Below are 54,258 nucleotides of genomic sequence, written 5' to 3'. Positions count from 1 at the left end.
GCGTCCATAACGCTTGACGAGGCCGCGGGCGGTGAGAATGGGTTCGACAGCCATGGTCATACCGAAACCTTTCTGATCCACTGATCGATGGCGACGGCGGCGATGATCAGCACGCCGGTCAAAAGGACTTTCCATTGCGGATCGGCGCCGAGCATGTTGAGGCCCATCGACACGACGCCGACGATCATGGCGCCGAACAGCGTGCCGAGAATGGAACCGCGGCCGCCGAAGAGCGAGATTCCGCCGATCACGGTCGCGGTGATCGCCTGGAGGTTATAATCGGTCACCGCCGAGGACGGCGAAATCGAGCCGTTGCGGCCGATCGAGACCCAGGCGGCGAAGGCGGCGATGACGCCCGAAATCGTATAGACGGTCAGCAGCACCTTCTTGGTCTGGATACCGGAAAGCTTGGCCGCTTCCGGATCGTCGCCGACCGCATAGACATGCCGACCCCAGGCGGTGTGATTGAGGATGTACCAGAGCAGGAGGACGAGCAGCACCATGGCGATGACGCCGAGGGTGAGCACGGCGCTGCCTACCTTGAAGCTCGCGGCGAAAAGATGCAGGAGCGGCGCCTGTTCGTCGACGTCGGTGTCGCGGATCGTCTCATTGGCGGAATAGATGAAATTCGTCGCCATAACGATATTCCAGGTGCCTAGCGTGACGATGAAGGGCGGCAGCTTCATGAAGGCGACAAGGGCACCGTTCAGCAGGCCGCACAGGCCGCCGACCAGCAGGCCTCCAATCACCGCGATCGGCGTCGGTATGCCGTAGGTGATCGCGACATTGCCCATGATGACGGCCGAGATCACCATGATGACGCCGATCGAAAGATCGATGCCGGCCGTCAGGATGACCAGCGTCTGGGCCGCGCCGAGAATGCCGACGATGGCGATCTGCTGCAGGATCAGCGTCAACGTATAGGACGAGAAGAAACGTCCGCCGAGCGCCATCCCGAAAATGATGATCGCCAATACCAATACGATCAGCGGCACGGCGGCCGGTGTCGAGTGCAGAAAATGCTGGGCGCGCTTGATAAGCGGGACGCTCTGGTGCTCGAAAGAGGCGACGTTCTTGTCGCTGCCGTCGAGGACGCGTTCGAATTCCTGTGCTCCGGTCATGGTTCCTCCTCCGCATCCGCGCGCCGAACCCGCGCGGAGGCCGTCACTCCTGTTTGATCCGTTCGTTGCTTAGCCGGTGGAGCGACGGCCCATCGTCCGTCCAAAACGGCCGAGGATCAAGCCCCGGCCGTCTGCTCTTTCAAGAGATCGGGCTCAGCCCCAGCACTTGTCGGTGCCTTCCTTGGTGTCGATCGACTTTAGGCCGGAGACCGGCTTGTCGGTGACGAGCGAAACGCCGGTGTCGAAGAAAGACTTGCCTTCGGTCGGCTTCGGCTTTTCACCCGAGTCGGCGAACTTCTTGATCGCCTCGATGCCGAGCGACGCCATCAGCAGCGGATATTGCTGCGAGGTAGCGCCGATGACGCCTTCCTTGACCGACTTGACGCCCGGGCAGCCGCCGTCAACCGAGACGATCAGCACGTTCTTTTCCATGCCGACGGCCTTCAGCGCCTGGTAAGCGCCGACAGCGGCCGGCTCGTTGATCGTGTGGATGACGTTGATGCTCGGATCCTTCTGCAGAAGGTTTTCCATGGCCTTGCGGCCGCCTTCTTCGTTGCCGTTCGTCACATCATGGCCGACGATACGCTTGTCGTCTTCGTCGCCGATCTTGTCGGGGTTCTTCGGGTCGATGCCGAAGCCCATCATGAAGCCCTGGTCGCGCAGAACGTCGACCGTCGGCTGCGACGGCGTCAGGTCGAGGAAGCCGACCTTGGCGTCCTTGGCCTTGTCGCCCATGGTTTCCTTGGCCCACTGGCCGATCAGCTTGCCGGCGAGCAGGTTGTCGGTGGCGAAGGTGGCGTCGGCGGCATCAGCCGGCTCGAGCGGCGTGTCGAGCGCGATGACCAGCAGGCCGGCGTCGCGGGCCTTCTTGACCGCAGGCACGATGCCCTTGGTGTCGGACGCCGTCAGCAGGATGCCCTTGGCGCCGTCGGCAATGCAGCTTTCGATCGCTGCGACCTGGCTTTCGCTGTCACCGTCGATCTTGCCGGCATAGGACTTCAGCGAAACGCCGAGTTCCTTTGCCTTGGCCGTCGCACCTTCCTTCATCTTGACGAAGAAAGGATTGGTGTCGGTCTTGGTGATGAGGCAGGCGGAAACGTCAGCCGCCATCGCCGGAGCAGAAAAAGCAACACCGAGCGCGAGCGCGCCAAAAGCGAGAACTGATTTCTTCATGAACTCCTCCCAGAGTTTGCCGGCGCCGCCCCTGCGGGCCGGAATTTTCAAATATGACACTTCGCTCAGTCGCTGTCGCTCCAAAGCCATGTCCTTGACGATGGCAATTAAGAGCGAAAGAAATCTCCTTGTCAATAAATAAATCCAATTGAATTATTAATTCGATGTGGCATGCTCGACCGAATTAGGATGTACGGCGCCGCGTGTCTCAGACGCGAAGGAGGCTGTACCGCTTCGAGCTGCTGCATGTTTTAAATCGGTTCCGATGAGGAGAATGCAGGAGGCGAACGCTCGGGAGGAGCGGCCATGTCGTCTTTGGAAGGACCGGAACACACGCCGGTCCCGCCGCCAATTCTAAATCCGGCCGGCGGTGCGAACCAGGTCAGGGTGCGCGCCTATAACGAACGGCTCGTGCTGTCGCTGGTGCGCCTTTACGGCGCTCTGTCGAAGGCCGATATCGCGCGCCGCAGCGGGCTTTCGGCCCAGACTGTCTCGGTCATCATGCGGGTCCTGGAAAAGGAAGGGCTGCTGTCGCGCGGAGCGCCGGTGCGCGGCCGGGTCGGCCAGCCGTCGATCCCGATGCATCTCAATCCCGACGCCGTCTATTCCTTCGGCCTTAAGATCGGTCGGCGCAGCGCCGATCTGGTGCTGATGGATTTCGTCGGCCGCATCCGGATGCAGCTGCACCGAACCTATGCCTATCCGCTGCCGCATGAAATCCTCGCCTTCGTCACCTCGGGCATCCGCGAAATCGAAGACCAGCTCGACGAAAAGCAGCGCGGCCGCGTCGCTGGCCTCGGCATCGCCGCGCCTTTCGAACTGTGGAACTGGGCCGATGAGGTCGGAGCGCCGCCGGGCGCCATGGAGGTCTGGCGGGATGTCGACCTGCAGGCCGATATCGCCGCGCGCGTCTCCCACCCCGTCTTCCTGCAGAACGATGCGACCAGCGCCTGCGGCGCGGAACTCGTCTTCGGCGTCGGCCCCTCTTATCCGGACTTCGTCTATTTCTTCATCGGCTCCTTCATCGGCGGCGGCATCGTCCTGAATTCGGCGATCTTTTCCGGCCGTACCGGCACGGCGGGCGCAATCGGACCGCTGCCCGTGCGCGACAGGAACGGCGAAACCAAGCAGCTGCTCGAAATCGCCTCGATCTTCGTCTTGGAAAACATGCTGCGTGAGCGCGGCATCGATCCCGAACCGCTCTGGTATTCCGCCGACGACTGGGTGGATTTCGGCGAGCCGATGGAGGCGTGGATCCAGGATAGCGCCAAGGCGCTCGCCCAGGCGATCGTCGCCGCTGCCTCGATCGTTGATTTCAGCGCAGCCGTCATCGACGGCGGCTTTCCCCATTGGGTGCGCAGCCGCATCGTGCAGGCGACGATCGACGAAGCCGCCAAGCTCGACCTGCAGGGCGTTGTCATGCCCGAAATCATCGAGGGCGCGGTCGGCGCGCAGGCACGCGCCATCGGCGGCGCCAGCCTGCCGATCTTTGCGCGCTATCTCACCGACCAGAACGTACTCTTCAAGGAGGTAGACCATGCTGAAGGGAATTGATCCGCTCTTGAGCCCGGAATTGCTCGCAACTTTGCGCGCCATGGGCCACGGCGACGAAATCGCCATCGTCGACGGCAATTATCCCGGCGTCGAAGATGCCCGCCGGCTGATCCGGCTCGACGGCCACCACCTCATCCCGGTGCTCAACGCCGTGCTCAGCGTGCTGCCGATCGACGATTTCGTGCCGGAAGCGATCTTCCGCTCGACCGTCAAGGCCGAGCGCGACAAGCTCGATCCGGTGCATGAGGAGATGATCGACTGCTGCACCCGCCACGAGCCGCATCGCCAGGTGGTGCCGCTGGTCGGCCAGGATTTCTACGGCCGGGTGCGGGCCGCCCATGCGCTGATCCAGACCAGCGAGCCCAGGCTCTATGCCAACATCATCCTGCGCAAGGGCGTGATCTATCCGAAGGAGGCCGGTGCGCAGGCCGAAGTCGACCCGTTTGTCTACTAAGGGATCGATGCGCTTCAATCACCCGTCGATTTCGACTTCCGCTTCGCAGTTCACGGGCGCATTCAAGGGGATGGCCATGCCGATGGACGAGCGGGCGTGGGCGCCGACGTCAGGCCCGTACAGCTCCAGGATCAGATCCGAATAGCCGTTGGTGACCAGCGGCGTTTCGTTGAAGTCCGGAGCAACGTTCACCATGGCGAAGACGCGCAGCCATGCCGTGACCCGATCGAGGTCTCCAACGGCCCGCTTGAGGCTGGCGAGATGGGCGAGCGCAACGAGCCGCGCCGATGCGTAACCCTCCTCCGGCGAAACCTCGCCACCCACCTTGCCAAGGGGATTTGCCAGTGTTCCATCGCGGTTGCAGGCGACGTGACCGGAAATGTAAGCGCGGTTGCCGCGCAGGCGAACCCAGGCGAAGGGCAACCGCAGCCCCTCGCGAACCTTCAAAAGCTCGGGCAATTCCAGGCCCATTTCGGCCAGGCGTTGTTCGATGATGGCCATAATGCACCTCCCGGTGTGGTTGGAGCATGCCGCGCAAAAAGCCTGCGGAAGTTTTGCGCCCCGGAGCCGTTGCACGGTTCCGGGCGACATGCATCAGGGTACGATCGCGTCGAGCTCCGGCATGAGAACGACGCTCTCATTGGCTGCGGGGTCGTTGCGAGCGCCGAGAAATTCGGCATCTTCGCTGCTGCGGTTGACGGCGACATGCGGAACGCCGGCCGGAATGAACAGGTAATCGCCGGGGCGGATCGTTTCGCACCGTTCGAGCGCTGCTCCCGACCAGATCTCGATATCCCGACCTGCGGTCATCAAAAGCGCCGTCTCGTGTCCCTCATGGCGATGGGCGCCGGTTCGCCGCCCCGCGGGCAGCGAAATCGTCCCGAGCCACAGCATGGTTGATCCGGCGCTTTCAGCCGAGACGCCGGAGCAATAGACCGATCCCTGCCTGGCGACATGGCTGCCGCCGGCGCGGACAATCCTGGCGAGGAATGCTTCAGATTCTTTCGGTTGCGTTGCTTCGTTGGTCATAGCTCCCACCACTTCGACCGCTGCGATGGAGCCACACTGCGCGCCCAGCCGGCGCAAGTCCTGAAGCGGGGCCGAAAAATTCCGAAAAACTGCGAAACCGGCGTATCATTCCCGGCCATGAACACCCCGCACCTTGTATTCGGCCGCTTCGAATTCATTCCTGGGAACGGATGTCTGCTCCGCGACAACAGGCCTGTCGCCATCGGCGCCCGCGGCGCCAATCTGCTTGGCGTTCTGCTATCGGCAAAAGGGGGTGTGGTCTCGAAGTCCGCCTTGATGGATGCCGTCTGGCCGGGATTGGCCGTCGAGGAAAGCAATCTTTCCGTTCAGATTGCCGCCCTTCGCAAGCTGCTCGGACCCGCATCGGACGGCAGCGAATGGATCGTCACGGTCCCACGGGTCGGCTACAGATTTTCCGGTGAGGTGGAGAGCCGCACCGACGGAGCCGATAGCGGCCGGCATGCCGAGAGCAGTCCGATCCCGGGGATTGCCGTCCTGCCGTTCGAAAATCTGGGCGGCGATGCTGAAAGACAATATCTCGCCGACGGTGTCGCCGACGACCTGATCATGGCGCTTGCCCGGTTCAGATGGTTCCGCGTCGCTTCACGGGGGGCGAGTTTCAGCAGGAGGAGCGGCTCGAAGGATCCGGGGGCGATCGCGCGCGACCTCGGCGTCGATTTCCTCGTGGATGGGGCCATCCGCCAGAGCGGCAATCGGATCCGGATATCGGTGCACCTCGCCGACACCGCGAAAGGCGCGACGATCTGGTCCGAACATTACGATCTTCAACTGGCCGAGCTCTTTGCGGTGCAGGACGCCATCGCCGAGCGGATTGCAGCGGCGGTCGAGCCCGAGCTGCTGCTACGCCACGGGCTTCCGGTTGCTCCCCACACCGGCAACATCACCGCCTGGGATCTCGTGCGGCAAGGCACGTTCAATTTTCACAAGGTCACGCAGCCCACCCACCTTCTCGCACGCCGTTTCTTCCGCGACGCGGTGAGGCTCGACCCCATACTTCCAGAAGCGCAGATCTGGCGGGCGCGGGTGAATGCCGGCCTGATCGCCTACGGCTGGACTGATAACCCTGCGGAAGACGCCAAGGAAGGATTGGATGCGGCGCTGCGGGCAATCTATCTCGACGCGCGAAATCCGTACTCGCACTATGCCCTGGCGATCGTGTCGGCTTACACGGGCCGGCCCGAGCAGGCGATCCTGGCGGCGGAACGGTCGATCGAGCTCGGTTCGAGCTTCGCCCTGGGGCATCTCGTCCTCGGCATGGCCCGCCTGTTTTGCGGCGATGCGGCCGGCGCGCGCGAGCCCCTGGCGCACGGCCTCGAACTCAACCCGTACGATCCGCAGAACGGCGTCTGGTTCAGCCTGCTGATGCTCGCACGGTTCTTTTCCGGCGACGTCGAAGGCGCGCTCGAGACTGGGCGTACGGCGCTGAAGGCGCGGCCCGATTGGCCGGCGCTGCTGCGCATTCAGGCGTGCTGCCACTGGGCTGTGGGAGATCGCCAGCAGGCGCACCGCTTTGCTGCCGCAGCAAGCGATCTTCCCGAACCAGCCGGCGATGCGCTTGGTCCGTTCAGAGATGGCAACACGGAATGGGCGGTCCGCCTGAACGGGCTGCTGCGCGAGGCGGAGCTTTGAAACCGGTTGACCGCCCGGAGCAAAATGACCGAGATGGTTCGTCGCGAAGCGCGGGCAAAACGCAACCCCGCGCCTCTGCAAGGAGAAAGCAATGGACGACGATATCAAAATTCTCCAACACATCTACGAGCGCTTCAACAAACGCGACATAGACGCCGTGCTGTCAGCGCTGGCCGAAGATGTCGTCTGGGCCAACGGCATGGATGGCGGCCACGTCTATGGGCGCGAGGCGGTGCGGGAATATTGGACGCGTCAGTGGTCGATGATCGATCCCCACGTCGAGCCGATCGGTTTTCACCGGACAGCGGACGGCGCAATCATCGCCGACGTCCGGCAGTCGGTCCGTGACCTGCAAGGCCAACCGCTCCAAGGACAGAAGACGGTCGGGCACGTGTTCCGGTTTCGGGACGGCAAGGTGGCCCGCTTCGACATTCGGGATGCCGCCTGAATTCAGCGAGCCGGGTCGCCTCCTCTCCCCGGCGGGCCTTTGATGGTCAAGATGTAGCACGTCGATCTCGGCGTCGAGCGCACTGAGCCGCATCCAGTTTGCGACGAAGATATCCGTTGCGCGCAGCGAAACGCCCAAACCTTCGCAGCGGAAACGCACCATTAATCTTCGAAGACCACACTGAAATTCGGATTTGCGGATGCCCGCAGTCTGGCCAGTGATCGAATTGCCGATGCCCTTGGCTCCGCCCTATGAGTCGTGGCGGGCTTCGGCGTCATCGATGCCGGCATTCGGCGACAGGGTCGTCGATCGGAATATGGTCGGGGACGATGCAGTCTTCCGAGCTGGCCATGATGGCTCTTCACACACCAGGAGCCTGTTCATATGCCTCGCATCCGACCCACCAGACCGCAGATGGAGATATTGGCCTGGCTCTCGATCTTCCTGCTTCTCTTCTGCCTGTCCTGGCGCTTCCAATGGCACGAGAGCCTGGATGAGTTCATCGAGAAACATCACGACTTTCCGCTGGACCACGCGCTGCTTGCCCTGAATATGTCCGGCTTTCTCGGGCTGATCTATTCGGCGCTGAGGATCCGGGATCTCTCGATAGAGGTTAACCGCAGGCTGCAGGCCGAAAAGAACGTGGACTGGATTGCCTGTCACGACACGCTGACCGAATTGCCTAACCGCAGATTTCTGGAGTCCGTCTGCGCGCAATCGATGATCGATCAACGCACGCAGGAAAGCTATGCCGTGTTCAGCATCGATCTCGACGGCTTCAAGAAGATCAACGACCTCCTCGGGCACGATCACGGCGATGCGGTGCTGAAGGCCGTCGCTCAGCGGCTTTCTTCCCTCTTTCCCCGTGACCGCGTTTTCCGCCTCGGTGGCGACGAGTTCGTCGTTCTGGCGCGGCGCACCGGAAATGCCGATTTCGTCGCTTTGGGAAACCGCATCGTGAGCGCGGTCAGCAAGCCCCTCACATTCAACGGTGTCGCCGTCGATCTCGGCGCCAGTGTCGGCCTCGCGCTCCATCCTGAAAACGGCGACGATCTAAGCCAGGTCATTCGCCATTCGGACTGTGCGATGTATGTGGCGAAAAAGCAGGGGCGCAATCTGGTGAAGCCCTTCGTGCCGGCGATGCAGGAGGAGTTGGCGAAGCGGATCCGGGTGGAAGCGGATCTGCGAGCCGCCATCAAGAACGCTGAGATCGTTCCCTATTACCAACCTCTCGTCGACCTGAAGACGAAGGAAATTATCGGCTTCGAGGCGCTGGCGCGCTGGAAGACGGCATCAGGCGAATTCATCCCGCCGAACGAGTTCATTCCCGTGGCAGAAGAGGCCGGTCTGATCGTCGACCTGACGGATCAACTGCTGCGCCACGCCTGTAGCGATGCGCTTTCCTGGTCAAATCATCTGGTTCTGTCGTTCAACTTGTCTCCGATCCAGCTGAGTGACCGGTTGCTGGGCCTCCGTATTCTGAAAATATTGGGCGATGTCGGCCTGCCCGCGCATAGGATCGAGCTGGAGGTGACGGAGAGCGCCATCATCCAGGATGCGGTCACCGCACGGATCGTCCTCGACGATCTGGTGAACGCCGGCGTCCGGATTGCTCTCGACGACTTCGGTACGGGCTATTCCAGCCTGTCGCAGCTCTCGAACTACCGGTTCGACAAGATCAAGATCGACCGGAGTTTCGTCGCTTCGTTCGAAACCAACGACAAGCAGGACAAGGTGATCAAGGCCATTATCGCTCTCGGCGCGGGCCTCGGCGTGACGATAACGGCCGAAGGCATCGAAGAAGAAAGCCAACTTCAACGGCTTCAGGATCTCGGCTGCGACATCGGCCAAGGTTACCTGCTTGGCAGGCCGGCACCGGCCGAGAGCCTTGCCGCAGACCAGATCAGCGCCAGGATAGCGCAACGTCGCTGACGGGCCGACGGGCCGTCGAGGCTGAGTTGGAAGTCTCGTCGCACTGTTTCGAAAGATGAGCGGCCAGAATTAAACCAATGGTCAGATGGGCTCGCGTGTCATGCTGCACATCTTCTGTTTTCGCCTGTCTTCAGCGCAAGACCGCTGCACGCTTCTGCGCGACATGCTCTAGACTTCGGCAGTTTGCCAATCTACGGTAGTGCTCGGTGAGCCTGAAATCACATCAGGTCTCAGCCCCTTCGCAACGCCGACCGCAGTGAGTTTCGGTTCCGGCCTGCGCTTCAGCCCTCAATTCAACGCAAATCTCACCGCGCAAGCGGTAGGAGTTTCCATGGCCAATGCCCAATGCGCCTGTGGCGCTCTCAGATTGAAGCTTAGCGAACCACCACAATTGACGGCGCTGTGTCACTGTTTCGCGTGCCAGCGACGAACCGGCGCGCCGTTCAGCGCCAATGCGTTCTACGCAATCGACTGTGTCGAAATATCTGGAGCGTCTACGGAATTCATCCGGACCGCCGACAGCGGTCGCCAGGTTCGAATGCATTTCTGTTCAACCTGCGGTTCGACCGTCTATTGGAAGGCCGATGCCGCGCCTCTCTGGATCGGGGTGGCGATCGGTTCCCTTGCCGACCCAGCCTTCGCGCCGCCTGCCCTGTCGGTATTCGAACAATCGAAACATGGATGGGTGCAGCTTCAGGAAACGGTAGAGTGTTTCCAGGGCAGTCCAATCGGCCGGACTTAGCATGAATCGAGCTGCGAGCCTCGGTCCAAGGCCATTGCGGTCCGGTTGCGATTCCAAGACCCCTCCCCAACTTCGCCCCACAAGGGGGAGGGGCTAGGTGCCGCACCGCTTCACATAAGTCTCCACCGTAACGATCCGGAGAACGGTAACAGCCAACAAGACTTTTCTTTGATCGCCGCGGAGGACCGCAGCTTAGCCCCTCCCCCTTGTGGGGAGGGGTTGGGGAGGGGTCATCTCAGCCTGATGAGGGGCTTTAACGGGGCCGGTTTCCCCGATCTCCTCGGTTCGACGCCGCTCAAATCTCCCCAGCTTGCGGCCCCCAGACATCCGTCAGGGCAAAGCCGCCGGGATGTGGGTCGAAGGGGTCGAGGGCCACCTGAGTGAGGCCGAAGGTGAAGCCGCGGCCGGTGATGGTGGGGATGACCGCCGGGCGGCCGGCGACCTCGGTCACCGCCTGCAGGCCGACCTCGAATTCCGAGCCGATGATCGACTTCGAGGTGAAGACGTCGCCGACCTTGGCCTTGCCACGGGCATAAAGGGTGGCGAGATTGGCGGAATTGCCGGTGCCGCAGGGCGAGCGGTCGGCCCGGCCTGGCCACATGGTGGTGCAGGTGCGCACCGTGCCATCCGCCTCGGTATCGCGGAACATCACATAGGCGACGCCCGAGATTGCCGGGATTTCGGGATGGACGACCTTGATATCGCGATTGATCAGATCTTTCAGGATCATGCCGGCCTGGACGAGACCGGCGGCATTGGCCTTCTCGATCGTGAGATTGATCTGGCCGACATCGACGAGCGCATAGAAGATGCCGCCATAGCAGAGATCGGCCTTGACCTTTCCCCAATGCGGCGTGTCGATCTCGACGTCGAGCTCATGGACAAAGGAGGGCACCATGGTGAGCTTCACCTTCTCGCAGCGCCCGTCGCGGCAGGTGGCCACCGCCTTGACGAGGCCGGCAGCGGTTTCCAGCGTCACTGTCGTTTCCGGCTCCTTCATCTCGACGATGCCGGATTCGAGCAGTGCCGTCGTCACGCAGATCGAATTCGAGCCGGAACTGGCATGCGCCTGATCGGGCTGCAGGATGATGAAAGCAGCGTCGGCGTCGGGGTGCCTTGCCGGCAGCAGCATGTTGACCGAGCCGATCGGAGCACCGCGCGGCTCCAGGCAGAGAAAGCGGCGGAGCTCGTCGCCTTTCGGATCGGTGTTCAGCCAGTGCAGCTGCGCGGCGATGGTTTCGCCGGGAATCTTCGGAACGCCGCCGATCGCGACGCGGCCGATCTCGCCTTCGGCATGGACATCCAGCAACTGGATCGTGCGCTTCCATCTCATACAAGAAACTCCGGATCAGACGCGACGGCCGACGCCATCGACGCGGTTTCAACTTTTGTTTTAACGCAATTCCCGGCAAAAGCACTTCGCTTTGCCTGGGAAAACCGCTTCACACTTTTCCTGGAATTGCTCTAAATCAGAATCTGTCGATGCGGAACGGGGTCATATCGACCGACGGTTTCGCTCTGCTCACCATATCGCCGATCAACCGCGCTGTCGTCGCGGCATATGTCAGGCCGAGATGGCCATGCCCGGTGGCATAAAAAACACCCGGCATTTTCGAGGACGGCGAAATGATCGGGATCGTATCGGGCAAGGCCGGGCGGTGACCCATCCATTCCGTCGTCTCTTCAGCCTTCAGGCCGGGAAGCGCGCGCTGGGCGTGACGCACCAGCACCCGCGGGCGGCGGAAATCGGGAGCGGCGTCGAGACCGGCGAGTTCGACATTGCCGCCGACGCGGATGCCGCCGGCCGTCGGTGTCACCATGAAGGCGCGGTGCGGCCAAATTATCGAATAACGCATCGAAATGCCCGGCTTCATGATCTGCGTGTGATAGCCGCGCTCGGTCTCCAGCGGGATCGGTTCGCCGAGCTTGGCCGCCAGGGACCGGGTGTGGACGCCGGCGGCAAGCACAGCGGAAGCCGCCTCGACACGGCTGCCATTGTCGAGGAGGACGACGACGGTGCCATCGCCCTTGCGCTCGATATTCCTCACGGAGCCGGAGACGAAGGTTGCGCCTGCCGCCAGGGCGGCGTCGGCCAGTTTGACAACCAGCTTGTAGGGATCGCGAACCGACTTGTTGTCGGGGAGCAGCACCGCTTTGGCGATGACGGGCGACAGGGCGGGCTCATAATATTGGATGGCGCCGTTGCTCAACACCTCGAATTCGAGGCCGTAGCGCTGCATCATGGCGAGGTGGCCGCGATCGGCGGCAAACTCAGCCTCGGTCTCGTAGATCGCCAGGCAACCTTCCTCGGTCAGCAGCTCGGATGCGCCGATCGCCTGCAGCATCTCGCGGAAATCGGCGAGCGCCCGCAGCGACAGGCTCATGCCGGCATCCTCGATCTCCCTCAAGCGCGAAGGCCGGCCGGCGGCGAGGAAGCGCAGGAACCAGGGCAGCATCCGCGCGGCATAGGATGGCCGCAGCCAGACCGGGCCCTCGGGATCGAGCAGCCAGCCGGGGATCTTCTTCCAGGTCGACGGGCCGGAGCCGGCGGCGAAATCGAGCGCGATGCTCGCCATATTGCCGAAAGAGGTGCCGCGTCCGGGCTCACCCTTATCGATCAGCGTGACCTGAAATCCGCGCCGCTGCAAATCGACAGCGATCGAGGCGCCGATCACGCCCGCGCCGACGACGACCACCTTCTTCTTCGTCTCATCCGTCATGCGATCAACCCACCTGCACGGCAGACAGTATTGCCGTTCGTCAACCTGATATATCAGATCGGCGGGGCTGCCTAGAGCGGTTCAGCTTTTCACGGAAACGCGGAACCGCTCTAACCGTTTGGATTTACGCAATTCCGAAACTCAAAACCGCCGTGCACTTTTGCTGGAATTGCTCCGCGGAATTTTTACTGGCTTTCGGGCAGGCCGGCGCCGACACTGTCGCCGACCGAACCGACCGTGTTGTCCATCGACTGGCCGAGCCGTTTCAGCTGCGCATCGTAATTGCGCCGGGTGCGCGGATCGAAGATCGCGATCGGGGTGCTGACGGCGACGCTGACGGCACTTCCGGCGGTCTGGGCAGCCCCCATCGCCACCGCGCCGACGGCCTCGCCGAGACCGACATTGGAATCGGTGATCGTCTGGCCGGCAATCAGCCGATCACCGATCAGCTTCACCACTTCGGGGCTTTCGGCGAATTTGCCGTGGTTCAGCCGGTCGCCGCCCTTAAGCTTGGTGAGATCGAGCACGGTGATGCCGGCGGCTTCCAGCTTGCTGCGATAGGGCTCGGCGGAAGGATCAATCTGGCCGAGCCGGTCGACATTGCCGGAGATGCGCCGCGACAGCGCCAGCGCCCGATCATCCCTGGAGACGAAGATGGTGAAATGCGGCTTGTCTTTGCCGAGGCTCATGAACTGACGGCCGAAGACGTCGACATCGAGATCCGGCGAGGCAAGGATGACATTGTTGATCTTCGAAGCGACCTTACCGTTGCGGATCGCCATCTGCCGGAGCGCTTCGACGGTCAGCCAGGTGCCCATCGAATGGGCCATGACCGTGACGTCGCTGACGGCGGGATTGGCGGCGGTGCGGGTGAGCAGCTCTTCCAGCGCATCGCGGGAATAGTTGGTGCTTTCCTTGTCGTAATTATAATCGAAGATGCTGGCGCGCGACGGCCAGGTGAAAACAACCGGCGCGACGTCGGCATGCGAATCATGGACGATCTGCGCGAAGCGGTAGACGGCATCCTCATAGCGATTGTTGAAGCCATGCACGAAGACCAGCACGCGGCGGCTCTTCGGCATATGGCTCTTCAGCCAGCTTTCGCCCGCCCGCTCGCCCTCGAGCGGATCGACGGAGACGGTGACGAAATCACGGAGCGGATCGGCCGGCAGCCGCTTTGGCCATTGCACCTGGCCGACCTTGCGGTTGGCTTCCGGCGGGATCGACACATCGACGGCGTTGACGGCAAGCCCCGTGCCGCGTTCGCCGGAGAAAAGCACGGCCGGATTGTCGTCGGCAGCGCGCGTCGTCGCCACCAGGAGATCGACCTTCGACGTGCCCGGCGGCACGGTGCCGGCCGCCTGCATCACCCCGACTGGCCTCCCACCGCAGCCGGCGAGCACCATCGTTGCAACCAGAAGCGCTGCCAGAGCCGCATGCGAGCCGCGCCATTTGCCGATCATGACCAAACTCCAACCGGTTCACGCGCCGGACGGGCGGCACAGGTTCAAATAGTCCGACGAAGCCTGTCGAGTCAAACCGCGTGCTAGAGCAGCGCCGGCGGTTGGCATGAGGGGAAAAGAAAAGAGCCTGGCGCGGGAGGAGGTGCGCCAGGCTCTTGATCCTGACCGACAACTGGGAGGAGGAGTGTTGTCGGTCCGATGTAAGAGCGCTTGGGAGGAGGAGTGCGCTGCTTACGCGGATAGTGATACCCCATGCATTGGACCGGGAACAGCGAAATTACCGCAATGCAGCAATGCAGTGAACGCAAGGCTTGCCTTTTAAATGACAGGTCATCGCCTCATTTTGCAGCATCCTTGACCGGGTGGTCAAAATTTGCCGAAAGATGTGGCAATGGCGGCAGCCCCTCATCCGCCTGCCGGCCAGCTCCGCACTGTTCCCGCCCTCACGCCGCCTTGAAGACCTTTCGGCCTTCGGCGTCGAGCGCCGTGAACTCCTCATCCGACAGCGTGATGTCCACCGCCGCGACGTTTTCTTCCAGGTGCCTGACCTTCGACGTCCCGGGGATCGGCAGCATGACCGGGCTGCGCTTCAGCACCCAGGCGAGCGCGATCTGGCTGGGGGCGGCATTGTGCTTTCTGGCGATCGTATCGAGCAGCGAGCCTGATTGGGCGAGATCGCCGGCGGCGAGGGGATACCAGGGGATGAAGCCGATATTGTGCTTGGCGCAATAATCGAGCACGTCCTCGCTGGTGCGATCGACGAGGTTGTAGCGGTTCTGGACGGTGGCGACCTTGAAGTGTTTCGAGGCCGCCTCGATCTCGGCGACGGAGACTTCGCTCAGGCCCGCATGGCGGATGAGGCCGGCATCGAGCAGCGATCTGATCGCATCGAATTGTTCCTTGGCCGGCACCCTCGGATCGATGCGGTGAAGCTGCCACAGATCGATCTGCTCGACGCCGAGATTGCGCAGACTCTTATGCGCCTGCTGGATCAGATATTCCGGACGGCCGACCGGCAGCCAGATGTCGGGGCCGTGGCGGGTCAGGCCGCCCTTGGTGGCGACGACGGATCCGGCGCCATAGGGATGCAGCGCCTCCTTGATCAGCCATTCGGAGACATCGGGGCCGTAGGAATCGGCCGTATCGATGAAATTGACGCCAAGCTCCGGCAGGCGCTTCAGCGTCCGGATGGACTCGGCGTGATCATCGGGCTCGCCCCAGATCCCCTTGCCGGTAACGCGCATGGCGCCGAAACCGAGACGGTTGACCTCGATCTCGCCGCCGATCCTGAAGGTGCCTGACTTGGCTGCGTTGTGACTGGACATGATCTTTCCTCTCTTCGTCACTAAAATCATTCAATGTCGATGAAATGGCCGAAGCCGTCCGCTTCGCCAGCGCGGGGGATGCGGGGCTGGCGAGGATGGATCCGGTTCTGAATGTCTGCCGTGTCTGGTGATGCCCGGCATGGTGATGACCCGGCCGCCGCGGCGATATCGGACATGCGGCCGTGGCGACGCTTGCACATATAGGACGACCCCGCTGGGATAACAGGGAGGGGCCGAAAACATCGTCCTTCGACCGGCGCCGCAGCGGTGCGCCGGGATATCGGCCGGGGTGCGTCGAAGCCTGTCGCTTCCGCTTAGCCGTTGCGGCGTTCAGCCGACCGATTCGCCGGAAAAGGCGGCGACTTCGATGTCCGCCTCACGATATCTCGGGCGCTCGCGTGGGAGTTCCAACGGTTTGCGGCGCGAGATCCGGTAGACGGAGGCCGGCGGCAGGTTGCGAACCGTGCCGCCAATGCGAACGGCTTTCAGGCCGAGGCGATCGAGAATCGGCCGCGGCACCGGGCAGCGCGGACCATAGGTAAATTGATACACCGCCCCGCCCGGGCGCATATAGGTGAAGACGCCGGCAAGAATCGAGGCGATCTTGCGCGGCGACATCGACAGAAGCGGCAGGCCGCTGATGACGGCGCCGACCGGTTCGCCCTCGAAAATATCCGCCTGGGCCAGGTGGGCCGCGTCCATCTGCAATATGCGCGCCGCCGGGAACCGCGCCTGCAGGGCATGGATGAATTCCGGGCCGTATTCGATCAGCGTCAGATCCGTTTCGCTAATGCCGCGGGCAAGCAGCGCCCGGGTGAAGACGCCGGTGCCCGGGCCGAGCTCGATGATCGGCCCATCGAGCGCCGCAATTTCGCTGGTCATGATCCTGGCAAGTGAATCACCCGACGGCGCGATGGCGGCCACCCGAAGCGGATTGCTGATCCAGGAGCGGAAAAAATGCAGGAAATCGGAGCATGCAGCCTTTGCGGTCATGACTGTCCCACCTGTCTGAAATTCAATTGATTATGAATGCGACCATCGCGGCCAGAATGGCAATTCCAAGGCAGGGACGTCAATCGCCCTTGTGAGCCGGCATTTCCCACCTCTTTTCCCACCGGCGTCCGGCATTTTTGCATCAATGGCAGCTTTGACATATGGAGCGCCATCGTCTGCGGCGACGAAGGGCGGCCGGGAAGCCGCCCCCCGCCCCGATGGTCTGGTCGCCACCGCAAAGCGCCGTTAATAGTTGCAGCCGGAGCTGCTGGTCGGGTTGAAGCCGAGCTTGCAACCCATGTTCAGCGGCTTCTTCGGGTTCATCATATAGGGCGAAGCCATGCCCTTCGGGCTGCGTTCACCGATCGAACCGGTCGTGCCCCTGTCGTGCTGCACGCGGGTCTCGTTCCAGGCAACCGGCTGCTTGACCGAGCCCTGCTCCGTCGCGCTCGACTGGAGGGGAGCCGCTTGTGCTGCGAAGGCGGAAAGGCCGAACATTGCGCCGAAGGCCGCCGCCAGGCCGCCCTTGAACGTCGTCATCATTGTCATCTCCTTGGGAGGATCAGGTGAATTTACGCCGAGGAGTTAGGAAGCGGATCTGTCACAATCTACCGCATCGCAACAGAGGTCACGAACATGTGAGCGGCGCCCGAAACAGGAAAAAGGTGGCACACGCCGCCTTTTTCATTCGCCGGCTCAATAGCCGTTATCACAGGGCATGCTGCCGGGACCGATCGATCCCGAAAACGTAGGGTTGCACATTGTCGGAGCCGCCGGCCTGTTCACCGGCTGGCGGACGATGGAGCCGGTGGCGCCGGCCTCGACACCGAAAGCGGCAAGCGGATACCAGTAGCCATCGGAATGACGGCGGGTGCCGGGACGCTCCGTTCGAAAGCCTCGATAGCCATGCCAGAAACCCGGACGCGGCTTATATTGCACTGTTTTTACGTAGGAAACATTGGGCGGCCGAACCGTTTGAACGGGAGTGGCCTCAGCTCGGCCGATCGGCGCGAGGGCGAGAAGGGCACTGAGCGCGGTGGCGGAACGGACAATATTGAACATCTTCATGATAAACCCTCCTTCGTGGATTTATCCCGGCAAAATGCCTTTCCCAGCTGCGCGGTTCCGCACGCACGCGCAGCTTCCAAAACTCGTGATTGCAGGCGATTCCGCGTGAGATTTTCGCGAGAAAACGTGAAAAGCCGCGACGGCAAGAATGGCGCGAAGGGGCGCTGGCCAAGAATGCGAATTCTCTGTTCTCAATTCGCATATAACGCCCGATAACCCTGGGCGGACAGGCAAGCGACATATTGGCGATGGGCGGCGCCGCGCGCCGTCGTTTCCGCTTCCAGCGCATCGGCCTCGGCATAGCCGGTCAGCTGCGCGCGCAGATCGTACTGCTTCTTCGCCTCGTCATACATAGCGTTGCCGTCGGTTACGCAAAGGCTGTGCGCAACGGACGGCGGATTGACCGGCACGCCGATGGGTAAAAGCACGGGCGCATTCGCATGGTCGACGCAGCCGGCAAGGGCGGCCATCGTCGCCGCCGCGCCCAAAGCCCGAAAAGTTCCCATCGCCATGCATTCCCCCGGCTGAAGCGCCTCAAACATCGTCAAACTCGCGGATACACGAGCAAGGTTGCGCGAAACTAGGCATGCCGGCAGCAGGCAACCACGCCACCAGCTCCTGGTTTGATCATCTTGCGGACTCATGAGGTACTCCTCACCAAGATCTATATAGCACTGCGGAATCCCGAAATTGGTTGGGGCATTGAAATCATTGCCTATTCCCGCGCCTCGACTTCTCACGAGGCGCGGCGAATTTCGGGATCCCGAAGCGGGGGAATTTCGGATTCCCGAAGTGGCGTTTTTTTCTTCCTGCCGACCCGCCCGCGTTTGTCTGCGGCAAGCTTGCGGTCCATCTCCGACCACTTGCGGCACCTCTCCGCCTGGCATCGCTGCCAATCGTTCGTTGGCGGCGCGCCTTCGTGGTCGCCGACAAAAGTCAGCGTGAACAGGTTGGGATGCGCGACACCGCTGCCCGCCCGGCCGCGGCGAACTTTGATGAGGCCCTTATATTCCAGCTCATCGAGGGCATCGGCCACATATTCACCGGTCACGCCGTAAGAGACGAACTGCGCGTGCGTCACGACTAGCTTGCCATTTTCCAGGGCGGCATGCGCGGTGTGCTCGATGATGATGCGGAAGAAGGCGCGGCTGGCATTCGCACTCAGCGACGTGAACGCCGCCGATTCCAGCAGCTGAATCGTCAGCCATTGCCAGCGAAGGCTGCTGTCGTTGCTCCCGCTTGGCGGCGCGGTATGTTTGCGCACAAGCGATCGCGTCTTGCCGGCACTGGTTCGGCTCTTGTCGCGAGGATTGAATTCCGCCATCAGCCCCTCGCCTCGGCTGCCGGCACGTCCTTCCCAGAAACGACAGAAGAACGCATTTTTTCAGGCGTGCGGAGGGAAAGACCCACCCAAGCACCCACATCACCAATCACTGCAAAATTCTTCGACATTCAACATTCCATGGTTGCAACGGTGAGCAATCTAGCGTAAGAACGTTTCATGAACTAGGAAAATAATCTTAGGCGATTTTGATATCACCGACGACGGGTAATTGCGGGGAAGGCCAGAATGCGAAAGAGCGGCATGAGGGAGAAGGGCTCGATGGTCTACGGCCAGCGGCTGATGGCATTGATTTCAATCTTGCTGGGAAGCGCCGTCCAGGCTTTTCCCTGCGATCAGCCAATCATGATATCGAATTGGTCGCTCTGTGCGATCGCCAATGTGAGCGACGAGGGTGGGCAGGCTGATTGGAAAGCCGTGCCTGCATGGACTCGTCAGAAAGCCATAAGCGCGTATTTCGGAAACGAGCCGCGGCTGCTAGCAAACCACGGACTCTGCAACGCCAAGTTTCAACGCGTCGTGCTCTGCCTGCCGGGATGGGACATGGGCGACCCGGATGAGTGCTCCTATCTGATTTGCAGCGGCTATTACTCATCCATGTCCGGGAAGAAAGACCGGGAAGACTTTGAGAAAGAGTTCAACTAGGCGATCTTTCGATACTTTTCGCTTTCCTGCATTGGGATTGAGAATCAAGCGGCGAAAAGAAGCGACTGCCGGAAAATAGGCGAGCCGAATATACCGGTGTTTCACGAGGCAGCTCACTGCTCGATAAAACATCGCGTTCAGGCGGCCACCTCGCCACGCCGAATGAATTGCCTTATGTGAGCAGGCGGCAGAGAATACGCAGTGGAGATCCTGCAAGCATGCAAACCCTATGGAAGAAGCCGGTGACGCTGGCCCTTGAAGGTCCGGATCAGTGGGTGGTTATCCAGACGACCCAGGCCGCCACATGGGCCCTGATCGAAGACTGGCCCACCGAGGAGGGCCCTGCGCTCGACAGAGCGTGTGCGGTTTGCGCCGATGTCATATCTGGGAAACGGAGCCGGGAAGAGGCGCGGCAGGCGTTCATTGAGGCTGCGATCGAAGCCGGGATTCCTATCAAGGAATGAGCGGCCGCCCCAGCTATTGTGCATGCCTCCAAGCGGGGAAGCGAGGAGCGAAGCGCTGATTGGGGCGGCAGCGATGTCCGACGCCTATAACTTTGCTGATGCATGTGGGAAAGAATGGCGCACCCGAAGAGATTCGAACTCCTGACCCCCAGATTCGTAGTCTGGTGCTCTATCCAGCTGAGCTACGGGTGCGTGGCAGAAGCGGCGGTGCCGCTTGCGTGGGCGATCCTCTAAAGGGTCCTTTCGGACATTGCAAGAGCATTTCTGAAAAAATCACGTCTTTGCCTGGTTGCGGCCGCGCCGGCTGAAATTCCGTCACTTCTCGCCGTGCGTCCGGTTGCGGTAATCGTCCAGCGAAACCGGGCGATCGGGAATCTCAATGCGGAACTGGGTGCCTACCGTCGGCTTTTCCACCAGTGCGATCGTGCCGCCATGGGCGAGCACCAGTTCACGGGCGATGGTCAGGCCGAGGCCGGTGCCGCCGGAGCGGGCCGAGCCGCGAAAGGCGGCAAAGAGGTTCTGGCGCGCCTTCAGCGGCATGCCGGGGCCGGTATCGTCCACAGTGATGCTGACGACGCTGCCGACACGCTGGGCGGAGACGGTGATGCGCCTGATAGCGCCGGGGCCGCCCTCGCCCGGCGAAGTCAGCGCCTGCAGGGCGTTGCGGCAGAGATTGTGAATAACCCGGAAAAGCTGCTCGCCGTCGGCATCGACTTCGAGATCGGCAGCGAACTGTTCGACAAACTCGATGCCGCTGTGCGGATCGATCGCCAGCATATCCTTGACTTCCTGAGTCAGTCCCAGCAGCCGAACATGGCGGCGGCGGGGCGCCGATTCGCTCGCCTTGCCGTAAGACAGCACCTCCGTCGTATAACCGACCGCGCGGTCGATGGTGCGCAGCAGCTTCGGCGCGAAGCTCTTGACCATCGGATCGTCGACATCGACGAGCCGGTCCGACATCAGCTGCGCGGAAGCCAGGATATTGCGCATGTCGTGATTGATCTTGGAAACGGCGAGGCCAAGAGCGGCAAGATTCTTCTGCTGCTTCAGCGTCTTCTGCAGCTCCATCTGCATCGAGGTGAGATTGCGGCCGGCCACCGCCAGCTCGTCACGGCCGCCGTCACCGATATAGATATGGGCCGGGTTCTCGGGATCGGAAGAGAATTGCTGCATGCTGCCGGTCAGCCGGCGAATCGGGCCGATCAGAATACGGTTGATCGCAAAGAAGATCAGCGTCGCCGTGAACAGCGAGATCAGTACCGAAAGCAGCAGCACGTTGCGGGAATAGGCGAACATCGCCGTGCGCAGCGGCCGATCCTTCATCACAACCTCGACGCCGACCTTGTTTTCACCGACCGGGCCGTAGACGCGGATCATCCTGCTGCCGCCGAAAATCAAGGTGTCGAGAGCGTCGCGGATCGCCGTCAGCGGCGGCACGTCGGTGAGGTCGTAGGATTCGTCGACGGAGGTCGGCATGTCGGTCGTCGCCAGCAGCCGCGACGTGCCTTCCTTGCGCAGCACGATCGCCTTGGTGCCGGTCGCTTCCAGCGTCTCCTTCTGCAGGGCGCGCGGCAGCTCGATCGGCTGCAGCCCGTCGATGACGATGGCGGCGGCGGCGGCCGTGTTCAGCCTGTCCTGCAGCCAGCGCATCCGCATGCTGGCGACCGAGGGAAAGAAAATCAGGATCTCGGCGAGCATGATGAAGACGACGGTGAGCCAGAGCAGCTTGCCCGAAAGCCCGCCGAACAAGCCGGACGGGCACCGCCCCTTGGCAGCCTCGCCGGCCGCCGGGATGTCAGCCGAAGGATCTTTGCCCTGGTCTCGAACCGGCATGGTCATCTCGCCCGATCGGCAGCGCTCGCCGCCCTCACCGTTGGGTTCATATATTAGACCAAGATGCTCCGCTTTCAAATCTTTGCGAGCAGCGTCACCTCGTCACAACAAAACGTGCGGAGTGAAGCCCCCTCCCCAACCCCTCCCTACAAGGGGAGGGACTAATTTGCGGCACCCGCGCAGCAAATAGCAGCCTTTCCGCGGATGAATCGGCGAAGTGGGAGGCGCCGGTGCTACAGGTTAAGCCCCTCCCCCTTGTGGGGAGGGTTTTGGGCGGGGTCGTTGCCCGGCGCGGACCGGGCAGAACTAACGCCGCCCGGAGGCGGCGTTAAAGGGCGCCTGATCAGTGGCGATCAGAACTCTTCCCAGCTCTGCTCGGCTGCGGCCGCATTGCCGCCGCCGAAGGCGCGGGTGACCTTGGCGATCGCCCGGCGGGCGGGCGAGGCGACCGGCTGCCTGTGCGGCTCGTTGCGCACAAGCGCCACGGGCGCCACCGCATCCGAAAGCTTGAATCGGGCGATGAGATGCACCAGCCCGTTGGCTTCGGCCGAGAGCCGGTGCGTGGCGGCGGAGGTTTCCTCCACCATCGCGGCATTCTGCTGGGTCACCTGATCCATCTGGTTGACGGCGGTGTTGACCTCCTTGAGGCCGGTCGACTGTTCGACTGCGGCCGTGGCGATCGAATGGATATGGTCGTTGATGGCGATGACGCGGGTGCCGATTTCCGACAACGCCTCACCGGTCGCCTGGACGAGCTTGACGCCGACCTGGACCTCGTCACCCGACTTGGTGATCAGCGCCTTGATGTCCTTGGCGGCCGTCGCCGAACGCTGGGCGAGTTCACGCACCTCCTGCGCGACCACCGCGAAGCCCTTGCCGGCCTCGCCGGCGCGGGCGGCTTCGACGCCGGCGTTCAGCGCCAGGAGGTTGGTCTGGAAGGCTATCTCATCGATGACGTTGATGATCTGGCTGATTTCGCGCGAGGCCTGTTCGATGCGGCCCATGGCCTCGACGGCGTTGCGGACGACGACGCCGGAGCGGCCGGCATTTTCCTTGGCTTCGGACACCATGACGGTTGCTTCATGCGCCCGCTCGGTGGAGTTCTGGACGACGGCGGTGATCTCGTCGAGCGCCGCCGAGGTTTGTTCGAGCGCTGCCGCCTGCTGCTCCGTGCGCTTCGACAGGTCGTCGCTGGCATTGCGCAGCTCTGATGTGTTGCCGTTCATCGCTTCCGTCGTCTCGCGCACTTCGCGCATCGTCGCCTGCAGCGTTACGAAGCTGCTGTTGACGTTCTGCTGCAGCTCGGCGAAGGCGCCCTGGAAATTGCCGTTCATCGTCTGGGTCAGGTCGCCTTCGGCAAGGCTTGCGATGACGCGGCGGGTCTCACCGATGCCGGCATCGACGCTCGACAGCAACGTGTTGATATTGCCGGCGAACTGATTGAGGTTTTCGTCCTGATAGTCCTTGTCGATGCGATGGCTGAAATCGCCAGCCGCAGCCGCGGCCACGACGACGGACATGCTCGACTGCAGGTCGTCGCTCTTGGCGCGCATCGCCGCCTCCTGGGCGTTCAGCCGCTTGACGGCAAGGCCGTTCTCCTTGAAGACCGCCACCGCGGCGGCCATCTCGCCGATTTCGTCCCTGCGGCTGGCAAAGGGGACTTCGGCGTCGAAATTGCCGCTGGCGACCTCCTTGATCGCGTGGGTGACACGCTTGATCGGGCGGCTCAGATGGCTGGTGCCGATATAGAAGCCCATGCCGATCCCGACCGCGATGCCGATCCCGGTAATGCTGAGCACGAGCATCAAGACCCAGGAGCGGAAGCTTTCGATCTCGGCGTTGACAGCTTCGAGCGCTGCCTTGTCGGTGGCGACGACCGCGTCGATTTCCGCCTGGAAGGCCTTGCGATTGGCGCGATTGGCTTCGTTGTTGCCCTGCTGGCTGGCGGCCTCGGGCCCGACTTCCGTGCCGAGGCGGGCCGTTTCCGTGCGGAAGGTGCGGAATTCGGCGGCGCGGGAGACAAGCTTGGCGAAGTCGGCCTTCTCGTTTTCAGGAACGAGCGGCGCCCAGCCGGCAATGACCTTGTCGATCTCATCCAGGGCGGCTGTAAGACCCTTGGCGAAATTCGGCGTATCCTTGATCGTCTTGGCGGCATAGATGCCGCGCGATTCCATAACGACCGCGGTGACGAAACGGTTGAGGCGCTCACCGGCATAGGCGCGGGCGGCGGCCTGCTCGTAGGCCGTGAGGTTGTGGCTGTATTCGCGCATGGCCGACAATGCCGTTGCGCCGATCAGAAGCGCCACCGCGCCCATCACCAAAACCAGCAAATTAATTTTCCCGCGGATCTTCAATGCAGTGCCTCCTAGCTACCCAAACTGCCTGGAAAGCAAATTCCCAGCCGGTGATCCGACTATCGGCGAAATTCCTTAAAGTTGGATTTCTAATATTTACGATTATGACCACTAAGAAATAGCCATGCCGGCGTCCGTCCGAGGCGCAAGTCGCTGAAAATCAGAGCTTTTCATCCCGGCGGCGACAAAGTACAACCTCCTGGAGCAAAGCGGGCACGTTAACACTTGTGTGCGAAAATCGCGCGCCGGTCAGCATTGCCAGTGAATTGATCTGGTATAATTGACTTTGGCGGCCTTCATCCGTATAAGCCGCCGCACGTCCGGTCACCTAAGGCCTTCATGGCCCGCCCGTTCGAAAAACAACGCTCCTTGCATCATGCAAATTCAAGAAGGGCCGCACTCCGCGGTGTTTAAATAAATGAAGCGTACCTACCAACCATCCAAGCTTGTTCGCAAGCGTCGCCACGGCTTCCGTGCGCGCATGTCCACGAAGGGTGGCCGCAAGGTCATCGCTGCCCGCCGCGCGCAGGGCCGCAAGCGTCTCTCGGCTTAAGGCCGGGTTGCCCGATAAGAGATGGCGGGCGAAGTGACGACCAGTGAGAAGAAACACGCTGTCGGGCGGCTGAAGAGCCGCCCGCAGTTTCTTGCCGTGCGCGAGGGCGAAAAACGCCGGGGAGGACTCTTCCTTCTCGAAATCCTCGACCGGAAGGAGCCCGACAGCCAGGCGCGTGTCGGTTTTACAGTCACCAAAAAACATGGCAACGCTGTCGAGCGGAACCGCATGCGCCGCCGCCTGAAAGAGGCGGTGCGGCTTCATGCGGGGTTTGCAATGCAGCCCGGACACGACTATGTGGTTGTCGCGCGCAGGGACGTGCTTGACGCGTCCTTCCAGGAATTGGCCGCGGAATTGATATCCCGCGTGGAAACCAGGCCGAAACACCGGCGCCCCGGAGACGGACGCCCCAGGAACCTATGATGGAAAACAACCGCAATTATTTCATTGCGATCGCTCTCTCGGTGCTGATCGTCCTCGGCTGGCAGTTTCTCTATATGAATCCGCGCATCGAAGCCCAGCGCAAGACGCAGGAAGCCCAGAAGGCGCAACAGCAGACCGAGCAGACGCAGCAGCCCGCGGCAGGCGGCCAGGCGCCTGCCCAGACGACCGGCGCGGCCCCGTCCGGCCAGGCGGCCGCGACGGCGACCCGCGAGCAGGCGCTCGAAAAGACTCCGCGCATCGCCATCGATACTGCTGCGCTTTCCGGCTCGATCAACCTTGCCGGCGCCCGGCTCGACGACCTGAAGCTCAAGGGCTATCACGAGACCGTCGACGACTCGAGCCCGACCATCACGCTGTTCAGCCCGGCGGAAACCAAGGATGGTTACTTCACCGAGCTCGGCTATATAGGCAGCGACGCGACCGGTGCGGTTCCCGGCCCCTCGACGCTGTGGACGGCGCCTGAAGGCGCCAAGCTCACCGAGAAGACGCCGGTGACGCTTTCCTATACCAATGACAAGGGCCTGACCTTCACCCGCACGATTTCCGTCGACGAGCGCTACATGTTTACCGTCGCCGACAAGGTTCAGAATTCGGGCCAGGCTCCTGCCTCGCTTTCCTCCTACGGCCGCGTGACCCGTTACAACAAGCCGACGACCCCCTCCGTCTACGTGCTGCACGAAGGTTTTATCGGCGTCATCGGCGACGACGGCCTGATCGAAACCAAATATAGCGCCGTCGAGAAGGAAGCCGTGGCCCCGGCAAAATCCACCGGCGGCTGGCTCGGCATCACCGACAAATACTGGGCGGCGACGATCGTTCCGCCGCAGACGTCAGCCTATGAGGCGCACTTCTCGTATTTTTCCGACGGTCAGCCGCGCTATCAGGCCGACTATAAGGACGATGCCTTCACCGTTGCGCCTGGCCAGTCGGTCGAGCTCAAGAACCTCGTCTTTGCCGGCGCCAAGGAAGTGCCCGTCATCGACGGCTACGAGGCCTCCTATTCGATCCCGAAGTTTGACCGGCTGATCGACTGGGGCTGGTTCTATTTCATCACCAAGCCGATGTTCAAGCTGATGGATTTCTTCTATCGCTTCTTCGGCAATTTCGGCGTGGCGATCCTCTGCACCACGATCGTCGTCAAGGCGCTGTTCTTCCCGCTCGCCAGCAAGCAGTACGCCTCGATGGCGAACATGAAGCGCATGCAGCCGAAGATGGAGGAGCTGAAGGCGAAATTCGGCGACGACCGCATGGCGCTGCAGCAGGCGACGATGCAGCTCTACAAGGACGAGAAGATCAACCCAATCGCCGGCTGCTGGCCGGTGGCGCTGCAGATCCCGATCTTTTTCTCGCTCTACAAGGTGATCTACATCACCATCGAGATGCGGCACGCGCCTTTCTTCGGCTGGATCAAGGACCTTTCAGCACCCGATCCGACGACGATCGTCAATCTGTTCGGCCTGCTGCCCTTCGAAGCGCCGACCTTCCTGCATCTTGGCGTCTGGCCGCTGATCATGGGCGTCACCATGTTCCTGCAGATGCGCATGAACCCGACGCCGCCCGATCCGACGCAGGCGATGATCTTCAACTGGATGCCGCTGGTGTTCATGTTCATGCTGGCAAGCTTCCCGGCCGGCCTCGTCATCTATTGGGCCTGGAACAACACGCTTTCGGTGATCCAGCAGTCGGTGATCATGAAGCGCCACGGCGTGAAGATCGAACTCTTCGACAATCTGAAGGGTCTGTTCCGACGAAAGACGGCGCCGTCGAAATGATGCCCACAAGCCCCGCTCCGGCGGGGCTTTTCATTTCCGGGCGGCCCGCGAAGCAAAGCGCGGTCGCCTCAAAGCTTGACATCCGCCCCTAAAACCACGAAGCCGACTGAAGACCGAACCCGGAGATTGCCGAGCCCGCATGCCCGAAACCGAAAAGCCGCTCTTCGGCCACCCATGGATCTTCATCCGCGGCGTCCCGTCGCTCAACTTCCTGCCGCCGGAAGGACCGCCTGAAGTCGCCTTCGCCGGCCGCTCAAATGTCGGCAAGTCGTCGTTGATCAATGCGCTGGTCGGCCAGAAGGGCCTGGCGCGCACGTCGAACACGCCGGGGCGCACCCAGGAGCTCAACTATTTCGTTCCCGACGGTTATTCCGGCGAAGCGGGCGACCTGCCGCCGACGGCGATCGTCGACATGCCGGGATACGGCTATGCGCAGGCGCCGAAGGAGCAGGTCGACAAGTGGACCAAGCTCGTCTTCGATTACCTGCGCGGCCGCGCGACGCTGAAGCGCGTCTACGTGCTGATCGACAGCCGCCACGGCATCAAGAAGAACGACGAGGAGGTGCTTGATCTGCTCGACAAAGCGGCCGTCTCCTACCAGCTGGTGCTGACCAAGACCGACAAGATCAAGGCGCCGGCCGTGCCGAAGCTGCTGGCCGACACGGCGGAGAAGATCCGCAAGCGTCCGGCCGCCTATCCCTATCTGCTGTCCACCTCCTCCGAAAAGGGCGACGGGCTCGACGACCTGCGCCAGGCGATCGCCGAAACGGTCGGCATTGCAACCTGGAAATAAAAGGGGCGCCCCGAAGAGCGCCCCTTCCTGTCGATACCGGTGGTCTTACATCTTCGGCAGCAGCACTTTGTCGACGACGTGAATGACGCCGTTCGACTGCTTGACGTCGGCGATGGTCACATGGGCAATGCCGCCGTTTTCGTCGGTCAGCGTGATCTTGCCCATGCTCTCCCTGGCTTTGATCGCGCAGCCGCCGACGGTCTTGATGTCGTGCTCGCCGCCATCATCCTTGATCATCTTGGCAACGGTTTTGGCCATAGCGTCCGCAGCCACCAGGTGGCAGGTCAGAACCTTGGTCAGCGTCGCCTTGTTTTCCGGCTTCAGCAACGTATCGACGGTGCCCTTGGGCAGGGCGGCGAAGGCCTCGTTGGTCGGTGCAAAGACCGTAAAAGGCCCTTTGCTCTCAAGCGTGCCGACGAGACCGGCGGCCTTGACGGCGGCGACCAGGGTCGTGTGATCCTTGGAATTCATGGCGTTCTCGATGATGTTCTTGTTGTCGAACATCGCAGCGCCGCCGACGACCGGGTTCTTCGCCGCAGCAAAGGCGACAGCGGACAGGGCGGTGGCAAGCGCAAAGCCGCGCAATAAGGACTTGATCATGATCTTCTCCTCTGGCCGGATAGTCTTCGCCGGCATCATGCCTGAGCGTCGTCCGGGCAATGCCAACTACGAAGGGATGCGCCGAAGAGTTTCAGAGGAGAGAAATTGATTATGGCCGGCGTACGGTGCCGCTCGCAATCACCGGACCGGTCACCTGTCCGCTCGGCGAGCCGCCAAAAGGCTCGAGGCTGACGGCAAGCGTTGCGCCAGCGGCGACATTGTTGCGCAGATCGGCGGGAATGACGAGTTCGCCGCTTTCGCCGGGCTGGAAGATGCCGAGCGATTTCGGGGCGCCGCTGCCCGGCACCAGCCAGAGTTCCAGCGATTTCTCCTCCGGCCTGCCGGCCGCGACCGGCACGATCTTCAGCCGGCCGCTCTGGATTTCGTAGGAAGCGTGGAGATTGATCGCGTTGTTTTGACCCGCAAGTTCGGCCACCAGCGGTGTCGGCCCCTGCGGCTGCGGCACGAGGCCGGAGGCGAAGATGACGGCACTGACGGCGACGACGATGCAGGCGAACGCCAGTGAGCGCCAGAAGACCGCCGAATTCCACAGCCCCTGCGAAAAGGATGCGGGCTTTCCGGCATCGCCGAACAACCGAGACTCGATCTGCTTGAAGGTTTCCCGACTCGGCGCGACGCCGTCATATTCGTCGTTGAATGCGGAGAGGTTGGTTTCCCAACGGCTGACGATCGCAGCAAAGGTGCGGTCGCGGCGCATGCGCTCTTCCACCACCCGGCGATCCTGCAGCGACAGGACGCCCAACACATATTCACCGGCGAGGACCTCGTCGCGGGAGCGATTTCCCTTACTTTTGTCGGGCGATGTCATCGTTCCATGCACTCTCTCAGTTTCAAGAGCTGCGCCTGAGCCAGGTCCGCATCGTGTCCAGCGGAACGCCGAACTGAGCCGCCAGTTCCTGATAGCTCAGCCCTTCGACATAAGCCCGTTTCACGGCGACCGCACGATCAGCTTCCAACTCTTCCATGCAGGTGTCAATCCGCCTTCCTTCATCCTTCGTCACCGTCTGTCTTTCCAGGTCGGGTTCGGAATCGACAAGATCATAAAGGCGGTCGAGTTCGTCGGGCTTGCGGGCGCGCCGCCGCATATCGATCGACCGGTTGCGGGCAATCGCGACCAGCCATGCCGAGGGCGCACCCGACGCTGCCTGGAAACTCCAGGCCCGTTGCCAGATGCTGACATAGACTTCCTGCGGGGCCTCCTCGGCCTCCGTGCGATCCATCAGGATAGGCATGCAGACTGCGAAAAGTTTCGGTGCGGTCTGGCTGTAGAGGGCACCGAAGGCCAGGCGATCGCCAAGCGCGACGCGACCGATCAGGTCCTTGATCTCATCGCCTTGCATGCCGTTCCTTCATATCGTGCTTGCGCTCAGCCGGGGGCTCGAACTCGTCCGCCTCCGTGCCAATACGAAAAACTATTGCGGTCTGGATTATTCCCTCTGTCAGAAACTTGCGATAAAAGGCCGCGATCAATTCTGCGGGGTTCCCATGAACGAAACCGAAAGCGAACTTCAGGCACGGCTTCTGGCGAAGGCGCTGCCCTTCATGCAGCGTTACGAAAACAAGACGATCGTGGTGAAGTACGGCGGCCACGCGATGGGCAATCCCGAGCTCGGCAAGGCCTTTGCCAGCGACATCGCGCTTTTGAAGCAGTCGGGCGTCAACCCGATCGTCGTTCACGGCGGCGGCCCGCAGATCGGCGCCATGCTCACCAAGATGGGCATCGAATCGAAATTCGAAGGCGGGCTTCGCGTCACCGACCAGAAGACGGTCGAGATCGTCGAGATGGTGCTCGCCGGCTCGATCAATAAAGAGATCGTCGCGCTGATCAACCAGACCGGCGAATGGGCGATCGGCCTTTGCGGCAAGGACGGCAACATGGTCTTCGCCGAAAAGGCGCGCAAGACCATCAAAGATCCGGATTCCAACATCGAGCGGGTGCTTGATCTCGGCTTCGTCGGCGAAGTGGTCGAAGTCGACCGCACGCTGCTCGATCTGCTCGCCCGCTCCGAGATGATTCCGGTCATCGCGCCCGTGGCGCCGGGCCGCGACGGCGCGACCTACAATATCAACGCCGACACTTTCGCCGGCGCCATCGCCGGCGCGCTGAACGCCACCCGCCTGCTGTTTTTGACCGACGTTCCAGGCGTGCTCGACAAGAAGGGGCAACTGATCAAGGAGCTTTCCGTCGCCGAAGCGCATGGGCTGATCGCCGACGGCACGATCTCGGGCGGCATGATCCCCAAGGTCGAGACCTGCATCGATGCGATCAAAGCCGGCGTGCAGGGCGTCGTCATCCTCAACGGCAAGACCGCTCATTCCGTCCTGCTCGAGATCTTCACCGAGCACGGCATCGGAACGCTGATCGTTCCCTGATCGAGGACTGCGCCCCTCATCACACGAGGGGCGCATCTTCCTCACGCCGGCGCACCGCCCGCCCAACTCTTTCCTGCTCCCGCGCCCCATTGTCCCACGATTACGCCGGCATGGGATTCGCCCGCCGCTCAAGGCAAATCCTTCGCGCGAGCGCGCGCCTGGCTTTCCTTTTTGATCGGCCGGCCGATCGGGCAGACCTCCTGCACGAAGCCGTTGAGCGTGTTGACGAGATTGTTCTCGATCAGGGAATAGTGAACGAACTGGCCCCGTTTCTCCCGTCGGATCAGCCCCGCAGTTTCGAGGACGGAAAGATGCTGCGAAACGGCCGGCTTGGACATGCTGAAGCGGTCGGCTATCTCCCCGGCGGTCAGGCCCGATGCGGAGAGATAGGCGAGGATTTTTCGCCGTGGCGCGCTGGAAAGCGCATGGAATACCCGTTGCGCGGCGCCGACAGAGCTGCCTTCTGCAAGGTCATCGAAAGTCTCGTCTACCAAATCCGGTCTCCGTGGCGCGGCATCATCTCATCGATGCGCCACAAATTAAGCAATTAGCTTATTGCTTAATTATTTTTTCTGACGCAAGGTAATTAGGCAATTTCTTAATTAATGAACGGGCGGGCGATGTTCAAGCGGAGAATGCGCCCGATCGGAAGGAGTTTGCATGAGCAGTATTTCCACCGGACGCATGATCGATAACAACAGCGATCCGGCGAAGGGCAGAGTGGTCTGGGTGCCAGCAAAGTCGATCTGGATCACCGCCATGAGCCTGACCGCCATAATTGGCGGGCCGGCGACCTTCACCTGGGGCGCATTTGCCGTCTTTATCCTCGCGACCGCCATCACGATCTGCCTCGGACATTCGGTCGGCATGCACCGGCTCCTGATCCACAGCTCCTTCCGCACCCCTCTCTGGATCGAGTATTTTCTCGTCTATCTCGGTACACTGGTCGGCATGGCCGGCCCCTGCGGCATGATTTACGCGCATGACATTCGCGACTGGGCGCAGCGGCAGCGAAACTGCCATGACCTGTATGCCCACCGACGGCCTTTCCTGGTCGACGCCTTCTGGCAGATGCATTGCGTCATGAGGCTCGCCCATCCGCCGCGTTTCGAGATTGAAGAGCGCGTGCGGCACGATCGCTTCTACCGCTTCCTGGAGGCGACATGGATGGCGCAGCAGCTTCCCCTGGCGCTCGCGCTTTTCGCGCTCGGCGGGCTGCCGTGGCTGGTCTGGGGGACTGCGGTGCGGATATCGGTATCGCTGATCGGGCACTGGCTGGTCGGCCATTTCGCCCATCGTGGCGGCCATCAGGGCTGGAGCGTCGATCATGTCGCAGTGCAGGGCTACAACCTGCCGCGTTTCGGGCTCGTAACCTTCGGCGAAAGCTTCCACGGCAATCACCACGCTTTTCCGCAATCGGCCAGACTCGGCATCGAACGGGGCCAGTTGGACCTCGGCTGGTGTTTCATCCGGCTGCTGGAAAGGCTCGGTCTGGCGTCGGCGATCAAGCTCCCACACATGATCACGCCGCGGGAAGGGCTGCGACGTGTCGGATTATCCGCAGATGCCGGTGCCCCGTTGTCCTGTGGCACGGCGTTGGGCGGGTGCGCTGGTGGGCGGGTGGATGCAAGGAGCGGCGTTGGAGCGTGTCCTTCGAGGCTCCGGCCCTCGGCCTGCGCACTTCAGGATGAGGGAGGTTGGTGGATGCCGCGCCCATGAAAGAGATTGCCGGATGCCGCGTCCATGAGATGCATGCCGCGCCGGAATAGGGGTGTTGGAAGATTCCGTGGTTGTCGATCTTCGCGCGGATCCATCGCCCCCAAGTGACGAATCCTTCCGAGAGGTCGCAAATCGTACAATGAAGCCTTGGCAAGATTTCGAATCGTGCTTTAGGTTGCGCCCCGAAAACTCAACGGGTCGAGCAAAAGATGCGCCTTACAGACTGCTATAATTTTCACGATTTCCGGCGCATGGCCAAACAGCGTCTTCCCGGGCCGATCTTCGACTATATCGATGGTGCCGCCGATGACGAGGTGACGTATCGGCGCAATACCGCGGCTTTCGAAAATTGCGATCTGGTGCCCGATGTTCTCAAAGGGGTGGCCGAGGTCGATATGTCGGTGACGGTCATGGGGCAGAAGCTCGCCATGCCGGTCTATTGCTCGCCGACGGCGCTGCAGCGGCTGTTTCACCACCAGGGCGAACGGGCAGTCGCGGCGGCAGCGGCGAAATACGGCACGATGTTCGGCGTCTCCTCGCTCGGCACGATCAGCCTGGAGGAGGCCAGGCAGATCAGCGACGGGCCGCAGGTCTATCAGTTCTATTTCCACAAGGATCGCGGGCTGAACCACGAAATGATGGCGCGGGCGAAAACGGCGGGCGTGCAGGCGATGATGCTGACGGTCGACAGCATCACCGGCGGCAATCGCGAGCGCGACAAGCGCACCGGCTTTGCCATTCCCTTCAAGCTCAATCTCGCCGGCATGATGCAGTTTGCGATCAAGCCCTCCTGGGCGATCGGCTGGATGACGCACGAGGCTTTCCGGCTGCCGCAGCTCGAAAACCACGTCAAGATGGACGGCGGTGCGCTGTCTATCAGCCGCTACTTCACCGAAATGCTCGACCCCTCGATGTCGTGGAACGACGTGGCCGAGATGGTGCAGGCCTGGGGCGGGCAATTTTGCCTGAAGGGCATCATGTCGGTGGAGGACGCCAAGCGCGCGGTCGAGATCGGCTGCACCGGCATCGTGCTGTCCAACCATGGCGGCCGCCAGCTCGATGGCTCGCGCAGCGCTTTCGACCAGCTGGCCGAGATCGTCGATGCCGTCGGCGATCGGATCGACGTGATGATAGATGGCGGCGTGCAGCGGGGAACGCATGTTCTTAAAGCGCTGTCGCTCGGGGCTAAGGCCGTCGGGCTCGGCCGCTACTATCTCTTCCCGCTGGCCGCGGCCGGACAGCCCGGCGTCGAACGGGCGTTGGAGACGATGCGCACCGAAATCGAGCGCGACATGAAGCTGATGGGCTGCACCTCGGTCGACCAGCTGACGCGGCGCAATCTGCGCTTCCGCTCCTGAGCGGAACAGTCACTCCGGGCCGCAGCCTTTCCTCAGGATGCGGCCCTCGCATGTATTGGCCTCAGAGCAGGCTATAGATCGCCGCAGCCTCCTGCCTCAGCTTTTCCATCATCGAACGGTAAGGCCCCGGCCCATAGCTGATGCGGCCAACCCCGAGCTTCGCCAGGGTTTTAACGTCAGGCGCGCCTGCCCGCATCATGACGTTCACCGGCAGCGACGAAGCCGCGCAGATCTTTTCGATCAAGGCGGGATCGATCAGGCCGGGCACGAAGAAGCCGTTGCCGCCGGCCGCCGCATAGGCCCTGCCCCGCTCGATCGCCTCGTCCACCAGACCGGCATGTTTCGAAAGGTCGCTCTCGGCGAGGAAGAGGTCGGTGCGGGCATTGATGAAGAAAGGCATGTCTTTGCCGTCGGCCATGGCGCGAATGGCGCGGATGCGGGCTGCCTGGCTGTCGACCGGATAAAGCGCGTCGCCGGCGACCACCCGATCTTCGAAATTGATGCCGATGGCGCCGACATCCACGAGCTTGGCGACATTGGCGGCCGCCCCCTGAGGCTCTGGCGAATAGGCACCTTCGAAATCGACCGAGAGCGGCAGGTCGACAGCAGCGGTGATGGATTTCGCCGTCTCCACAAGCACCGGCATCGGCAGCTTTTCGCCATCGGCAAAGCCGTGGGCGGCGGCAACCGACCAGCTTCCCGTTGCAAGCGCCTTGGCGCCGGCATCGGCGACGGCCTTTGCCGTGCCCGCATCCCAAATATTGTAGAGCACGATCGGATCGCCCTTCCGGTGAAGCGCGGCGAATGCCTTGGCCTTTTCAGTCTGGTTCATGCTGTCTCCTCCATCCTTGTTTGCGTACTGATCTTCTCTTCATGCCGCAGCAGCCACTGCTTGCGCCAGAGCCCGCCGCCGTAACCGGTCAGCGAGCCATCGGCGCCGAGGATACGATGACAGGGCACGATGATGGCAAGCTGGATGGCGCCATTGGCGCGGCCGACCGCACGCACGACTTCCGGCCTCTCCATCTCCCTGGCGAGATCGCCATAGGCGCGCGTCTGCCCGATCGGGATCTCCATCAGCCTTGCCCAGACATGCTTTTCGAAGGGCGTGCCGCCAAGCGCCAGCGGCGTCCTGAAAACGGTCAGCCGGCCTTCGAAGTAGTCGCGGATCTCCGCCTCGATCTGATCGATCGCCGGGGTGCGGCCAATCGCGACGGAGGAGCGGACGCGATTCTGCAGTGCTTCGAGTTCGCTCAGCAGCGCCTTGCGATCGTGAAATTCGAGAAGATGCAGATGTGTCTGATCGCCGACCGCGATCATCGGTCCGAGCGGCGTATCGAACCAATCGGCAAAGAGCAGCTCGCGGTTCTGCGAGAGCGCCGGCGCCTTGCCGACGAGCCGCTGGTATGCCGCCCGGAAACCGCTCGGAGAACCGTATCCGGCGTCGAGCTGCGCATCGATGACGCGCGCGCCGTCGGCGAGCTGCCGGGCCGCTTCGCCGAGCCTGATATAACGGACGATGTCATGGAAGGTCATGCCGAGCGCCCGCTTGAAGGCGCGCCGCACGGTCGAAGGATCATGGCCGCGGCGCACGAGCTCCTCCTCGGTCCAGCGAACCTCCGGCTCTCCGTCGAGTGCGGCAAGCAACAGATCGACGACCGGCTCCCTGCCCGGCTGCTCCAGCGGCCTGCAGCGCCGGCAAGGGCGGAACCCGGAATGCATGCAGGCGGCGATTGTCTCGAAGAACAGCGTATTTTCCCGCTTCGGCTTACGCGCCGGACAGGTCAGACGGCAGAAGATGCCTGTCGTCTTGACGCAGACATAGGCCTGGCCTTCATAATCGGCGCTGCGCGCGATCAGGGCATCATAGAGCGTATCATCGTCGGGACGTTCGAAAAGCATGTGCGCTTTCTAACATCCAACGCCGGCCACGTCCGCCGAAAATCGGGCGTCTATTTTTTCTTGTCGATTTCCTTGGACGAGCAGCCATGCCATAAGACCGCCATGACCAAGATCGACCGTACGCCTGAAAAAGCCGATTTCGAACACGTGACAGACTGGGTGTTCGATCTCGACAACACGCTCTATCCGCATCACATCAATCTTTTCGCGCAGATCGACAAGAACATGACCGCCTATGTCGCGGCGCTGTTACAGATGGAGCGGGAAGAAGCGCGCAAGCTGCAGAAGCAGTATTATCTCGACCACGGCACGACGCTGCAGGGCCTGATGATCCATCACGGCATCGACCCGAACGATTTCCTCGAAAAGGCGCATGCGATCGATTATTCGGCGCTGGCGCCGCAGCCGGAACTCGGCGAAGCGATCAAGGCGTTGCCGGGGCGCAAGTTCATTTTCACCAACGGCAGCGTCAAACATGCAGAGATGACCGCCGGAGCGCTGGGCATTCTCGAGCATTTCGACGATATTTTCGACATCGTCGCCGCCGATTACGTGCCGAAGCCGGCGCAGGCGACCTACGACAAGTTTGCGGCGCTGAAGCGGGTCGAAACGAACAAGGCGGCGATGTTCGAGGATCTGCCGCGCAATCTGACGGTGCCGAAGGCGCTCGGCATGCAAACCGTGCTGCTGGTGCCGCGCAATCTGGAAGAGACCGTCGTGGAATGGTGGGAAAAGACCAGCGGTGACGAGGATCACATCGATTTCGTCACCGACGACCTCGTTGCATTTCTCGGCAAGGTGACCAGATCCGGCGGCTGACGGCTGAGCCTTTGCGGGTTACCAAAGTTTCACCCAGCTTACCGATGTTTAACTGGGTCTTTGAGGGCCGCTGCCGTAGCTTCTTTCGTGAGGGGACACCTTACGAAAGGGAAACACGATGTACCGCAACAAGCTGATACTGGCAGCGCTCTCCTCCGTCCTAATCTTCGGCGCTGCAGCCGGGGCAAGCTTTGCCGCACCGGGCGACGGGCCGCGCCCGCGCCCGCATCATGCCGGCATGGACCGTCCGGGCCGCGACGCCTTCCTTGAAATCACCTATGTCCGCATGCTCAAGGAGTTCGACGCCAATAAGGACGGGAAGGTCTCCAAGGAGGAAGCGACCAGCGGCCTCGACAAGATCTTCGCCGCCATCGACACCAACAATGACGGGTCGCTGACGCCCGGCGAAATCCGCCAGTACCGGCAGACGCAGCTGCAGGCGATGAGAGATCAGCACAAGCAGGAGGCTGGCAACGAAAGGGACGCGAACGCCGCGCCCGACATGCCGGACAGCGAATCCGGGCGGCCGCCGCGCGACGGTCATGATGGTCATCGCTGGATGCGTCATGGCGGCAACATCACGCGCGCCTCGATGATCATGCATCGGATCGACGCCGACGAGAACGGCCAGATTTCCAAACAGGAGGCCGTGGCCGCCTTCGACAAGCTGTTTACACGCATGGACCGCAATAAGGATGGCGTCATCTCGATCGACGACATGCCGGATCGGCCGCTGCTGTAAGGGCGGACGAACCCTTGCCTCCGATCTTTCCCCGCTCCGGCGGGGAAAGATCCCTCCCGCTGGGCTGAAGGCGGCCCCTACTCCCGATGCTCGTAAAAATCCTGGACGATCTTCCACGCGGCGTCGGCCGTGTCGACGAAGCTGATCAGCTTGACGTCATCGGGCGCGATCGTGCCGAATTCGGCCAAGGCCTCGAAATTGATGATGCGGCGCCAGAAGGCCTCGCCGAAAAGGATCAGCGGCAGACGTTCCATGCGGCCGGTCTGGATCAACGTCAGGCATTCGAAGAATTCATCGAGCGTTCCGAAGCCGCCGGGAAAAACCGCGATCGCCTTGGCGCGCACCATGAAATGCATCTTGCGAATGGCGAAATAGTGGAAGTTGAAGCTGAGCTCCGGCGTCACATAGGTGTTCGGAGCCTGTTCGTGCGGCAGCACGATGTTGAGACCGATCGACGGCGCGCCCTCATCGGCTGCGCCGCGATTGCCAGCCTCCATGACGCCGGGGCCGCCGCCGGTGACGATGACATATTCCTGAAAGTCGAAGCCCGCCGAATATTTCGAGCAGAGACGGGCAAATTTGCGCGCCTCGTCATAATAGACGGAGGCGGCCTCCAGGTTGGCGCGCTGGATCTCGTTGCGCGCCGCCCAGGCACTTTGGCCGGGAGCGGGAATGCGGGCGCCGCCGAACATGACGACGGTCGAGCGGATGCCGCGTTCGGTCAGCATCATCTCGGTCTTCAAGAGTTCCAGCTGCAGGCGGATCGGCCGCAACTCCTCGCGGCAGAGGAAATCCTCGTCGACATAGGCCAGGCGATAGGCCGGCGACAACGTCTGCGGCGTCTTCGGCACGGCTTCGGCGCGCTGCCTGTCGGTCGAGCTGCTCTTCAACGGGTCCCATACGCCATCCTTGCGCCGCGAACCGCCGTTTCGTCCCTTCGCCATGTCGAAATGCCTTTCAGTATTGCCGGCCGTGAGACCGGATATGTCGCTATAACGCCTTGAATCCAGGTATGATCTTGTTCGAAAAATCATTCCGTTCTACGGGTGCATGCTGTAGAGCAGGACAAACCCACGCCGATCGCATCTCCGGAGACTCCGCCGTCTCCACGATAAAGATCGAAGTTTAAGGAATTCTCATGAGCGCCACCGACCTCGCATCCCTGGAAAAGACCATCGAAGCCGCCTTCGACAATCGCGACAATGTGAAGATGTCGACGAAGGGCGAGGTCCGTGATGCGGTCGAAGCGGCGCTCGATCTGCTCGATTCCGGTAGGGCCCGCGTGGCGACCCGCGGCGCCGACGGCGCCTGGACGGTCAATCAGTGGCTGAAGAAGGCGGTGCTCTTGTCCTTCCGCCTCAACGACATGGACGTGGTCAAGGGCGGCTCCGGCAATTCCACCTGGTGGGACAAGGTTCCCTCGAAGTTCGAGAACTGGGGCGAAAACCAGTTCCGCGCCGCAGGCTTCCGCGCCGTGCCGAACTGCGTCGTGCGCCGCTCGGCCTATATCGCCCCGAATGCGATCCTGATGCCCTCCTTCGTCAATCTCGGCGCCTATGTCGGCGAAGGCACGATGGTCGACACCTGGGCAACGGTCGGCTCCTGCGCGCAGATCGGCAAACACGTGCATCTCTCCGGCGGCGTCGGCATCGGCGGCGTGCTCGAACCGATGCAGGCCGGCCCGACCATCATCGAGGACAATTGCTTCATTGGCGCCCGTTCCGAAGTGGTCGAAGGCTGCATCGTCCGCGAAGGCTCGGTGCTCGGCATGGGCGTCTATATCGGCAAGTCGACCAAGATCGTCGACCGCGCCACCGGCGAGGTGATGTACGGCGAAGTGCCGCCTTATTCCGTCGTTGTCGCCGGCTCGATGGCGTCGGCCAACGCGACGATGGCAAACGGCCAGCCGGCGCCGCATCTCTACTGCGCCGTCATCGTCAAGCGCGTCGATGAACAGACCCGCTCGAAGACCGGTATCAACGAGCTGCTCAGAGATTGATGACACCGGGGCCTTGATCCGGTAAACAGGCGACGTCTTTTGGGCGAGGCGGCCCCGCCTTGCCATGTCTTTGCCATTCCCGCCGGATAGTTCGACCGCCATGACCGCTACCGATCCCGTCGCCAATCTGCAGACGCTGATTCGCTGCCCCTCCGTCACACCAGCCGAAGGAGGCGCGCTGACGGCGTTGGAAGCGATGCTTGCGCCGCTCGGCTTCAAAGTCGACAAAGTGAGAGCGAGCGAAGAGGGAACACCCGACATCGAGAACCTCTATGCCCGCCTCGGCGGCGACGGTCCGCACCTGATGTTTGCCGGCCATACCGATGTGGTGCCGGTCGGCGATGAAGCCGCCTGGACGCACCCGCCTTTTGCCGCGGAGATATCAAAGGGCGAGCTCTTCGGACGCGGCGCCGTCGACATGAAGGGCGGCATCGCCTGTTTCGTCGCCGCGGTCGCCCGTCATATCGAAAAGAACGGGCCGCCGGCCGGCTCGATCTCTTTCCTCATCACCGGCGACGAAGAAGGCCCGGCGATCAACGGCACGATCAAACTGCTGCAATGGGCGGCGGAGCGCGGCGAGCGCTGGGACGCCTGCCTTGTGGGAGAACCGACCAATCCGGACCGGCTCGGCGACATGATCAAGATCGGCCGGCGCGGCTCGCTGTCGGGCAGGATCATCGTCCACGGCATTCAGGGCCATGCCGCTTACCCGCACCTTGCCGACAATCCGGTGCGCGGCATGCTGCAGCTGACGCAGGCGCTGATGGATCCGCCTTTCGACGGCGGCACCGACGATTTCCAGCCGTCGAACCTCGAAGTGACGACGGTGGATGTCGGCAATCCTGCGACGAACGTCATTCCGGCCAAGGCATCGGCAAGCTTCAACATCCGCTTCAACGACAGCTGGACCGTCGAAACGCTGCGCGCCGAAATCCTGCGCCGGCTCGAAGCCGCCGCCGTCGATGGCCAGTTGCGTCCGGGCCGGCAGCCGGTCAAATACGATATCGTCTGGGCCGACCGGCCGAGCCATGTCTTCCTGACCCGCAACAACGCTCTGATCGCTTCGCTGTCGTCTGCCGTCGAAAGTGTGGCCGGCCGATCTCCCAAGCTTTCGACCACCGGCGGCACGTCGGATGCGCGCTTCATCAAGGATTATTGCCCGGTCGTCGAGTTCGGCCTGGTCGGCCAAACGATGCACATGGTCGACGAGCGCGTCACTGTTGCCGATCTGGAGACGCTGACGGCGATCTACGAGACTTTCATCGACCGCTGGTTCGCCCATGCCGGGTCTTAGGGAAGTCCAGTATTATCTGGCCGGCCTCTGGCTGCTGATCCGGATGGATCCGCGCGGCTTCCGCTTCCTCGATCTGTCGGAGCGCGGCGTCAACCGGTCGTTTTGGGCAATGGCCTGGTGCCTGCCGCCGATGGGCATTTCCTGGCTCTGGTGGCGACAGGCCTTCCTGCGGTCGATGCCGCCGGAGGCCGATGTCGATCTTGCCTTCTACATCAGGCTCGGCCTTGTCGAGGTCGCCAACTGGTTCGTGCCGCTGGTCTTTGCTGGGCTGCTGCTGCTTGCCTTCCGCATGGGCGAGCGCTTCGCCCCCATCGTCGTCAGCGTCAACTGGCTCGGCGTGCCACTCTCCTATATCAACGGTCTGCTGCTGGCGCTGGTGTTCTTCCTGCCCGGCACCGTCGGCTTCGTCTCGCTGCTACTGCTCGCCTTCATGCTGGCGCAGGTCTTCGCTTTGGCGCGTATCCTCAGGATGATCTGCCATGATCACGCGCTGATGGTCGGGGCGCTGACGCTGGTGCTGCTGGTGCCATCGATGATCCTTTCGGAATATCTGCAGCACTTCCTCGGCATCTACCCCGCCTGACCCGCGCTATAGCATGAGCATCAGAGATCGTCGTCGTTCTCCTCGGCGGGCCTGCGTCGGTCGGTGATCACCTCGGGATAATCCACCTGCAGGAAATAGAGCCCTTCGGGCGGCGCCACCGGGCCGCAGGCCTTGCGGTCCTGCGCCTCGAGCGCCGCCTGCACATCCTCAGGGGTCCATTTGCCTTCGCCGGCAAGCTTCAGTGTGCCGGCGAAGGAACGGATCTGGTTGTGGAGGAAGCTCTGCGCCGTGGCGCGGATCTCGATCAATTCGCCATTTCGCGTCACGTCAAGCCGGTCGAGCGTGCGCACCGGGCTGTTCGCCTGGCAATGGGCGGAGCGGAAGGTGGAGAAATCGTGCCGGCCGACCAGCCTCTGGGCGGCGGCGTGCATGACCTCGTGATCGAGCGTCTTCGGCACCCACCAAGCCTTGCCGGCTTCGAGCGCCAGCGGCGCCCGGCGGCTGACGATGCGGTAGAGATAATGGCGCCGCAGTGCCGAAAAGCGGGCATCGAAAAAGTCGGGAACCGCCTCGACGTCGAGAATGGAGACACGCTCGCCGGCAAGCCTCAGATGCGCGTTCAGGGCATTCTGCAGCTTGTAGGGCGACCAGTCCTTGGAAAGATCGGCATGGATCACCTGTCCCATCGCGTGGACGCCGGAATCGGTGCGGCCGGCGCCACGAATCGACACGGTCTCGCCGGTCAAAGACAGCACTGCCGCCTCGATCGCCCCCTGCACCGAGGGGCCGTTCTCCTGCCGCTGCCAGCCGACATAGGGGCCGCCGTCATATTCGACGGTCATGCGGAAACGCGACATCAGGAAAGCCTCGTGCCGGCACCGAGCGGCGTGCCTCGGAGGAAATCCGCCGCGGTCAGCGGCTTGCCGCCCGCCTTCTGCAGCTTCGTCAACCGCACTGCACCCGAACCGCAGGCAATTACGAGATCGTCCGTCAGCAGCTCTCCGGCAGCGCCCTGCCCCTCAGTCAGTTCAGAGCCCAGCACCTTCACCCGTTCCGTCTTGCCGCCGGTCTCAAGCTCGAACCATGCGCCCGGGAACGGCGCCAGGCCACGGATATGGTTGTGCACATCACGGGCATTTCTGGCGAAATCGATGCGCGTCTCGGCCTTGTCGATCTTGGCGGCATAAAGCACGCCCTCTTCGGGCTGCGGCGTCAGCGGCAGGTCGTTCATCTCGAGCTTCACCATGGCTTCCGCCATCGCCTTGGCGCCGACTTGCATCAGCCGGTCGTGCAATTCGCCCGCCGTCATGTTCGGGCCGATCTCGACTTCGCGGGTCAGCGCGACGGCGCCGGTATCGAGGCCCTTGTCCATCTTCATCACCATCATGCCGGTCTTGTCGTCGCCCGCCATGATCGCCCGCTGGATGGGCGCAGCACCCCGCCAGCGCGGCAGCAGCGAAGCATGGCCGTTGTAGCAGCCCTCGCGGGTGCCGTTCAAAATCGCTTCCGGCAGCAACAGCCCGTAGGCGACGACGACGCCGACATCGGCCTTGAGGGCGGCAAACCGCTCGCGCTCCCCCGGGTCCTTGAAATTGACCGGCGTGAAGACCGGAAGGCCGAGCAGTTCGGCCGCCTGATGCACCGGCGATTTCTGCAGATCGAGCCCACGCCGTCCGCCCGGCCGCGGCGGCTGCGTATAGACCGCGACGATCTTATGGCCGGCATCGACAAGCAGGCGCAGGGTCGGAACCGAGAACTCCGGCGTTCCCATGAAGATGATGCGAAGAGACATTTTAACTCGCCAGTTAAGGATCAGCCGTCTTCAAACGGATTTACGAGCTTGAGATCAAGCCCCTCGAAATCGCTGGTGTTGCGGGTGGCAAGCGTCGCACCGGTTGCGAGGCAGATGGCGGCGATCATGGCATCCTTCGTTTCCACCGGCCGTCCCGCCTTTCTTCGCGTAGCAGCCAGCAGGCCGTAACGATTCGCCGCGCTGATCGAAAAACCCAGTATGCGACCGGCAAATTCGGATTCGATCCGGTTGAAGTCGGAAATCAATGCCGTCTTTCGCCTGCCGTCATCCAGGAGTTCAAGCCCGTAGCGCATTTCCCCGATGGAGATCGTCGTGAGGAAAAGCGTGTCGACGTCGTAACCGTCCAGCCAATTCAATATCCGCTCGCTATGGGTCCTTCCCTGCAATTCGGAAATCACGTTCGTGTCGAGGACAATCATCTGTCGAAACGTGGTGGTTCGCGGTCGCGTTCGTGGCGAGACGCGGCGATAGCCTCCACTTCGTCATCGCTCAATCTTTCGTCGCCCATCAGCGAACGCAGGCGCTGCCCGGCGGGAGCTCCCGAACGCTCCGCTGCAATCTGCCGGCGGATGATTTCGATCGCTTCCTCCGAAAGGCTCCGGCCATTGCGTTGCGCGCTTTCCTGAAGCTGCCGCTTCATAGCGTCCGGAACATCCCGGATAAGCAGATCACCCATTCGGCACCTCCATTATGATATCGGTGATATCATAGGGCTTTGCCCATCAATTTACAACTCTTTGTCAGAGCGCCTTAGACTTGGCCGCCTTGGTGAACTTCTTGATCACCATCTCCCGCTTCAGCCGCGAGATATGGTCGATGAAGAGCACGCCGTTCAAGTGGTCGATCTCGTGCTGCAGACAGGTGGCGAGCAGCCCATCGGCTTCCACCATCTGCTCCTTGCCGTCACGGTCGAGATACTTGACCGAGACGGCAGCCGGGCGCTCGACCTCGGCATAATAGTCAGGAATCGACAGGCAGCCTTCCTCATAGATCGAGCGCTCGTCGGAGGATTTGACGATCTCCGGATTGATGAAGACCTGCGGCTGCTTTTCCTCGCCCTCGCGGGAGACGTCGATAACCAGCATGCGACGCGGCACGCCGATCTGGATTGCGGCAAGGCCGATGCCCGGCGCGTCGTACATGGTTTCCAGCATGTCGTCGGCAAGGCGCTGCAGGTCGGCATCCACACGTTCGATCGGCTTGGAGAGCTGACGGAGAACGGGGTCGGGAAGAATGATGAGTGGCTTGATGGTCATGGGCGTTCCCATAACCCATCTTTTCCCGCTATGGAATTATCCGGCGGGCGGGGAAGACTCTTTTTTGCATCCCCCGCCCGGAATTTCGCCATATTCGCGTCAGGCCGCCCGGCGTTCACCGACGACGGCGTGGCCTTCCGGCCGGGCACGGAAGCGGCGCAACAGCTCGATCAGCTGATCCACCTCGTCCTTGAGGCGGCCGGTTTCCGCCGACGTGCGCTCGACCATGCCGGAATTCTGCTGGGTGATTTCGCCCATGCTGCGGATTGCCACGCTGACCTCGTTGACGCCGGTCGCCTGATCGCGGGCGGCGGCGGCGATATCGGCGACGAAGCGGTTGATGATGTCGATGCGGCCGATCATGTCGTTCAGCGCTTCGCCGGTGCTGGAGACGATGCCGACACCCTCATTGACCTGGGTGGAGCTCTGCGAGATCAGGTTCTTGATCTCCTTGGCGGCTTCGGCCGTACGCTGGGCAAGTTGGCGCACTTCCTGGGCGACGACGGCAAAACCCTTGCCGGCATCGCCGGCGCGCGCTGCCTCGACACCGGCGTTCAGCGCCAGAAGATTGGTCTGGAAGGCGATTTCGTCGATGACGCCGATGATCTTGGAAATCTCCGTCGAGGATTTTTCGATGCCGGCCATCGCCGAGACGGCGCTGGTGACGAGCTCACCCGAATTCTTCGCCTTCTGCTGCGTCTCGCGTACGGCATCCGAAGCCTTCTCGGCATTGACGGCGGTCTGACCGACGCTGACGGAAAGCTGCTGCAGGGCAGCCGAACTCTCCTCGACGCCCGCCGCCTGCTGGGCCGTGCGCAACGCCAGGTCGTTGGTCGCATTGGAGATGACGTCGGCGCCGTTCATGATCTGGCTGGACGTGTCGCGCACCGATGCGAAGGACTGGCGAAGCGCCTTGACGGCACGATTGTAATCCTCGGCCATCTGCCGGAAATTGCCCGGCAGGTCGGATGGCAGCGTGGCCTCGAGATCACCGCTCGACAGCGCCTCCAGACCGCGGCGCAGCTGCTCCAGCGCCATCGTCTGATCGGCCTCGGCCTGGGCGCGCTGCTCTTCCAGAGCCTGGCGTTTGGCTTCAAGCGTCTCGAGATAGACCGAGATGGAATAATCCATGTCGAGCATGCCCGCCTTGATGACGGCCGACAGCTTCTCGGCGAGCAGTTTGCCCTGCTGGCGCGCGAAGACCGACGGCCACTGCTTCTCCATGATGCCCTTGACGAGTTCGGACATGACGAGGGCATAGCCGCCGACATACCAGCGCGGCTCCAGCCCGATGCGGGCATGGGTGCGGCCGACCGCGGTCACGCCGTCCACATAGGCTTCGTCGAAGGCGCCGCCGGCAAGCTTGCGCCAATGATCCTGCTGCCGCTTCTTGGCATGAGCGACATGGTTCTTATCGGCGAAAAAGCCTGAGACGGCGGGGGTCCTGGCGATCTTGGCATAAAACTTGTCGAGGGCGGCGCCGATCAGCTCTGATATGACCGGGCTGAGATCCCGCATCGACCGGCGCGCCGCCTCGTCCAGTTCGATGAAATCGAGGCGCTGCCTGAGGGCACTGTCGGTCTGCTGGGATGTCATGGAAATCTCTGTACTTGGCGCAACGGCGCGGGAGGGAATTCTGCAGCACAGATTTTGGCGAATATGGTTGAGCAATGGTTAAATCGGCTGCGATTTTCCGCAGCGGCGAAGAAAAGACGACAGAGAAGATATTGAGGATCGCCGATTTCGTTCACGTTTTGATCTATATATTGCCGCATCTTCTGTTATGGTTGCAGCATGACCGTTCATTCCGAATCGCTTGCCCTCTCCGTCGCCTCGCTCAGTCCCGCCATGCTGGCGCTTGCCGGCGGTGTTCTGATCGCCTTCGTGCTTCTGGTGATCATCCTTCTCTTGCGCGGCGCCAGCCTCCGCCGCGAGCAGGCAGAGGAGGCGAGCCTGCGGGCTGGCGAAAGCGAGGCGCGCATGGCCGAGCTTTTGAAGATCCAGGCGGAAATGCAGGGCCGCATCGCGGCCATGGCCGAGGTTTTCGGCGCGCGCCAGAGCGAGCTCAACCAGGCGATCAGCCAACGCCTCGACGGCATGTCGCAGCGCGTCAGCTCGACGATCACCGAGCAGACGAAGTCGACGCATGAGAACCTGCAGCGGCTGCAGGAGCGGCTGGCGGTCATCGATGCCGCGCAGAACAATATCCAGACGCTCGCCAAGGACGTCGTCGGACTGCAGGCCATTCTTTCCAATAAGCAGACGCGCGGCGCCTTCGGCCAGTCGCGGATGGAGACGATCGTCGCCGACGGCCTGCCGATGGGGGCCTATGCCTTCCAGCAGACGCTCTCGAACGGCTCGCGGCCGGACTGCACGATCCGCATGCCGAACGGCGCACCGCCGCTTGTCATCGATGCGAAGTTCCCGCTCGAAGCCTGGAACGCCATCCGTGACGCCGGCAGCCCCGAGGCCGCCAAGATCGCCGGCCAACAGTTCCGCCGCGATGTGGAGATCCATATCCGCGATATTTCCGAGAAATATCTGATTCAGGGGGAAACCCAGGAGACGGCCTTTCTCTTTGTGCCATCGGAATCGATCTTCGCGGAGATCCACGAGAACTTCGAGGCCCTGGTGCAGAAGGCACACCGGGCGCGCATCGTCATCGTCTCGCCATCACTGCTGATGCTGTCGATCCAGGTCATCCAGGCAGTGCTGAAAGACCAGCGCATGCGGGCGCAGGCGCATCTGATCCAGGGCGAGGTGGCGCTGCTGATGGACGATCTCGGCCGCCTCGACGAGCGGGTGCGCAAGCTGCAGGGCCATTTCGCCATAGCGCAGAAGGATATCGACATGGTGGTCACATCAGCCGACAAGCTCACCAAACGCGGTGCCAAGATCGAGGCGCTGGAATTCGAGGCAGACGGCGACACCAAGCCCGCCCGCCACGACGAGAGCCCGGCCAAATCCGTGGAAAGCCGTACCGGCCTTCTCAAGCTTCGGGTGGTTGACGAAGAGTGACCGCTTCGGGCAGTGTCTCGCCCCATGAAATAGCAGGAGCATGATATCATTCGATGCTCCAAAAGACGGGACAGCCTGATGATTACAGTTTTCGGATCCATCAACATGGATCTCATCGCCACGACCGAACGACTGCCAAAGCCCGGCGAGACGGTGGCCGGCAACGGTTTTGCCACGGCCGCCGGCGGCAAGGGCGCCAACCAGGCGCTCGCAGCCCGCCGCGCCGGCCGCTATGTGCATATGGCCGGCGCCGTCGGCAAGGACGGCTTCGCCGCCGATGCGCTCGCCCTGCTCGATGAAGCCGGAACCGACCTTTCCCTTGTCAAGCATGTCGACGATCCCACAGGCACGGCGCTGATCCTGGTCGGCGGCGACGGCGAGAACATGATCGCCGTCGTTCCCGGCGCCAACGGCCTGGTCACGCCTGCGGATGCGGAAATCGCAGTCGGCGGTATGAACGAAGGCGACATGCTGATGTTGCAGCTCGAGGTGCCTGTCGCGGCCGTCGAACGCGCGCTCTCGGCCGCGCGCGCCAAGGGCATCACCAGCATCCTCAATCTCGCCCCCTTGATCCCCGATGCACCGCGTCTCGGTCGGCTGGCCGATATTGTCATTGCCAATGAGACCGAGTTCGAGCGGCTTGCCGGACAGGACGGCATGGACGCACAAGCGCGCGAGGCAGCCCTCGTCCTCCTGCATCAGGAAACCGGCCAGACGCTGATCGTGACGCTCGGCGGCGATGGCGTCATCGCTATCCGGGACGGGGTCATTTCGCGGGCGCAAGGGCTGGCGATCGATCCTGTCGACACGGTCGGAGCGGGAGACACCTTCTGCGGCTATTTCGCCGCCAGTCTCGACGACGGCGTGGATTTTCCCACGGCGCTGCGCCGCGCGGCGGTCGCCGGTTCACTCGCATGCCTTAAATCAGGCGCGCAACCGTCGATTCCTTCAAGCGAGGAAGTCGCAGACAGACTATAGGCTGGCCTGCTTGCGAAAGGCGGTCGGACCTCCCTTCGATTTTAAGGGGATTTCCGCGGCGTTCCTCATATAAGCCGCTAAAATTTCATTCAAATTTAACAGGTCTCCGGCGATCTTCCCGGTGATCGCCGGGTCTTCGCGCTTGCGGATCCGCGGCTCATGCGGCTGCTCCATGAGGGAGCCATGCCTTCGCTCCTGTGCCGAAGAATGCCCCTTCGGCGCATCCTTGCCCGAGGACCCCATGTTCATCTTTCGCATGAAATCGCTTGCGGCGAAGCTTATCGTCATCACCGGCATCGCCATCGCGCTTGTTCTCATCGTTTCGAATTTCTTCCTCATCGGCCAGACCCGGGATCGCGTCCAGACGCTGACGATGGATCAGGCCAACCTCGAGGCGAAATCGATCGCCAATGAAATCGCCGCCAATGTCGGCGAGCTCGCCAGTGCCGCGCGCAGCATGATGGGCGTCCTCGGCCGCGCCCATGACGGCAAGTCGCTCGATCGCAAGGGCATGATCAACGTGCTGAAGGCCAATCTCGAACAGAATGCTTTCGCCTTCGGCAGCTGGTTCTGCGAGCAGCTCGGCGCGCTCGACGGCAAGACCACCGAGATCGCCAACAATAACGACGAAGGCACGAACAAGAACGGCGCCTTCACGCCCTATTGGTCGAAGACCAAGGACGGCGGCATTCAATACTCCACCTTCGACAATGATTATACCGCCGAATGGTGGAAGCTTGCTGCCGACAGCGGCAAGGGCGCGATCACGACCCCCTACCTCGCCCAGGGAACAGATGTACCGACGCTGCTGACATCAATTGCCTATCCCGTCATATCGGGCGGCAAGATGATCGGTGTCGGCGGTGTCGACATCTCGCTGAAGTCGCTGACCGACAAGCTGCAGGCGCTGCACCCCTTCGGCTCGGGGCGCGTGACGCTGCTGTCCCAGGCGGGCAACTGGATCGTCGCGCCGATCCCCGACCTGATGACCAAACAATATGACGGCGAAGGCGCCGACGTCGTCAAGGCGGCGCTGTCGACCAAGCAGCCCGGCCTCGTCCGCAACCTCGCCTATGACGGCCTCGATCCCTTCGACCGCGTCGTCTATCCGTTCGAAGTCCCCGGCGTCAACGCCACCTGGGTCGTGCTTGTCGACGTCCCGCACACCGCGATCAACGCGCCGGTGCAGGACCAGACCTACATGATGATCGCCACCGGCCTGATCGTGCTCGGTGCGGTGATGCTCGCGCTCTATTTCGCCGTCCGCTCGCTCGTACAGCGGCCGCTCGGCAGCCTTGTCGCCAGCGTCAAAACGCTCAGCGACGGGGAATATGCCGAACCCATCGCTGCCCAGGACCGTACCGACGAGGTCGGTTCGGTCGCCAAGGCGCTCGAAGGCTTCCGCTTCAAACTCGCCGACTCCAGGCGCCTCGAAGACGAGGCCACCCACCAGCGGCAGGCCGCCGAGACCGAGCGCAGCCGTTCGGAATCGGAACGGCTGCAATCGGTGTCGCTGCAGCGCCATATCGTCTCGATCGTCGGCGCCGGCCTCTCCGAGCTGTCCCAGGGCAATCTGGGTCACCGCATCACCGAGGAATTCCCGGGCGAATACGGCAAACTGAAGCAGGACTTCAACGCCGCACTTGCAAGCCTCGAAGAGACCATCAACACGATGAACCTCAGCGTGATCAATATCGGCGCCGGCACCGGCGAGATCAGCAACAGCGCTTCCGACCTCGCCAAACGTACCGAGCAGCAGGCGGCAAGCCTGGAAGAGACGGCGGCAGCGCTCAATGAGCTCACCGCTCAGGTTGATTCCAGTGCCGAGAATGCCCGCACGGCTGCCGACAACGTCAATCTCGCCTGCCAGGATGCCGAGAAATCAGGCGAAGTGGTGCAGAAGGCCATCGCCTCCATGCAAGGGATCGAGCAGTCTTCGACGGAGGTGTCGCGGATCATCGGCGTCATCGACGAAATCGCCTTCCAGACGAACCTGCTGGCGCTGAACGCCGGCGTCGAAGCGGCCCGCGCCGGCGAAGCCGGTAAGGGTTTTGCCGTCGTCGCCCAGGAAGTGCGTGAACTCGCGCAGCGTTCGGCCAATGCCGCCAAGGAGATCAAGACGCTGATCAACACATCGGCTGTCCAGGTCAAGGAAGGCGTCGATCTCGTCGGTCGCGCCGGCGGGACGCTGCACAAGATCGCCGAACAGGTGATGGGCATCAACAGCCTCATCCGGCAGATCTCGGCATCGGCGAGCGAACAGGCGGTCGGGCTGAAGGAAATCAACCAGGCCATGAACCAGATGGATCAGGTGACGCAGCAGAATGCGGCGATGGTGGAGGAAGCGACCGCCGCCAGCGTGGCGCTCAACGACGAGGCGCAGACGCTGAAGGCGCTCGCCACGCGCTTCAGCGTCTCCGGCTCCGCCAACGCGACGGCGCTCGCCTCCGTGGCAAGGCAGATGCGTGCGCCGGCTGCAGACCCCTCGCATTTCGCGGCCGCTCCCGCGATCCGCCACGCCCCGGCGACCCGCCGCACCACGCCTCAATCGCATGGCTCGGCTGCCGTGGCTCGGGATAATTGGGAAGAGTTCTGACCGTTCAGCCCTGCATAAGAAAAAAGGCGCCTGCGAAATCAGGCGCCTTTTTTCATTTAGGGATTATGCAGCTCAAGCAGCGTTCGACGTCTGCTCCTCGTTGAGGAAGGCGTAGATCGCCGAGGCGGAATCGGTGGCCCGCAGCTTTGCAACCAGGTCTTGATCGCGCAGGACGCGGGCAATGCGCGACAGGGCTTTGAGATGGTCGGCGCCGGCGCCCTCCGGCGCAAGCAGCAGGAAGACGAGGTCGACAGGCTGGTCGTCCAGCGCTTCGAAATCGACAGGCTGCTCCAGCCGGGCGAAGATGCCGACGATGGAATGAATGTTCACCAGCTTGCCGTGAGGAATGGCGATACCGTTGCCGACACCGGTCGAGCCCAGGCGTTCGCGCTGCAGGATGACGTCGAAGATCTCCCGTTCGGAGAGCCCGGTGATCCTCGCGGCTCTTGCCGCCAATTCCTGAAGCAACTGTTTCTTGGAATTTACTCTGAGGGCGGGAATGATCGCATCCTGATGGAGCAAATCTGCCAATGCCATTTCTTTTTCCTTCTGTCGCCGGGATCAGTTGATGCGAGGAGCGGCGGCGATACCGCCGCTCACCACCCTGATCTCAGCCTTTGATATTGGCCGAATCGATCCAGCCAATATTGCCGTCGTGCCGACGATAAACGATGTTCAGATGTTCCTTGCCGGGACTGCGGAACAGGAGAAGCGGCTCGTCGGTCATGTCGAGCGCCATCACGGCGGTGGCGACGGACATGGTCTTCAACTGCTTCGTGCTTTCAGCGACGATTGCCGGGGCGAAATCGTCGGGAATTTCATCCTCGTGATCAGGAACGGAGTCCATGACCGTGTAGGAGACTTCTGCAAAACCATTCAGGTGGTTTCCGGCATGATGGTCCTTCAGCTTGCGCTTGTAGCGGCGCAGGCGTTTCTCGATGCGCTCGGAAGCGGCGTCAAAAGCAAGCTGCGGATCCGTGGCTTCGCCGGCGGCGTGAAGCACCACCCCGCTGTCGAGATGAAGCTTGCAGTCTGCCGAGAAACGAGAACTCGCCTTTTCGACGGTCACCTGGCCGGAATACCCCCCATCGAAGTATTTCGTGATGGCCGTTCCAATTTGGTCCTCGATCTTTTGACGGAAGGATTCACCAATTTCCATATGTTTCCCGGATACACGCACACTCATGGAGTTTCCCTTCTTATGGTCGTTTGCGGGTATCAGTTTACGCCAAGCCTCGGGTTCATCCAAGCACTTCGCGCAATCTCAAGCAAGATCGGCGTAGGCCTGTAGGCCCTCGGTGCCCTTGGGATGATGGGGATAACTTCAAAACGCCGTTCACGGCGACGATTGCGGCGGGCTTCTAGCCAGAGGTTGCCGGAAAGTCAATAGGGCGCCGAATCAACTCCGGGCGTGCTCGCAGAAGGTGTAGCAAATCTCCTACGGAAGGAGCCTTCCGGCGACTTTCCCTTCATCAGCTCCCGCGCTTCGTGCCTGCGTTGCGCGCGGCATCGTCATGGCGATGACGCCGAGAATGACGCAGGTGAGCCCGATCCACGCCGTCGGGCTCAGCCTCTCGCCGAGAAAGACGATACCGATCGTCACACCGATCGGCACACGGAGATAGGCTTGCGACGTGGTTCCGACCGAACCCAGCGTCTGAACGAGGCGGAAATAGATCGTAAAGGCAAGCGCCGTCGAAAAGGCAGAAAGGGCAAGCAGCGCCAGCACCGATGCGGCCGAGGGATCGAGCCACCAGGGCCGGTCGACGAGCAGGCTCACAGGCATCAGAATGACCGCGCCCGAGATCAGCGAACCGGCCGCCGGCACGGCAGGATCGAGGCCTCTAAAGTTCTTGCTGAAAATCGCGGCCCCTGCGTAACAGATGGTTGCCAGGATGATGGCGAGCTGCGCCATCAGGCTTTCGCCAAGACCGCCGAGCGCTTCGACGCCGATGACGAGGCAGATGCCGGCAAGCCCGGAGACGACGCCGAAAAGCTTTCGCGCCGTCGCCTGCTCATGGCGGGTTATCGATACGGTCAGCAGGAAGGTGAAAATCGGCGTCGCCGAATTCAGGATCACCGCCAGCCCGGCATCGACGGACTGCTCCGCCCAGGCGATCAGCGTGAAAGGAAAGACGCTGTTCAGGCAGGCCTGAACGACGAACAGGCGCCATGTCGCGCGATCGCGCGGCAGGCGGACGTGCCGATGGCGAAGCACGGCCAGCAGAATGGTGCCGGCGATCAATGTGCGCACCGCGATCAAGGTCACCGGCGGGATCGTTTCGACCCCGATTTTGATAAAGGTGTAGGAAGAACCCCAGAGGGTCGCCAGCACCAAAAGCAGGACAAGTTCTCTGGCGAGATTCGGACTTTGCGGTGTCATAGGCACATCGATATTCGTTCAAGACACCGGAGAAATAGGCAAATTTGCGAAGTGGATGCTTCGATCAAGATCGAAGCGTGCTGCCGCATCAGAAGCCCGCCACCTTGGCGAGCGCCCGCTTCTCGCGGCGGCGCTGGACCGAGGAAGCGATGTTCATCGCTTCCCGGTATTTCGCGACCGTGCGGCGGGCGAGATCGACGCCGCCCTTCTTCAGCATGTCGACGATATCGTCATCGGAGAGCACCGCCTCCGGGCTCTCCTGCATGATCAGCGCGCGGATCTTGTGACGCACTGCCTCGGCCGAATGGCTGTCGCCGCCCTCGACGGCGCCGATCGACACGGTGAAGAAATATTTGAGTTCGAAGAGGCCGCGCGGCGTCAGCATATATTTGTTCGAGGTGACGCGGCTGACGGTGGATTCATGCATCTTGATCGCCTCGGCCACCGTCTTCAGGTTCAGCGGCCGCAAGTGGTCGACACCGTGCAGCAGGAAGGCGTCCTGCTGGCGAACGATCTCGCTTGCCACCTTCATGATGGTCTTTGCCCGCTGGTCGAGGCTGCGGGTCAGCCAGTTGGCGCTCTGCAGGCACTCGGACAGGAAGGCATGATCCTCGCCGTTCCGGGTCACGCGGGAAAAATAGGACTGATTAACCAGCACACGCGGCAGCGTATCCGGATTGAGCTCGACCAGCCAGCCACCCTCCGCGGAGGGCCTGACGACGACATCGGGCATGATCGCCTCGGAAACACCCGTCTCGAAACCGCTGCCGGGCTTCGGGTTGAGCTGGCGGATCTCGCCGAGCATGTCGAGAAGATCTTCCTCGTCAACGCCGCAGAGCCGCTTCAGCGTGGCGAAGTCGCGCCGCGCCAGGAGTTCGAGATTTTCGACCAGCGCCTGCATGGCAGGGTCGTAACGGTCCTTCTGCCGGAGCTGGATCGCCAGGCATTCGGCGAGGCTGCGCGCGAAAACA

General features: G+C 62.2%; 57 protein-coding genes, 1 tRNA gene and 1 pseudogene (2 of these 59 only partly in view). 23 read left to right on the top strand and 36 right to left on the bottom strand.

Annotated elements, in window-relative coordinates; genetic code table 11:
• The 3 genes from QWJ46_RS12290 to QWJ46_RS12280 all read right to left on the bottom strand — a co-directional run.
• On the bottom strand, positions 1–54 hold the 5' end (the start) of the coding sequence (locus tag QWJ46_RS12290; RefSeq protein WP_184460075.1) for an ATP-binding cassette domain-containing protein. The gene continues 729 nt to the left of window position 1, outside the view; only the first 54 of its 783 coding nucleotides appear in the window; the start codon lies at positions 52–54; its stop codon lies off the left edge, out of view.
• 2 nt (positions 55–56) lie between these two features.
• Positions 57–1,121 (bottom strand): ABC transporter permease, encoded by a 1,065-nt coding sequence (locus tag QWJ46_RS12285; protein ID WP_184460048.1) that lies wholly within the window; start codon positions 1,119–1,121, stop codon positions 57–59.
• A 153-nt stretch (positions 1,122–1,274) separates the two neighbouring features.
• Positions 1,275–2,294 carry a sugar ABC transporter substrate-binding protein gene (locus QWJ46_RS12280; protein ID WP_302751347.1) on the bottom strand — a complete coding sequence of 340 codons (1,020 nt, stop codon included), beginning with the start codon at positions 2,292–2,294 and terminating at the stop codon, positions 1,275–1,277.
• Positions 2,295–2,600: 306 nt separating this feature from the next.
• Here QWJ46_RS12280 and QWJ46_RS12275 point away from each other — a divergent pair, with 306 nt between their 5' ends.
• Together QWJ46_RS12275 and QWJ46_RS12270 are read left to right on the top strand one after the other, a co-directional pair.
• Positions 2,601–3,848, top strand: a complete 1,248-nt coding sequence (locus QWJ46_RS12275; protein ID WP_302751346.1) for an ROK family transcriptional regulator — start codon at positions 2,601–2,603, stop codon at positions 3,846–3,848.
• Entirely contained in the window at positions 3,832–4,302 is a 471-nt protein-coding gene (locus QWJ46_RS12270; protein WP_302751345.1) for an RbsD/FucU family protein, read from the top strand. The genes QWJ46_RS12275 and QWJ46_RS12270 overlap by 17 nt, the downstream gene beginning before the upstream one ends.
• A gap of 18 nt (positions 4,303–4,320) precedes the next feature.
• Here the strand turns inward: QWJ46_RS12270 and QWJ46_RS12265 are convergent, their stop codons facing one another.
• Both QWJ46_RS12265 and QWJ46_RS12260 read right to left on the bottom strand, forming a co-directional pair.
• Positions 4,321–4,803 carry a RidA family protein gene (locus tag QWJ46_RS12265; RefSeq protein ID WP_302751344.1) on the bottom strand — a complete coding sequence of 161 codons (483 nt, stop codon included), beginning with the start codon at positions 4,801–4,803 and terminating at the stop codon, positions 4,321–4,323.
• Between the two features lie 93 nt (positions 4,804–4,896).
• Entirely contained in the window at positions 4,897–5,331 is a 435-nt protein-coding gene (locus QWJ46_RS12260) for a cupin domain-containing protein (protein WP_302751343.1), read from the bottom strand.
• Between the two features lie 117 nt (positions 5,332–5,448).
• On the opposite strand from QWJ46_RS12260, the gene QWJ46_RS12255 reads away from it, so the two are divergent.
• The 4 genes from QWJ46_RS12255 (at position 5,449) to QWJ46_RS12240 (ending at position 10,103) form a co-directional block, all read left to right on the top strand.
• A complete protein-coding gene (locus QWJ46_RS12255; protein ID WP_302751342.1) occupies positions 5,449–6,981 on the top strand; it encodes a winged helix-turn-helix domain-containing tetratricopeptide repeat protein in 1,533 nt (510 codons plus the stop codon).
• A gap of 91 nt (positions 6,982–7,072) precedes the next feature.
• Positions 7,073–7,429: a nuclear transport factor 2 family protein gene (locus QWJ46_RS12250; protein ID WP_302751341.1), complete on the top strand. Its 357-nt coding sequence runs from the start codon at positions 7,073–7,075 to the stop codon at positions 7,427–7,429.
• 384 nt (positions 7,430–7,813) lie between these two features.
• Positions 7,814–9,361, top strand: a complete 1,548-nt coding sequence (locus QWJ46_RS12245; RefSeq protein WP_302751339.1) for a bifunctional diguanylate cyclase/phosphodiesterase — start codon at positions 7,814–7,816, stop codon at positions 9,359–9,361.
• 331 nt (positions 9,362–9,692) lie between these two features.
• A complete protein-coding gene (locus QWJ46_RS12240) occupies positions 9,693–10,103 on the top strand; it encodes a GFA family protein (protein ID WP_302751338.1) in 411 nt (136 codons plus the stop codon).
• A gap of 295 nt (positions 10,104–10,398) precedes the next feature.
• Here the strand turns inward: QWJ46_RS12240 and QWJ46_RS12235 are convergent, their stop codons facing one another.
• The 10 genes from QWJ46_RS12235 to QWJ46_RS12190 all read right to left on the bottom strand — a co-directional run bounded on the left by QWJ46_RS12235 (position 10,399) and on the right by QWJ46_RS12190 (position 19,124).
• Positions 10,399–11,436 carry a 4-hydroxyproline epimerase gene (locus QWJ46_RS12235; protein WP_302751336.1) on the bottom strand — a complete coding sequence of 346 codons (1,038 nt, stop codon included), beginning with the start codon at positions 11,434–11,436 and terminating at the stop codon, positions 10,399–10,401.
• 136 nt (positions 11,437–11,572) lie between these two features.
• A complete protein-coding gene (locus QWJ46_RS12230) occupies positions 11,573–12,823 on the bottom strand; it encodes an FAD-binding oxidoreductase (RefSeq protein WP_302751334.1) in 1,251 nt (416 codons plus the stop codon).
• A gap of 185 nt (positions 12,824–13,008) precedes the next feature.
• Positions 13,009–14,286 (bottom strand): alpha/beta hydrolase, encoded by a 1,278-nt coding sequence (locus QWJ46_RS12225; RefSeq protein WP_302751331.1) that lies wholly within the window; start codon positions 14,284–14,286, stop codon positions 13,009–13,011.
• 443 nt (positions 14,287–14,729) lie between these two features.
• A complete protein-coding gene (locus tag QWJ46_RS12220) occupies positions 14,730–15,611 on the bottom strand; it encodes an aldo/keto reductase (protein ID WP_302751329.1) in 882 nt (293 codons plus the stop codon).
• A gap of 330 nt (positions 15,612–15,941) precedes the next feature.
• Positions 15,942–16,604 carry a class I SAM-dependent methyltransferase gene (locus QWJ46_RS12215; RefSeq protein WP_302751328.1) on the bottom strand — a complete coding sequence of 221 codons (663 nt, stop codon included), beginning with the start codon at positions 16,602–16,604 and terminating at the stop codon, positions 15,942–15,944.
• A gap of 246 nt (positions 16,605–16,850) precedes the next feature.
• Positions 16,851–17,147 carry a hypothetical protein gene (locus QWJ46_RS12210; RefSeq protein ID WP_302751327.1) on the bottom strand — a complete coding sequence of 99 codons (297 nt, stop codon included), beginning with the start codon at positions 17,145–17,147 and terminating at the stop codon, positions 16,851–16,853.
• Between the two features lie 153 nt (positions 17,148–17,300).
• Positions 17,301–17,672 (bottom strand): cell surface protein, encoded by a 372-nt coding sequence (locus QWJ46_RS12205; protein WP_302751325.1) that lies wholly within the window; start codon positions 17,670–17,672, stop codon positions 17,301–17,303.
• 191 nt (positions 17,673–17,863) lie between these two features.
• Complete coding sequence (locus QWJ46_RS12200; protein ID WP_302751324.1) at positions 17,864–18,184, bottom strand: hypothetical protein; 321 nt, start codon at positions 18,182–18,184, stop codon at positions 17,864–17,866.
• Positions 18,185–18,408: 224 nt separating this feature from the next.
• Positions 18,409–18,996: a hypothetical protein gene (locus QWJ46_RS12195; RefSeq protein ID WP_302751323.1), complete on the bottom strand. Its 588-nt coding sequence runs from the start codon at positions 18,994–18,996 to the stop codon at positions 18,409–18,411.
• Positions 18,996–19,124 carry a hypothetical protein gene (locus QWJ46_RS12190; RefSeq protein ID WP_281413919.1) on the bottom strand — a complete coding sequence of 43 codons (129 nt, stop codon included), beginning with the start codon at positions 19,122–19,124 and terminating at the stop codon, positions 18,996–18,998. Before QWJ46_RS12190 ends, QWJ46_RS12195 begins: the two co-directional genes overlap by 1 nt.
• A gap of 118 nt (positions 19,125–19,242) precedes the next feature.
• Here QWJ46_RS12190 and QWJ46_RS12185 point away from each other — a divergent pair, with 118 nt between their 5' ends.
• Together QWJ46_RS12185 and QWJ46_RS12180 are read left to right on the top strand one after the other, a co-directional pair.
• Positions 19,243–19,659 (top strand): hypothetical protein, encoded by a 417-nt coding sequence (locus QWJ46_RS12185; RefSeq protein ID WP_302751322.1) that lies wholly within the window; start codon positions 19,243–19,245, stop codon positions 19,657–19,659.
• 218 nt (positions 19,660–19,877) lie between these two features.
• Positions 19,878–20,123 (top strand): DUF982 domain-containing protein, encoded by a 246-nt coding sequence (locus tag QWJ46_RS12180; RefSeq protein WP_064707810.1) that lies wholly within the window; start codon positions 19,878–19,880, stop codon positions 20,121–20,123.
• Positions 20,124–20,238: 115 nt separating this feature from the next.
• Here the strand turns inward: QWJ46_RS12180 and QWJ46_RS12175 are convergent.
• The 3 genes from QWJ46_RS12175 to QWJ46_RS12165 form a co-directional block, all read right to left on the bottom strand.
• A tRNA-Arg gene (locus QWJ46_RS12175) sits at positions 20,239–20,315 on the bottom strand.
• Between the two features lie 123 nt (positions 20,316–20,438).
• Complete coding sequence (locus tag QWJ46_RS12170; protein ID WP_302751321.1) at positions 20,439–21,956, bottom strand: ATP-binding protein; 1,518 nt, start codon at positions 21,954–21,956, stop codon at positions 20,439–20,441.
• A gap of 353 nt (positions 21,957–22,309) precedes the next feature.
• Positions 22,310–24,310: a methyl-accepting chemotaxis protein gene (locus QWJ46_RS12165; protein WP_302751320.1), complete on the bottom strand. Its 2,001-nt coding sequence runs from the start codon at positions 24,308–24,310 to the stop codon at positions 22,310–22,312.
• A gap of 418 nt (positions 24,311–24,728) precedes the next feature.
• On the opposite strand from QWJ46_RS12165, the gene rpmH reads away from it, so the two are divergent.
• The 4 genes from rpmH (at position 24,729) to yihA (ending at position 27,872) form a co-directional block, all read left to right on the top strand.
• Entirely contained in the window at positions 24,729–24,863 is a 135-nt protein-coding gene (rpmH, locus tag QWJ46_RS12160; protein ID WP_008524438.1) for a 50S ribosomal protein L34, read from the top strand.
• Positions 24,864–24,884: 21 nt separating this feature from the next.
• A complete protein-coding gene (rnpA, locus tag QWJ46_RS12155; protein ID WP_302751319.1) occupies positions 24,885–25,286 on the top strand; it encodes a ribonuclease P protein component in 402 nt (133 codons plus the stop codon).
• Entirely contained in the window at positions 25,286–27,079 is a 1,794-nt protein-coding gene (gene yidC / locus QWJ46_RS12150; protein ID WP_184458220.1) for a membrane protein insertase YidC, read from the top strand. The genes rnpA and yidC overlap by 1 nt, the downstream gene beginning before the upstream one ends.
• Positions 27,080–27,218: 139 nt before the next feature.
• The gene (gene yihA, locus QWJ46_RS12145; RefSeq protein ID WP_184458181.1) at positions 27,219–27,872 is read left to right on the top strand and encodes a ribosome biogenesis GTP-binding protein YihA/YsxC; all 654 of its coding nucleotides are present in this window, start codon (positions 27,219–27,221) and stop codon (positions 27,870–27,872) included.
• 45 nt (positions 27,873–27,917) lie between these two features.
• Here yihA and QWJ46_RS12140 read toward each other — a convergent pair whose 3' ends face one another.
• The 3 genes and pseudogenes from QWJ46_RS12140 to QWJ46_RS12130 all read right to left on the bottom strand — a co-directional run bounded on the left by QWJ46_RS12140 (position 27,918) and on the right by QWJ46_RS12130 (position 29,833).
• Positions 27,918–28,472, bottom strand: a complete 555-nt coding sequence (locus QWJ46_RS12140) for a fasciclin domain-containing protein (protein WP_302751318.1) — start codon at positions 28,470–28,472, stop codon at positions 27,918–27,920.
• Positions 28,473–28,581: 109 nt separating this feature from the next.
• Positions 28,582–29,301: an anti-sigma factor gene (locus QWJ46_RS12135; RefSeq protein WP_302751317.1), complete on the bottom strand. Its 720-nt coding sequence runs from the start codon at positions 29,299–29,301 to the stop codon at positions 28,582–28,584.
• Positions 29,298–29,833, bottom strand: a pseudogene (locus QWJ46_RS12130) (sigma-70 family RNA polymerase sigma factor). The gene QWJ46_RS12135 and the pseudogene QWJ46_RS12130 overlap by 4 nt, the downstream one beginning before the upstream one ends.
• 145 nt (positions 29,834–29,978) lie before the next feature.
• On the opposite strand from QWJ46_RS12130, the gene argB reads away from it, so the two are divergent.
• Positions 29,979–30,866: an acetylglutamate kinase gene (argB, locus tag QWJ46_RS12125; RefSeq protein WP_184458175.1), complete on the top strand. Its 888-nt coding sequence runs from the start codon at positions 29,979–29,981 to the stop codon at positions 30,864–30,866.
• 128 nt (positions 30,867–30,994) lie between these two features.
• Here the strand turns inward: argB and QWJ46_RS12120 are convergent, their stop codons facing one another.
• A complete protein-coding gene (locus QWJ46_RS12120; protein WP_184458173.1) occupies positions 30,995–31,360 on the bottom strand; it encodes a metalloregulator ArsR/SmtB family transcription factor in 366 nt (121 codons plus the stop codon).
• A gap of 166 nt (positions 31,361–31,526) precedes the next feature.
• Between QWJ46_RS12120 and QWJ46_RS12115 the strand changes: the two genes are divergently transcribed.
• Both QWJ46_RS12115 and QWJ46_RS12110 read left to right on the top strand, forming a co-directional pair.
• Positions 31,527–32,585: an acyl-CoA desaturase gene (locus QWJ46_RS12115; protein ID WP_302751316.1), complete on the top strand. Its 1,059-nt coding sequence runs from the start codon at positions 31,527–31,529 to the stop codon at positions 32,583–32,585.
• Positions 32,586–32,794: 209 nt separating this feature from the next.
• The gene (locus QWJ46_RS12110; RefSeq protein WP_302751315.1) at positions 32,795–33,943 is read left to right on the top strand and encodes an alpha-hydroxy acid oxidase; all 1,149 of its coding nucleotides are present in this window, start codon (positions 32,795–32,797) and stop codon (positions 33,941–33,943) included.
• A 61-nt stretch (positions 33,944–34,004) separates the two neighbouring features.
• Here QWJ46_RS12110 and QWJ46_RS12105 read toward each other — a convergent pair whose 3' ends face one another.
• Together QWJ46_RS12105 and QWJ46_RS12100 are read right to left on the bottom strand one after the other, a co-directional pair.
• Positions 34,005–34,775 (bottom strand): isocitrate lyase/phosphoenolpyruvate mutase family protein, encoded by a 771-nt coding sequence (locus QWJ46_RS12105; RefSeq protein WP_302751314.1) that lies wholly within the window; start codon positions 34,773–34,775, stop codon positions 34,005–34,007.
• A complete protein-coding gene (locus QWJ46_RS12100) occupies positions 34,772–35,845 on the bottom strand; it encodes a bifunctional transcriptional activator/DNA repair enzyme AdaA (protein ID WP_302751312.1) in 1,074 nt (357 codons plus the stop codon). Before QWJ46_RS12100 ends, QWJ46_RS12105 begins: the two co-directional genes overlap by 4 nt.
• A gap of 102 nt (positions 35,846–35,947) precedes the next feature.
• Here QWJ46_RS12100 and QWJ46_RS12095 point away from each other — a divergent pair, with 102 nt between their 5' ends.
• Positions 35,948–36,664, top strand: a complete 717-nt coding sequence (locus tag QWJ46_RS12095) for a pyrimidine 5'-nucleotidase (RefSeq protein WP_302751311.1) — start codon at positions 35,948–35,950, stop codon at positions 36,662–36,664.
• A gap of 118 nt (positions 36,665–36,782) precedes the next feature.
• Positions 36,783–37,406, top strand: coding sequence for an EF-hand domain-containing protein (locus QWJ46_RS12090; RefSeq protein ID WP_302751310.1), 624 nt, complete (start codon positions 36,783–36,785; stop codon positions 37,404–37,406).
• A gap of 77 nt (positions 37,407–37,483) precedes the next feature.
• On the opposite strand, the gene QWJ46_RS12085 is transcribed toward QWJ46_RS12090, so the two are convergent.
• Entirely contained in the window at positions 37,484–38,350 is an 867-nt protein-coding gene (locus QWJ46_RS12085; protein ID WP_184458161.1) for an LOG family protein, read from the bottom strand.
• Positions 38,351–38,544: 194 nt separating this feature from the next.
• Here QWJ46_RS12085 and dapD point away from each other — a divergent pair, with 194 nt between their 5' ends.
• The 3 genes from dapD to QWJ46_RS12070 all read left to right on the top strand — a co-directional run bounded on the left by dapD (position 38,545) and on the right by QWJ46_RS12070 (position 41,282).
• Positions 38,545–39,405 carry a 2,3,4,5-tetrahydropyridine-2,6-dicarboxylate N-succinyltransferase gene (gene dapD / locus QWJ46_RS12080; protein ID WP_302751308.1) on the top strand — a complete coding sequence of 287 codons (861 nt, stop codon included), beginning with the start codon at positions 38,545–38,547 and terminating at the stop codon, positions 39,403–39,405.
• Positions 39,406–39,505: 100 nt separating this feature from the next.
• Positions 39,506–40,699: a succinyl-diaminopimelate desuccinylase gene (dapE, locus tag QWJ46_RS12075; RefSeq protein ID WP_302751405.1), complete on the top strand. Its 1,194-nt coding sequence runs from the start codon at positions 39,506–39,508 to the stop codon at positions 40,697–40,699.
• Positions 40,686–41,282 carry a hypothetical protein gene (locus QWJ46_RS12070; RefSeq protein ID WP_184458156.1) on the top strand — a complete coding sequence of 199 codons (597 nt, stop codon included), beginning with the start codon at positions 40,686–40,688 and terminating at the stop codon, positions 41,280–41,282. The genes dapE and QWJ46_RS12070 overlap by 14 nt, the downstream gene beginning before the upstream one ends.
• Before the next feature lie 20 nt (positions 41,283–41,302).
• Here the strand turns inward: QWJ46_RS12070 and truA are convergent, their stop codons facing one another.
• From truA to QWJ46_RS12040, 6 genes are all read right to left on the bottom strand, one after another.
• A complete protein-coding gene (truA, locus tag QWJ46_RS12065) occupies positions 41,303–42,100 on the bottom strand; it encodes a tRNA pseudouridine(38-40) synthase TruA (protein ID WP_302751307.1) in 798 nt (265 codons plus the stop codon).
• On the bottom strand, positions 42,100–43,035 hold the full coding sequence (gene fmt, locus QWJ46_RS12060; protein ID WP_302751306.1) for a methionyl-tRNA formyltransferase: 936 nt from the start codon (positions 43,033–43,035) through the stop codon (positions 42,100–42,102). The genes truA and fmt overlap by 1 nt, the downstream gene beginning before the upstream one ends.
• Positions 43,036–43,055: 20 nt before the next feature.
• Entirely contained in the window at positions 43,056–43,475 is a 420-nt protein-coding gene (locus QWJ46_RS12055) for a type II toxin-antitoxin system VapC family toxin (protein WP_184458150.1), read from the bottom strand.
• On the bottom strand, positions 43,472–43,732 hold the full coding sequence (locus tag QWJ46_RS12050) for a plasmid stabilization protein (RefSeq protein ID WP_184458148.1): 261 nt from the start codon (positions 43,730–43,732) through the stop codon (positions 43,472–43,474). The genes QWJ46_RS12055 and QWJ46_RS12050 overlap by 4 nt, the downstream gene beginning before the upstream one ends.
• Positions 43,733–43,796: 64 nt before the next feature.
• Positions 43,797–44,312, bottom strand: coding sequence for a peptide deformylase (def, locus tag QWJ46_RS12045; protein WP_184458146.1), 516 nt, complete (start codon positions 44,310–44,312; stop codon positions 43,797–43,799).
• A gap of 99 nt (positions 44,313–44,411) precedes the next feature.
• Positions 44,412–45,908, bottom strand: a complete 1,497-nt coding sequence (locus tag QWJ46_RS12040) for a globin-coupled sensor protein (protein WP_302751304.1) — start codon at positions 45,906–45,908, stop codon at positions 44,412–44,414.
• 198 nt (positions 45,909–46,106) lie between these two features.
• Between QWJ46_RS12040 and QWJ46_RS12035 the strand changes: the two genes are divergently transcribed.
• Both QWJ46_RS12035 and QWJ46_RS12030 read left to right on the top strand, forming a co-directional pair.
• Positions 46,107–47,330, top strand: coding sequence for a DNA recombination protein RmuC (locus tag QWJ46_RS12035; protein WP_302751303.1), 1,224 nt, complete (start codon positions 46,107–46,109; stop codon positions 47,328–47,330).
• A gap of 78 nt (positions 47,331–47,408) precedes the next feature.
• Positions 47,409–48,308 (top strand): ribokinase, encoded by a 900-nt coding sequence (locus tag QWJ46_RS12030; RefSeq protein WP_302751302.1) that lies wholly within the window; start codon positions 47,409–47,411, stop codon positions 48,306–48,308.
• Here the strand turns inward: QWJ46_RS12030 and QWJ46_RS12025 are convergent.
• Positions 48,303–48,566, bottom strand: a complete 264-nt coding sequence (locus tag QWJ46_RS12025) for a hypothetical protein (protein WP_302751301.1) — start codon at positions 48,564–48,566, stop codon at positions 48,303–48,305. The genes QWJ46_RS12030 and QWJ46_RS12025 overlap by 6 nt on opposite strands.
• On the opposite strand from QWJ46_RS12025, the gene QWJ46_RS12020 reads away from it, so the two are divergent.
• The gene (locus tag QWJ46_RS12020) at positions 48,550–50,904 is read left to right on the top strand and encodes a methyl-accepting chemotaxis protein (RefSeq protein ID WP_302751300.1); all 2,355 of its coding nucleotides are present in this window, start codon (positions 48,550–48,552) and stop codon (positions 50,902–50,904) included. The two genes, QWJ46_RS12025 and QWJ46_RS12020, sit on opposite strands and share 17 nt — an antisense overlap.
• 72 nt (positions 50,905–50,976) lie before the next feature.
• On the opposite strand, the gene ptsN is transcribed toward QWJ46_RS12020, so the two are convergent.
• The 4 genes from ptsN to rpoN form a co-directional block, all read right to left on the bottom strand.
• The gene (ptsN, locus tag QWJ46_RS12015; RefSeq protein ID WP_011423788.1) at positions 50,977–51,441 is read right to left on the bottom strand and encodes a PTS IIA-like nitrogen regulatory protein PtsN; all 465 of its coding nucleotides are present in this window, start codon (positions 51,439–51,441) and stop codon (positions 50,977–50,979) included.
• Positions 51,442–51,514: 73 nt separating this feature from the next.
• A complete protein-coding gene (gene raiA, locus QWJ46_RS12010) occupies positions 51,515–52,090 on the bottom strand; it encodes a ribosome-associated translation inhibitor RaiA (protein WP_085776747.1) in 576 nt (191 codons plus the stop codon).
• Between the two features lie 252 nt (positions 52,091–52,342).
• On the bottom strand, positions 52,343–53,287 hold the full coding sequence (locus QWJ46_RS12005; protein ID WP_302751299.1) for a DMT family transporter: 945 nt from the start codon (positions 53,285–53,287) through the stop codon (positions 52,343–52,345).
• Between the two features lie 88 nt (positions 53,288–53,375).
• On the bottom strand, positions 53,376–54,258 hold the 3' portion of the coding sequence (rpoN, locus tag QWJ46_RS12000) for an RNA polymerase factor sigma-54 (RefSeq protein WP_184458133.1). The gene runs 677 nt beyond the window's last position; 883 of the gene's 1,560 nt are visible here — the last part of the coding sequence; its start codon lies beyond the right edge, outside the window — the gene reads right to left on this strand; it ends in the stop codon at positions 53,376–53,378.

Origin of the sequence: Rhizobium sp. CBN3 (genome assembly GCF_030518245.1) — a bacterium.
Lineage (GTDB): Bacteria > Pseudomonadota > Alphaproteobacteria > Rhizobiales > Rhizobiaceae > Rhizobium > Rhizobium aethiopicum_A.
This window is presented reverse-complemented; position numbering and strand designations above follow the sequence as displayed.

What these genes read in the sequence shown, in the direction of transcription:
- argB (WP_184458175.1), top strand. Translation starts at nt 29,979, where the DNA reads ATGAACGAAACCGAAAGCGAACTTCAGGCACGGCTTCTGGCGAAGGCG.
- QWJ46_RS12115 (WP_302751316.1), top strand. Translation starts at nt 31,527, where the DNA reads ATGAGCAGTATTTCCACCGGACGCATGATCGATAACAACAGCGATCCG.
- QWJ46_RS12285 (WP_184460048.1), bottom strand. Translation starts at nt 1,121, where the DNA reads ATGACCGGAGCACAGGAATTCGAACGCGTCCTCGACGGCAGCGACAAG.
- QWJ46_RS12050 (WP_184458148.1), bottom strand. Translation starts at nt 43,732, where the DNA reads ATGGGTGATCTGCTTATCCGGGATGTTCCGGACGCTATGAAGCGGCAG.
- QWJ46_RS12030 (WP_302751302.1), top strand. Translation starts at nt 47,409, where the DNA reads ATGATTACAGTTTTCGGATCCATCAACATGGATCTCATCGCCACGACC.
- QWJ46_RS12035 (WP_302751303.1), top strand. Translation starts at nt 46,107, where the DNA reads ATGACCGTTCATTCCGAATCGCTTGCCCTCTCCGTCGCCTCGCTCAGT.
- QWJ46_RS12245 (WP_302751339.1), top strand. Translation starts at nt 7,814, where the DNA reads ATGCCTCGCATCCGACCCACCAGACCGCAGATGGAGATATTGGCCTGG.
- QWJ46_RS12095 (WP_302751311.1), top strand. Translation starts at nt 35,948, where the DNA reads ATGACCAAGATCGACCGTACGCCTGAAAAAGCCGATTTCGAACACGTG.
- QWJ46_RS12005 (WP_302751299.1), bottom strand. Translation starts at nt 53,287, where the DNA reads ATGACACCGCAAAGTCCGAATCTCGCCAGAGAACTTGTCCTGCTTTTG.
- QWJ46_RS12140 (WP_302751318.1), bottom strand. Translation starts at nt 28,472, where the DNA reads ATGATCAAGTCCTTATTGCGCGGCTTTGCGCTTGCCACCGCCCTGTCC.
- QWJ46_RS12265 (WP_302751344.1), bottom strand. Translation starts at nt 4,803, where the DNA reads ATGGCCATCATCGAACAACGCCTGGCCGAAATGGGCCTGGAATTGCCC.
- rnpA (WP_302751319.1), top strand. Translation starts at nt 24,885, where the DNA reads ATGGCGGGCGAAGTGACGACCAGTGAGAAGAAACACGCTGTCGGGCGG.
- QWJ46_RS12085 (WP_184458161.1), bottom strand. Translation starts at nt 38,350, where the DNA reads ATGGCGAAGGGACGAAACGGCGGTTCGCGGCGCAAGGATGGCGTATGG.
- yihA (WP_184458181.1), top strand. Translation starts at nt 27,219, where the DNA reads ATGCCCGAAACCGAAAAGCCGCTCTTCGGCCACCCATGGATCTTCATC.
- QWJ46_RS12040 (WP_302751304.1), bottom strand. Translation starts at nt 45,908, where the DNA reads ATGACATCCCAGCAGACCGACAGTGCCCTCAGGCAGCGCCTCGATTTC.
- QWJ46_RS12195 (WP_302751323.1), bottom strand. Translation starts at nt 18,996, where the DNA reads ATGGCGGAATTCAATCCTCGCGACAAGAGCCGAACCAGTGCCGGCAAG.
- def (WP_184458146.1), bottom strand. Translation starts at nt 44,312, where the DNA reads ATGACCATCAAGCCACTCATCATTCTTCCCGACCCCGTTCTCCGTCAG.
- raiA (WP_085776747.1), bottom strand. Translation starts at nt 52,090, where the DNA reads ATGAGTGTGCGTGTATCCGGGAAACATATGGAAATTGGTGAATCCTTC.
- QWJ46_RS12225 (WP_302751331.1), bottom strand. Translation starts at nt 14,286, where the DNA reads ATGATCGGCAAATGGCGCGGCTCGCATGCGGCTCTGGCAGCGCTTCTG.
- QWJ46_RS12220 (WP_302751329.1), bottom strand. Translation starts at nt 15,611, where the DNA reads ATGTCCAGTCACAACGCAGCCAAGTCAGGCACCTTCAGGATCGGCGGC.
- rpmH (WP_008524438.1), top strand. Translation starts at nt 24,729, where the DNA reads ATGAAGCGTACCTACCAACCATCCAAGCTTGTTCGCAAGCGTCGCCAC.
- QWJ46_RS12215 (WP_302751328.1), bottom strand. Translation starts at nt 16,604, where the DNA reads ATGACCGCAAAGGCTGCATGCTCCGATTTCCTGCATTTTTTCCGCTCC.
- QWJ46_RS12180 (WP_064707810.1), top strand. Translation starts at nt 19,878, where the DNA reads ATGCAAACCCTATGGAAGAAGCCGGTGACGCTGGCCCTTGAAGGTCCG.
- QWJ46_RS12250 (WP_302751341.1), top strand. Translation starts at nt 7,073, where the DNA reads ATGGACGACGATATCAAAATTCTCCAACACATCTACGAGCGCTTCAAC.
- QWJ46_RS12100 (WP_302751312.1), bottom strand. Translation starts at nt 35,845, where the DNA reads ATGCTTTTCGAACGTCCCGACGATGATACGCTCTATGATGCCCTGATC.
- QWJ46_RS12070 (WP_184458156.1), top strand. Translation starts at nt 40,686, where the DNA reads ATGCCGGGTCTTAGGGAAGTCCAGTATTATCTGGCCGGCCTCTGGCTG.
- truA (WP_302751307.1), bottom strand. Translation starts at nt 42,100, where the DNA reads ATGTCGCGTTTCCGCATGACCGTCGAATATGACGGCGGCCCCTATGTC.
- dapE (WP_302751405.1), top strand. Translation starts at nt 39,506, where the DNA reads ATGACCGCTACCGATCCCGTCGCCAATCTGCAGACGCTGATTCGCTGC.
- QWJ46_RS12170 (WP_302751321.1), bottom strand. Translation starts at nt 21,956, where the DNA reads ATGCCGGTTCGAGACCAGGGCAAAGATCCTTCGGCTGACATCCCGGCG.
- QWJ46_RS12090 (WP_302751310.1), top strand. Translation starts at nt 36,783, where the DNA reads ATGTACCGCAACAAGCTGATACTGGCAGCGCTCTCCTCCGTCCTAATC.
- QWJ46_RS12020 (WP_302751300.1), top strand. Translation starts at nt 48,550, where the DNA reads ATGTTCATCTTTCGCATGAAATCGCTTGCGGCGAAGCTTATCGTCATC.
- QWJ46_RS12055 (WP_184458150.1), bottom strand. Translation starts at nt 43,475, where the DNA reads ATGATTGTCCTCGACACGAACGTGATTTCCGAATTGCAGGGAAGGACC.
- QWJ46_RS12230 (WP_302751334.1), bottom strand. Translation starts at nt 12,823, where the DNA reads ATGACGGATGAGACGAAGAAGAAGGTGGTCGTCGTCGGCGCGGGCGTG.
- QWJ46_RS12235 (WP_302751336.1), bottom strand. Translation starts at nt 11,436, where the DNA reads ATGAGATGGAAGCGCACGATCCAGTTGCTGGATGTCCATGCCGAAGGC.
- QWJ46_RS12270 (WP_302751345.1), top strand. Translation starts at nt 3,832, where the DNA reads ATGCTGAAGGGAATTGATCCGCTCTTGAGCCCGGAATTGCTCGCAACT.
- ptsN (WP_011423788.1), bottom strand. Translation starts at nt 51,441, where the DNA reads ATGGCATTGGCAGATTTGCTCCATCAGGATGCGATCATTCCCGCCCTC.
- QWJ46_RS12240 (WP_302751338.1), top strand. Translation starts at nt 9,693, where the DNA reads ATGGCCAATGCCCAATGCGCCTGTGGCGCTCTCAGATTGAAGCTTAGC.
- QWJ46_RS12275 (WP_302751346.1), top strand. Translation starts at nt 2,601, where the DNA reads ATGTCGTCTTTGGAAGGACCGGAACACACGCCGGTCCCGCCGCCAATT.
- QWJ46_RS12135 (WP_302751317.1), bottom strand. Translation starts at nt 29,301, where the DNA reads ATGACATCGCCCGACAAAAGTAAGGGAAATCGCTCCCGCGACGAGGTC.
- QWJ46_RS12205 (WP_302751325.1), bottom strand. Translation starts at nt 17,672, where the DNA reads ATGAAGATGTTCAATATTGTCCGTTCCGCCACCGCGCTCAGTGCCCTT.
- QWJ46_RS12255 (WP_302751342.1), top strand. Translation starts at nt 5,449, where the DNA reads ATGAACACCCCGCACCTTGTATTCGGCCGCTTCGAATTCATTCCTGGG.
- QWJ46_RS12110 (WP_302751315.1), top strand. Translation starts at nt 32,795, where the DNA reads ATGCGCCTTACAGACTGCTATAATTTTCACGATTTCCGGCGCATGGCC.
- QWJ46_RS12280 (WP_302751347.1), bottom strand. Translation starts at nt 2,294, where the DNA reads ATGAAGAAATCAGTTCTCGCTTTTGGCGCGCTCGCGCTCGGTGTTGCT.
- QWJ46_RS12105 (WP_302751314.1), bottom strand. Translation starts at nt 34,775, where the DNA reads ATGAACCAGACTGAAAAGGCCAAGGCATTCGCCGCGCTTCACCGGAAG.
- yidC (WP_184458220.1), top strand. Translation starts at nt 25,286, where the DNA reads ATGGAAAACAACCGCAATTATTTCATTGCGATCGCTCTCTCGGTGCTG.
- QWJ46_RS12210 (WP_302751327.1), bottom strand. Translation starts at nt 17,147, where the DNA reads ATGATGACGACGTTCAAGGGCGGCCTGGCGGCGGCCTTCGGCGCAATG.
- dapD (WP_302751308.1), top strand. Translation starts at nt 38,545, where the DNA reads ATGAGCGCCACCGACCTCGCATCCCTGGAAAAGACCATCGAAGCCGCC.
- QWJ46_RS12200 (WP_302751324.1), bottom strand. Translation starts at nt 18,184, where the DNA reads ATGGCGATGGGAACTTTTCGGGCTTTGGGCGCGGCGGCGACGATGGCC.
- QWJ46_RS12190 (WP_281413919.1), bottom strand. Translation starts at nt 19,124, where the DNA reads ATGTCGAAGAATTTTGCAGTGATTGGTGATGTGGGTGCTTGGGTGGGT.
- QWJ46_RS12260 (WP_302751343.1), bottom strand. Translation starts at nt 5,331, where the DNA reads ATGACCAACGAAGCAACGCAACCGAAAGAATCTGAAGCATTCCTCGCC.
- QWJ46_RS12185 (WP_302751322.1), top strand. Translation starts at nt 19,243, where the DNA reads ATGCGAAAGAGCGGCATGAGGGAGAAGGGCTCGATGGTCTACGGCCAG.
- QWJ46_RS12025 (WP_302751301.1), bottom strand. Translation starts at nt 48,566, where the DNA reads ATGCGAAAGATGAACATGGGGTCCTCGGGCAAGGATGCGCCGAAGGGG.
- fmt (WP_302751306.1), bottom strand. Translation starts at nt 43,035, where the DNA reads ATGTCTCTTCGCATCATCTTCATGGGAACGCCGGAGTTCTCGGTTCCG.